This window comes from Sulfitobacter litoralis, assembly GCF_900103185.1.
In the GTDB taxonomy this organism is placed as follows: Bacteria; Pseudomonadota; Alphaproteobacteria; order Rhodobacterales; family Rhodobacteraceae; genus Sulfitobacter; species Sulfitobacter litoralis.
Map to the genome: position 1 here is coordinate 1 of NZ_FNJD01000017.1, position 57,671 is coordinate 57,671.

Consider the following 57,671-nt stretch of genomic DNA (forward strand, 5'->3'; position numbering starts at 1 on the left):
CACAGCCTTTCGCAGGCCGACAAGGCGCACCAATTTTTGACGGCGTGCACGCCTTTGAACCGCAGCGCGTTGAGCAACAACACCATAGTATCCGTTCAATTCCGGCAGGTCTTCGTCGGCATAGCGGTTGCGCTTGATGTCACGATAAATCGTCGAAACATGCCTGCCGATCTCCGCTGCTATCTCTCGTACGGGTATCTTAGCATTCAACATATCTTCAATCGTGCGCCGTTCACGCAGGTTTAGCTCTGTATGGGCCATCTTTCATTCTCCTTGCTTTCCAGCAAGATAGGGGAAATTTCGCAACCCAGTTTAGAATGTGCCGTTATTAAATCCATTCCATATGATAATTTTATGTTTGTGGGCGGTCCGCCTAAATCATGGGGGTATCAGTGAACAAAGGATAGATCATGACACCGACACCGCGCAGCTTTTCTCACATCGGGCTTTCTGTGCCCGACCTTGATCAGGCCGTTCAGTTTTACGCCGATATTCTGGGATTCTACGTCATTATGCAGCCGACCGAAATCGTCGAGGACGACAGCGATATCGGGCAGATGTGTACCAATGTCTTTGGCGCGGGCTGGGGGCGGTTGCGTATCGCCCACCTTGCGACGGCGGACCGCATCGGGATCGAATTGTTTGAATTCGAGGACAACCACGCACCCGCCGACCCGCTGAACTTCCGCCAGCACGGCACCTTTCACTTCGCCATCCAGGACCCAAATCTCGAAGATCTACTGGCCAAGATTATCGCGGCGGGGGGCAAGCAACGGATGCCCGTACGGGAATATTTTCCTAACGATAAACCCTACCGCATGGTTTATGTCGAAGACCCCTTTGGCATTGTATTCGAGCTGTATAGCCACAGCTACGAACTGACCTATTCCGCCGGTGCTTATAGCTAAGCACGCGGGAATTTAGTCGGCGGTGATGGCCTTCTGCCCGCAGAGATCAAGGCACGTTGCAGAAAATAATCGCTGGCGGCGGGAACCCTCCTGCGTGGGAGGGCCGTTTTATTGCCATAGCAATTTTACGAAAGGTCTTCTCATGTCATATTGGCGCTTCTTTGCAATGATCATTACCTCGACCGTAGTGATGTTCGGTTTGATGTACCTGAACACCTACGCCATCGATCACGTCTTCTTTAGTGAAACCCGCAGCTATATGGCGCTGTATATGGGGGCGGTGATGGCGATCATTATGCTCGCTTTCATGTTGGGCATGTACAGCAACCGCGGCGCGAATATCGCGATCTTTGCCGGCAGCGCATTGGTGTTTGCGGTGTCGCTGTTTTTAGTGCGCAGCCAATCCACGGTGGATGACACTTCGTGGATGCGCGCCATGATCCCGCACCATTCGATTGCCATCCTGACCAGTGAGCGGGCCAATATATCGGACCCGCGTGTGCGCAAGCTGGCCGATGATATTATCAAAGCACAGCGGCTGGAAATCGACGAGATGAAGGCGCTGATTGCAGACCTTGAAGGTGGGCCGGCCGCTACACCTGAGATCGACGGAAAGTGAGGTAATCCATGGCTGATCAACACACACAACCCGCCAAACTTTACCGGATGATGATGCCCGACCATACCTGTCCCTATGGGCTGAAATCCAAAGACCTGCTGGAGCGTCAGGGATATGAGGTCGAGGATCATCCCCTCACAACCCGCGACGAAACAGACGCGTTCAAAGATAAGCATGATGTCGAAACTACGCCGCAAACCTTTATCGGCGGGGACCGGATCGGCGGCTATGATGATCTGCGGATCTACTTCGGGTTGGACAAACCCAAGGATCAGCAATCTGACACGTCCTACCAGCCAGTGATCGCCATTTTCGCGGTTGCCTTCCTGATGGCGCTTGGCCTGTCATGGTTCGCCTTCGATAGCATCCTGACTGTCCAGGCGTTCCAGTGGTTTGTCTCAATCTCCATGTGTTTTTTGGCGGTGCAAAAGCTGCAGGACATTGAGAGCTTTTCCACGATGTTCCTGAACTATGATCTGCTTGCCAAACGCTGGGTACCCTATGGCAAGGTCTACCCCTTCGGGGAGGCCTTCGCGGGCATCGCCATGACCGCGGGGGCCTTGCTGTGGCTGGCCGCACCGGTTGCGATCGTAATCGGTGGCATTGGTGCAGTGTCGGTGATCAAGGCGGTTTATATCGACAAGCGCGAGTTGAAATGTGCCTGTGTCGGTGGCAGCAGCAACGTGCCGCTTGGCTTTGTGTCCTTGACAGAGAACCTGATGATGCTGGGTATGGGGCTTTGGATGCTGGTTCGGTTGTTGGGCTGATGCGCAGTCGCGTAGCCCTGCCATCCGCGGCTGAACCTTTTCGTGTGATCCCCCTCGTGCCGCTTCTGCGAGACGAGGGGGCTTTCATGGGGCAGGTCGAATGCCCCTTCTTTTTAAACGTTTGAGGGGCCGCCTTAGGGCGCGATACGCACCTCGAAGGTAACGGACCCCGTCGCGCCGGGGTTATGCGACCCAGTGCAGTTCCATTGCAGTGACCCCGCGTAGCCCGCCGCATTTGTTACCGGCGTGGTCACGGTGCACGCCACGTCCCCGCCGATGGAAACCGGGCTCGGGATGGCGGAGGCCAGTTCGGTATAGGGCGGCGTGCGGTCGTGGATGACGATGTTGGTTGCCGGCAGCTGTCCGGGGTTGTCGAGAAAGATGCGGTATTCCAACACATCCCCTGCTGCTGCACCGTTGCTAACCCCTTCGGGCGTACCTTGGGTCACGTTGCGTACCGTCTTGCGCAGCTTCAGCACCCCTTCGGAGGATTCCACCCGCACCAGATCGGTATTGCGGTCCTGTTCGGTCACACCCGACGCGCCGTAGGTTGTATCAGCGACGACGTCGAAAGCGATGGCTGACCCCGGTGCCGCAGCACCCGAGGCGGTAACCCGTGCCACCAGACAGATGCGCGTGCCGATGGTGACAGGCAGGGCCGCGGTGATCGGACTGGTCGCCGTCCCGTCGCAGGCCGCGTCCTCATACAGCGCAACAGAGAAAAGGCCCGGTGCGGTAATCGACTGGATGTCGGTGTCAAACACCACGGACCCTTCTGCATCGGCAAGGTACTCGTGCCGCAAGCTTACCACCTGTGCAGGCCGGATCGCGCTTTGCTGGCTTTCACTTAGGCGGGCTTCTTTGACTAGGCCGACATCGAGATCGGGGTAAGAGGTTCCCGCTGCTGGCGTGAAAGTGAACGCGCCATCGCGGATGTCGGGATTGACCAGCCCGGGGGGGGAGCCCGGATTTTCCGACACGGCGAGATACCCGTTACTTGGGACGACCGTGATGGTGACGGCATCGGAAAACCCTTCGGGTAGGGTCAGGCTCCAGCTACCATCGCTGGCGATTTCAGGTGATCCAACAAGCGTGCCGTTGCTGTCGGTGATCCGGATCTGGGCCGCACTGGTGTCCGCTTCGGTTGCGCCTTGGAGGGCATCGTAAGCCGTATCCGACCCCGCGCCATTGTCGACAAAGACACGCCCCGACAATGTCGGACCTGAACCGGCGAAGGTGACGCTGACAGAGGCTTCGTCATCATCGGCGATCCCGTCGCCAAAATCGTCCGTCAGTGCACCCACGGTAGGGTCACTATCGGGGTCCGGCAGATCCGAGGCGATGAGTTCGGCAGCGTTTGTATGCTCGCCCGTGGCGTTCATGGTGACCCGCAATGTCAGTGCTTCGCTTGCGCCATTGGCGACATCTCCGATCTCCCAAATACCGGTGCCGGCGTCATAGGTATCCGTACCATCTGCCGGGGTGGCAGAGACAAAGGTGAACCCGTCGGGGATAAGGTCGCGCACCCGGACCCCGGTGGTGCCATCAGGCCCGTCGTTTGTGACGGTGAGGACAAAGTCGAGCGCGGTGCCCGGCCCTGCTTGGGTGATTGGCTGGCCGCTGGCGTCGAACACAGTCTTGGTCAGCGACAGATCTGCGGTCGCCCCGCCGTTTACAAAGCCAAAATCGACGTTGCGCACACTGCCGGCTGTGATCGTGACACCGGTCTGCGGGGTTATCGTACCCGGAACCAGCCCAGCAGGGATGTCGGGGTCGGCTTCATCAACCTCTACGCGGTAGGTGGTCGTGGCAGACAGATTAAGGAACTGATAGGTCCCGTCGCTGGCGGTTTCTACGCTGCTCAGGAACGTGTCATCTGCCGTGTCAGCCGTGCCATTGTCGTCATACAAAGAGACAGTCACGGCGCTGAGCGCGGTTTCGCCGGGCTGATAGGTGTCGGAGTAATTGCTGTCGCGGTAGACAACGCCCGCCAAGGTGCCTTCGGGCGGTAGGGGACCCAAGCGGGAAGGGCAGTTCAGCCCGTCGTTCACGCCACCATCACCGGAGGGCACGGTATTGATCAACTGACCGCCGCCCGAGCCTGATCCCTGAACGCCGACATCTGCTTCATAGATATCGTTGGTCACGTTCTGGTTGAGGTACATTCTGCCATAAAGGTCGAACCATACCGCGCCATAAGACTGATCCCAGGCAGTCGGGCCGAATTCCACCGGTGCGCGTGTGCCCGGGGTCCCGTCCGCAGGGTCGATATAGAATAGACGGTCAGACGCTTCGTTCACCCCGTACAACATACCGTCGTTGGGGTTATAAGCGATGTCAGAGGGCTCAACGGCAGCTGACAGCATGATCAAACCCAGATCCACCGGCGCTGCCGGGTCGGTCAGATCCAGCAGTTGCAATGCGTTGGCACCCTCCACACGGTAAATCATCACCCCATTGGGAAGGATATCGCCCGCCGAGGACCCATCAGCTGCTGAGGCGGGCAGGGTGGCGACCAATTCGTAGGCACCGGCGGCGTCCAGACGGATCAGCTCGCGGGTGCCAGTCCGCACGCCATAGAGCAACCCGTCGAGCGCATTATACCCCCAGCCGGCATCATATTGCGCCCCTGCAGGTGTGCCGATATCGGTTGCTGCGATGCTGTACACGCCGCCCGATTCTGCAAAGCTGAGACGTTGCAGTTGCGAATTCGCCTGTGTCACGCGGTAGAGCGAGCCGTCGCAGCTAAAAGGCACAGCCCCCGCCGAGAGGATGACCTTGTAATCTTCGACTTCGCCGTCAAAATTCAGCCCATCGAAAGGGTCCGCCGCAACCGCACTGGACGTAGACCAGCGAATGCGTGCATGGGTAAAGCCGCTGGTGATATTTGCCGGCACCGGGATGTTCAACGTGATCTGGTTGTTGAACAAACCGTCCGTGTCCCCTGCGCCACCATCGCGGTAGTCGATCGCGATATGCTCTGATGTGTCGAACGTGCCGCTTTGGTCAAAGTCTACCCAAAGTTGCAGGTTCGTGATGCCCGATACCACTGGAATACCCAAGGCAAGTTGCAGGCTTAAGGTTTCATGGGTGACGATCGTCAGTGGCACGGTGGTGCCTGCCTCGAGAATGGGAAAGACGGCAATGGAGTCTTCATCGTCAAAGCCGGACAGATCATCCGCGTCGGAATCGGGACTGTGCTGTGGCGTTTGTTCAGTGTCGGGTTCGCCGGCACCCAGATAGATGTCCTGCACGACGACATGTCGCGGATCCCCATAGGAGGCGGGCGCATCGCCACGGTCGGACAGATCAGCGGCCGCGATGACCAGTGAATAGTCCTCGACCTCGCCATCTACGGCAAAGTTCGACGTGGACAAACCGGGCTCCGAGCCATAGCGGAAGCGTGCAAAGGTGGTCGACGTCGTCGCATCTGACGGCACAGTCACATCGATTTGGATGACGCCGTCGCCTGCGACGTTATCGAATTGCGTACCGTCGTCCTTAAGATCCAGTGCAACCCGCTCGCCGAGCGTTTCCTCGAACAGGCCGTCACCGTTAAAGTCGATCCAGGCCTGCAGGTTGCCGCTACCCGTAACCGCAACATCAAGGGTGCTAATCATCCCTTGGGTGAGGACGGGAAAAACGACACCGTCTTCATCATCGGTGCCAATCAGGTCATCTGCCGTCGCAGTCGCATCGGACTGGGCAACCAGTTCGATATCGGGCTCGATCAGGCCAAGGTACACATTCGGTGACGCATCCACGCCGTGGGTCGGTGTGAGATAGCTTAATGGGGCATCGCCAAAGTCCACACCCAGGCCTGCGAAGACTGCAATCGTCACCAAGGCGCGGTCGCAATCGGTGGGTTCAAGCGCGTCGCAAAGTTGATATTCAATCGTATAGACGCCAGCGGGCACACCGGCCGGTACAACGACGCGGCCCGCGTCGGCACCGCTTATCTCCAGGAAGGGCACCGGGTCGCCGGTGTTTTGCGGAACGGCCTCGGTTAAGACGGCGAGCGTGGCGGTCGGAAAGGCGGCGGGCAAGCCATTGATGGTATCATTCGCCATGATCTCGCCAGCAGTGCCCCCGAGCAGTGTATTTACGGGCGACGCGGTGTAATCATCGTCCTGCGCCACAACATTGGGCGAGGTGTTTGAAATCGCGCAGAGCTGGATGCCGGAGCCGCGCGTGGCGCTGCGGTCGGACGACCCGGTGTAGCCGTGGATGAACTCAGCCTCGACGAAGGTGCTGAATTCATAGGTTGCATAGTTGTCAAAGCTCGTCTCGTTTGGCTCGTCCTCCCAGTCCAACGGATTGCCTACCTTAGCAGGGTCCATCGAGATTGCATTCGGGCCCGCCGGAAAGGAAGACAGGGGCGTGGTATTAAAGAAAGAGGTAACCGTCGGCGTGGTCAGGGAGCCCACCACATCGGAGGAATCGTCATCATCGCCGCGGCTGTCCACGTCGGTTTGCTGGACGATGATGCCGTTGATGCGGCTTTGATCAATCGCCAGACCTTGGGGATTTGCTGATGTGGCGCTGCCATCCTGAACCAAGCGAAGCCGATACGTAATATAGGCATTATCCTCGGGCGTCATCTCCGCCTCGAGCGAGGTATTCAGCTCGAGCGAACTTGCGTTGTTGATGCTGGTGACCTGCATCACGACATCGATCGGGTTGCCGTTGATGTCGGTCGTCACGTCTTCGTACAAAAAGATGTCGGACAGCGTCACATTCGACTGGCTGCCTGAACCTGCGAGCTGACTAGAGGGTTGGCTGAATACGGATTGGGGCGTGCAGCTTTGCGAGCCGGTTTCGCCGGATAGAACGCTGCTGACAATGGACAGCGATTGGGTGTTCGATTGCAGGCGCGACACGAAGGGTTGACCGATACGCCCGATACCGGCCACAGCACTGCTGTCTACGGTGCCGGTCAGCACATCTGACGCCTGAATGGTATAGTCGGCTTGGCAGACCACTGTGCCCCCGGGGGCGACCGGTATACTGATGGCCGGGCAAAGTACGGGCCCAAGCAGATCATCCTCGATCACGATATCCTGCCCAGTGTTAAAGGGCAGGGCACCGGTGTTCGTGATGGTATAGCTATAGGTAACCGTTTCGCCCTGCGTCCCCGTGCTGGGGCTGGCACTGCGGGTCAGGGAAATGCTTTGATCGACGTTAAACGATGCATTGCCCAACACACCAATCGCCCGTGCCCCTGGGTCGTACTCCGTCAACGCGCTATAGTTTCGCACGTCCGCAATCGATTCATCGTACCAGAAAGTCACGGCAGACGTGGCATCGGGGAATGTCGCGCGCACCGTGCCCCGATCATCATTGCCCGACGACGCAGAGGGGGTGGCCCCTTCGAAGTAGATACACTGAGCCTGGTTCGCGCCGATCGGTCCGGTGAAGCCCGAACCCGGACCTGGACCTACAAGGACAACCGGGGTCGTACTGACGGTTGCAAAGGTCGGATTCCCGTTGTCCCCAAAACCCGTAACAAAATCGCAGCGATCCCCCAAAGAATTTGTATCAGTTGTGTCGATATCAAGAACATCGATCACCAGATTGTCGATCGGAAAGGCAACGCCGCCCGAACTGGTAGAGACCGAAGTGGTCGTTCTGGCATCGCCGAATGCGCCGCTGTTCTCGGGCGCGTCGGAAAAGACGACAAGCGCTTCGACATTGCCACCAAGAAATGCCACGTCATCCGGCGTCTGGTTCGAGCCGAACTCCGCGAAGATACCGGTGTGTGCTATTCTAAAATCAACCTCGAACCCGTATTGGTCGCGCAGGGTCGCAGTCAGCGGGCCAAGATTGCCTGCCGGCCAGTCATAAAAGCTCCAGTCAAGGGTGAACTCGCCTGCATCGGCTTTGCCGGTGCCTGCCGCAACCAAAGCTGCCAAAGCGGCGCAGCGGAGCGTGCTATAGGTTAAATCTGCGATCGACATCATACGGACCTCTTGTTGCGGTGTCCCAAACACCTTGTACATTGGCCGAAGACGAACGCGCCGCCTTTCCTGCCCCCCGGGATAAGTCCAAAGTTCTCACACAAGGTTAACGCGAGCGAGAATGCTCAGGTACAATCTGACTGCCTTCCAGAATAGGCCCCTATACTTTCGAGAGCGCGGCACGCAGAATCGGTAGGCAGGGCGAGGCGGAAAAGCCTTTACCCCATAGTCGCGTGCCTTGTTGCCGTTTGCCTGAGGATCGTGAATATGGCGTCACCCATTCCCTGCCTCCGGACGAAAGCCATTATTTTGCAGACAATTTTCGATACTTCAGGAGCGTCTGCAGAAACTGCGCCTGTCTTCGGTCATTTCGGTGAATGGCTGCAGGGCCGTTTGGGGCCGGCGGGGCCGGTTGTTCTGGTGACGATGGTGTGCCCTGCGCATGGGGTGCAGGCACGGTTCACGCGGGGAAGCAACTTGACGTTGGTGCATGACGGGCCTGCGGCGATCAACTGGGAACAGCTTGAGCGTCTGATAGATATCGCCGGCGCGGAGAAGGGGCGGTTTGCCTTGTCTGGTAACCTTCCCGTTGCCGTTGGGGCCGGGGCGTCTACGGCGGGTCTGGTCGCAGTGGCACGGGCGGCGGGCGTGGCCGAAGACCGGTTGCCGTCGCTTTGTCTGGCGGTCGAAGGGGCCACTGATCCGTTGATGCTCCCCCATCCCGACAGGGTCGTCTGGGCCTCGCGTCTGGCCCAAGGCAAGGGTGTGATTGCCGCACCGCCACGGGCCGATATCATCGGCGGATACTTTGGGGCACCGATCCGGACCGATGCGGCGGATGACGGTTTCGCAGACATCTCTGACCTACTGCCGGCGTGGGAAAACGCGACCGCACAGCAGGATTTGCAACAGGCCGCGCGATTGGCCAGCGTCAGTGCAGACCGGACAACAGCATTGCGGGGCCCCCGAAACGACCCAAGCGCGGCATTGGCGCAGCGGCTTGGCGCTTTGGGGTATGCGCGCGCGCACACCGGATCTGCCCGCGCCTTTATATTTGCGCCCGGCAGCGCTCCGGATGATGCAGAGCAGGTGCTATCAGACTATGGCCTGACGGGCGCAATGCGGTTCAAGACCGGAGGCATGGCATGATCGGTGCGGCAGGCATCCTGCTGGGATTTCTGGTCGAGGCGGCGCTGTCCTGGCCCGCACGGCTTTATACCAAAATCGGGCACCCTGTTTCATGGATTGGCCTTGTCATCCGCGCGATCGAGACGCGCTTGAATACCGCAGACCAAACGCCGGCGCGGTTGCGTTTGTCGGGCGGAGTCGGCGTCTGCATGGTGCTGACGCTTGCTGTCGTGCCTGCGATTGCGGTCGCTGCGATGCTGCCTGAAGGGTGGGCGGGCACCGCCATTGGCGGCGTGCTGGCTTGGCCGTTTCTGGCGCCACGGTCGTTGTTTGAACACGTAGCAGCGGTGGCCAAACCCTTGGCCAAAGGGGATACTTCCGCAGCCCGCTATGCCGTTTCCATGATCATCGGGCGCGATCCTGACAAGCTGGACGATGCCGCAATTGCGCGCGCCTCGCTTGAAAGTCTGGCTGAAAATGCATCGGACGGGGTGGTGGCTCCTGTGTTCTGGGGCGTTGTTTTAGGGTTGCCGGGGCTAGTCGGCTACAAAGCGATCAATACAATGGATTCGATGATTGGCCACCGGTCGGTGCGGTATCGCCATTATGGCATGGTGGCTGCGCGGCTGGATGATCTGGTCAATCTAATTCCGGCGCGCCTGACGGGGCTGCTCTTTGTGCTGGTATCGGGTCACATGCGGCGGGCTGCCGCCGTGATGCTGCGCGACGCGCGCCACCACCGGTCCCCCAATGCCGGTTGGCCCGAAGGTGCGATGGCCGGGGCACTGGACGTCCGCCTGTCCGGCCCGCGTGTCTATGGTTCAGAAATCGCGGATGAACCTTGGTTAAATGCGGAGGGTCAAGAGGCGGATGCGACAGGGCTGCGTCGGGGGCTGGCGCTTTACCTTCGCGCCATGTTCGTATTAGCAGTCGTGTTGGCGCTAGTGGCGCTGATCTGACAGGGGCAAGCGATGCGAGACCACGGCGGCAATCTGGATGGGGCGATCAGGACGTTCGGCGGGAACCGCGCCAGCTGGATCGACCTTTCGACAGGGATCAACACGGTGCCATATCCGGTGGGGTCACTGACGCCCGAAGCGTGGACGCGGCTGCCCGAGCGCAGCGCGCTTGACGCGGTGGAGGACGCGGCACGCCGGGCCTATGGCGCAAGCTGCGCAGTCGTGCCAGTGTCGGGGGCGCAGGCGGCGATCCAACTGGTACCGCGCCTGATCGAGCCCGCGCAGGCCGCGATCCTGTCGCCCACCTATAATGAGCATGCCGCGGCGTTGCGGGCCGAAGGCTGGCAGGTGACCGAAGCCTCTGACCTTGATGCGCTTGAAGGGTACGCCCTTGCCGTGGTGGTCAACCCCAACAACCCCGACGGGCAGCGCCACGCCCCTGACACCTTGCGCGCCTTGGCCGAAACGGTCGAGCTTTTGATTGTGGACGAAAGCTTTGCTGATCCCGATCCAGAGCTTTCGCTGGTGCAAGGCGGGGCTAATCTGCCGAAGAATATCCTTGTCATGCGGTCATTTGGCAAGTTCTACGGGCTGGCGGGGCTGCGTCTGGGGTTTGTCTTGGCGGCAGAGCCACTGGCCGCAAAACTGCGTGCGATGACAGGCCCATGGCCGGTGTCGGGCATGGCGATAGAGGTCGCCTTGCGCGCGCTGAACGATGCGGAATGGGCGGCGCAGACCACAAGACGTTTACAAGGCGAGGCGGCGCAGATGGATGCGATGGCGCTGCGGGCAGGGTGGACGCTGGTGGGCGGCACGCCGCTGTTTCGCACCTATGCCACGCCGGATGCCACAGCGGCCCAGAACGCTTTGGCCGCACATCACATCTGGTCGCGGATTTTTCCATATTCCGACAGCTGGATACGCCTTGGCCTGCCTGGCCCGCCCGCTGATTGGGTGCGGTTGGAAGCTGCCCTGAAGGGCGGGGCGTGATCGGGCAGCGGGCATTGCGGGTGCTGGCTGCTGCCATTGCTTGCGGAGCGATGCCAGCCGTTCCCGCCAAGGTCTACGCCCAAGACCTGCCGCGCGTGGTCTCGATGAACCTGTGCACCGATCAGATGGTGTTGCTGCTGGCCGACCCCGAACAAATCGTCTCTCTCAGCCGCTTGGCGCGTGACCCGCGGTCGTCCTCGCTGGCGCAAGAGGCCGAGGCCTATCCTCAGAACGCGGGGGGTGCCGAAGAGATTTACCTGTCGGACCCTGATCTGGTGCTGGCGGGGCGGTACTCTGACAAGGCGACGCTGGCGATGCTGCGCCATCTTGGCCTTCAGGTGGCGCAAATGCCGCTCACCAAAAAGCTTGACGATATACCTGCGCAAATCCGCCAGATGGGCAATCTATTGAGACAGCCCTCGCGGGCAGACACGATGGCACGTCAGGTAGAGCAAACATTGGCGGCGCAGCCCGCTTTGACGCCAGATGCACCCGTGGCCGCGTTTTACTACCCCAACGGTTATTCGCTGGGGGTGGATACTTTGGGGCATGACATCGTGACAACGGGCGGTCTGCGCAACCTGTCGCAAAAACTGGGCCGACAAAACAGCGGGCGTCTGGCGCTTGAAGAATTGGTGATGAACGCCCCTGATCTGCTGGTCACCACGCAGCCCTATCGCGGTGGTTCCCGATCCGAAGAGATCATGCTACATCCTGCCCTCGCGCAATATGCCCAGACCGACAGGATGGTGTATAGCTCCCCCGATTGGGTCTGCGGCACGCCGCTGGCGCTTAGGGCGGTGCAGGACGTGCGCAGGGCACGCAATAACATACGCCACGAGGAGAGATAACAGATGACCGACAGCACCCCAGAAGAGAACAAGCGCCACGCCGAGAAGATGGCAAAGGTCCAGACTGCCCGCGCCAAGATGATGGCAGAAAAGACGGTGACCAAGGGGCTTATCATCGTGCACACTGGCACAGGTAAGGGCAAAAGCAGCTCGGCCTTCGGGATGATCATGCGCTGTATCGGGCATGGTTTCCCCTGCGCCCTTGTGCAGTTCATCAAAGGGGCGCGGGTGTCAGCAGACCGTCAACTGCTGGAAGACCGCTTTAGCGATATCTGTCAGGTTTATGTGATGGGCGAAGGCTTTACCTGGGACACGCAAGACCGCGAACGCGACGTCGCTGCCGCCGGTCGCGCGTGGGACAAGGCCAAAGAGCTGATCCGCGATCCCAACAACCGCATGGTGCTGCTGGACGAGCTCAACATCGCGCTGCGCTATGGCTATATCGACGCGCAAGATGTGATCGATTTCCTGCAGGCCGAAAAACCCCATATGACCCATGTAGTAATCACCGGCCGCAACGCGCCAGATGCGTTGATCGAGATGGCGGATCTGGTGACCGAGATGAAAGAAATCAAACATCCGTTCCGCAAACAGGGTATCGCAGCACAAGCCGGTGTGGAATTCTGATCGACACCGGGGCAGGGCATCGCGCCTTGCCCTGCCAGCCAAAGGGCGGACATATGGACAAGATCACGCTGGTCACCGGCGGTGCAAAATCGGGCAAGAGCCTTTTTGCCGAAACCCACGTCCGCGCCTATGGGCTGCCACTGGTCTATATCGCCACCAGCCAAGCGTTTGACACCGAGATGGAAGACCGCATCGCCGCTCATAAAACGCAGCGCGGCGCTGGTTGGGACACGGTGGAGGAGCCGCTTGATCTGTGCGGTGCGCTGGCACGCACGGACGGGGCGGGCGCGCGCTTGGTGGATTGCATGACGCTTTGGCTGTCCAATGTGATGCATGCAGAGCTGGACTGGCAGGCGGAACTTGAAAAAGTGCTGCAATGCTTGCGTGAACAATCTTCCCCCGTCGTGTTGGTCACGAATGAAGTGGGCGGCGGCATTGTTCCAATGTCCGCGCTGGCGCGGCGTTACCGCGATGCCTCGGGCCTGATGAACCAGCGTCTGGGGGCTCGTGCGGGTCATGTGGTGCTGGTCACCTGCGGCTTGCCACTTGCGCTCAAGGGCAGTGCCGCTGCTCCGGCGTCGCTTGCCTGATCCCTGATCCCGACATACGATATTATTCAAAACGAAAGAGACCCTTTGCATGGCGCATGTGAGTTTTCCCCTGACTTCCCTGTCCGACCTCGGGGCGCTGACACGCGACCTGCCACAAGCTGACGTCGCAGCCCAAGACGCCGCGCGTGACCGTCAGAATGCGCTGACCAAGCCACCCGGATCGCTGGGCCGGCTGGAAGAACTGGCAGTGTTCATGGCGGGTTGGCAGCAACAGGCTGTGCCACAGATCGACTTTGCACAGGCGCTGGTCTTTGCTGGGAACCACGGGATTTGCGCGCAGGGGGTGAACCCCTTTCCGCAAGAGGTGACGGCCCAGATGGTACAGAACTTCAAGGCGGGCGGCGCGGCGATCAACCAATTGTGCCACGTGAATGACGCGCGCCTGTCGGTGATTGATCTGGACCTGGACCGCCCCACGGCTGATTTCACCGAAGGCCCAGCAATGACTGAAGCCGAGTGCTTGGCAGCGCTAAACGCAGGTGCCGCGGCACTGCATCCGGCGGCAAGCGTGTTGATTCTGGGAGAAATGGGGATCGGCAACTCCACCGTCGCGGCGGCGTTAACGGCTGCGGTCTTTGGGGGGGCTGTGCAGGATTGGGTCGGGCGCGGCACTGGCGCTGACGACGAAGGCGTGCGCCGCAAGGTTGACGCCATCACGCGCGGCCTCGCCCGCCATACCGCGACACCTCAGGACGGTGCCGCGATCCTGACGGCCTTGGGCGGACGCGAGCAGGCCGCGATTTGTGGCGCTGTTCTCGCGGCGCGGCAACGGCGTGTTCCCGTGATCCTTGACGGCTTTATCTGCACGGCCTCGGTCGCGCCGCTGTTCGCACTGTCTCCCGCGACGCTGGACCACTGCCTGATTGGCCACTTAAGCGTCGAACCCGGGCATAAACGTCTGCTGGACGCGATCGGCAAAACCGCGGTGCTGGATTTCGATATGCGGTTGGGCGAAGGATCGGGCGCGGCGCTGGCGCTTGGTATCCTGCGCTCGGCTCTTGCGTGTCACAGCGGCATGGCGACCTTTGCCGAAGCAGGCGTGGCGGGCGGCTGATGCTGCGTGCTCGGCTGGCAGAGGCACGGCTGGCGATCTTGCTGCTGACCCGTATCCCCGTGGGATATCTGCGTGATCCGATCCCTGCGACGGGGGCGTCGGCCTGGGCGTGGCCTTTGGCAGGCTTGATCGCGATGTTGCCCGCAAGCTTGGTGTATTGGGGATTGCATGCGGCGGGCTTTGGGCCGACGGTCGCGGCCCTTGGTCTGATCTGTGCCGCGACCCTGCTGACGGGGGCGATGCATGAGGACGGGCTGGCCGATATGGCCGACGGTTTCGGTGGCGGGCAGACCCGCGCGCGCAAGCTTGAGATTATGCGCGACAGCCGTATCGGCAGCTATGGTGTCATGGCGTTGATCCTGTCGATGGCGCTGCATGTGACGCTGATCGCACGGTTGGATAATCCGGCGCTCGTTGTACCTGCCGCCCTCGGGCTGTCGATGGCAAGCCGCGCGATGCTGCCGTTCTGGCTGGCGCGGATGCCTGCCGCGCGGGCCGACGGGCTGGGGCATGGGGCGGCGCAGGTGCCTGCGACCTGCGTCTATGTTGCGGTCGCCCTTGGTCTGTTTGGGGTCCTACCCTTGGGGTTCGGCGTAGGGGCTGTGATCTTTGCGGGTGTCGTGGTGGCCACTGCGCTAGTGGCGGCGCTGGCGCTGCGCCAGATCGGCGGTCAGACCGGCGATGTGATCGGGGCGATGCAAAAGCTGGCCGAACTGTCGGGCTGGGGCGTCGCCGTTTATCTTGTCGGCTAAAGCTTGGGTCATGCGCCCCTTTGACAGGCCGCAAATCCGATGTAGCAAGGCCCCATGTCGAAAAAGACCCTGAACACCGCAAATCTTGCTGCCCTCGGGGCGGACCGTCTGGCCGAGCTGTTGATCGAGGTCAGCACCGGCAGCGCCGATATGAAACGTCGCCTGCGGCTTGAGCTTAGTCACAACCTTGGCCCCGCGGAACTGGCGCGTGACGTCCGCAAGCGGCTGGTCACGATCCGTCGGGCCAAAAGCTATGTCGGGTGGCGCAAGCGGAACGCTCTGATCAAGGACCTGCGCACGCAGTCCGCGATGATCATCGACAAGATCGCCCCAGACGCGCCCGCAGACGCCTTTGATCTGCTGTGGGAGTTTCTTGAACTTGCGCCCTTTGTCATGAGCAGGGTGGACGATAGCAAAGGCGATGTGGGGGCGGTTTTCTGTGATGCTCGTGAAGAGATCGGCCCGATTGCGGCCCGTGCCCCGCTGGACCCGATCCCGCTGGCCGAACGCACGTGGGAGGCGGTGCAAACCAACAGTGATGGTGCGTTTGACGCGGTCATCACGCGCATGGCCCCGTCGCTTGGCGAAACGGGGATGGCGCATCTGAAATCCTTGATCCACCAGTTCGAAGCCGCACCGCTGGACGCCACCGACGATCACCCTGCGCTGCAATTTTTGCGTGAACTGCGGGGGCGGAATGGGAATTACGCCGCTCAGCGCAAACGGCGCTTTATCCAGATGCACCTGCGCGAGGTTGCCTTGGCGCAGGGGGATACGGAAACCTATATCTCGCTGTTTTCATCCACCGATCTGGCGCGGCCCACCGTTGCGGTAGAGGTGGCCGAACTATGGGTCGCGCAAGGCAACCACACGGCCGCGCTGGATGCCCTTGAAGGGGCGCAGCCCAAGGGCAGGGTCGCGGGGCGCGGCGCATGGGATGCGGCCTATGTCAACGTGCTCATGGCATTGGGGCGGGAGGACGATGCCCAAGCGTACCGCTGGCACTGCTTTGCCGAAACGCTTGACCCTGACATGCTGCGCGCGCACCTCAAGCAACTGCCGGATTTCGACGATCTGGAGGTAGAAGAAGCCGCCAAGGCGCATGCCGCAACGTTCAAAGACCTGAACGCTGCCATTGGCTTTTTCCTCGCGTGGCCCGATTTGCGCGGGTTGGCCACCATGATCGAAACGCGTGCCGACAGGTTGAGCGGTACCCAAGTCGCGGCCCTGACAGAGGCAGCCGATGCGCTGCGGTCCCGCCATCCTTTGGCGGCGGCGCTGTGCTGGCGCACGATGATCGAAGCCGCCCTGCGGGAAGGTGCCAAGGCGCGCTATGCGCAGGCGGCGGATCACCTGATGGATTGCGCGGCAGCGGACCTCGAGATCGAGGGCTATGGACGTTTCGAGAGCAATGACGCCTTTGTCCAACGGTTGCGCAAGAGACATGCGGGCAAAGTCGCATTTTGGACGCGTGTCACTTAAACGGCGGGGGGCAGCGAGGTTCTTGGGCACCTGTGGGAACTATATCGGCTGTGACGCGTATGGATGCATGAACATATTCAAACGCGCCGCCTTCGTCCCCATCGCCGCCCTTGGCTTTGTCCTTCCAATGACCGCAACCGCCGATGTTGTGGGCAATGTGGACGTGGACTGGCTGGGCAATGACATTGTGGTTGAGGCTGTCGCCGACCCGGATGTCAAAGGCGTTACGTGCCACCTGGCCTACTTTGAACGGGGCCTGATCGACCGTCTGCAAAAAGGCAACTGGTTCGAAGACCCGTCGAACTCCTCCATCTCTTGCCGACAAACCGGCCCGATCGAAATCGGCGATATCTCGCGCGATGACGAAGGGGAGACCGTGTTCAGCGAACGCCGGTCCGTCATCTTCAAGACGCTGAAAGTCAAACGCATTTTCGACGAAGAGAACAACACGTTGGTCTATATCAGCCACGCGCGCGATGTGCAGAACGGATCGGCCAAGATGTCGATGTCGACTGTGCCGCTCTATATACCGACCAAATAGGCAAAGCTTTGCCAAGGCGTATCATCCGCTTTGCCCGCCCCCGTGCTTCGGCTATTCTATGCCGAAGTCATAACGAATAAGGGCGCGGGCAGTATGAGTATTTCAAGAAGAAGTTTTGCAGTCGGAGTGGCCGCGTTGGGCCTTGCGGCATGTACCACGGGGAACAGGGCGGGCAGCTTCGCACCGCGTGGTGATGCGGGGCTGGCAGCAGACCTACAGCCGCAGCCGAATGCAGGCTATGATGCGTGGGTGTCGGCGTTCAAATCGCGTGCTGCGGCGCAGGGCATTTCCGACAGCACCCTGCGCCGTGGCTTTGCCGGTACGGGCTATCTGCCGGGGGTGGTCAAACGGGACCGCAACCAGACGGAATTCAGCCGCTCGCTTGAAGATTACCTCGCTATTGCAGCATCGGATGAACGGGTCACTAAAGGACGCGCCGCGTTTGCGCGTCACCAAGGCGTTCTGCGCCAGATCGAAGCGCGCTACGGTGTGCCCGCCGAAGTGGTCACCGCCGTTTGGGGGCTTGAAAGCTTTTACGGTGAGCGACGCGGGAATGTCCCCGTCGTGTCGGCCACATCGACGCTGGCCTATGATGGGCGTCGCGGGGCCTTCTTCGAGAAACAACTGATCGCGGCGCTGCGTATCCTTGAGCGCGGCGATGTCTCGGCTGCCGGTCTGACTGGAAGCTGGGCCGGTGCCATGGGCCACACGCAGTTCATCCCCACCTCCTACCAGTCCTTCGCTGTGGATTTCACCGGTGATGGCAAGCGCGATATCTGGTCGGATGACCCGTCGGATTCGCTGGCCTCGACCGCGGCCTATCTGGCGAAGTCAGGCTGGAAATCCGGCCAGAAATGGGGCGCAGAGATGGGCACAGTGGCGGCAAGCTCTGCCACGCCGGTACAAATCTTGCAGCCGGATGCAGGCGGGCCACGCTTTGCGATCTTTAACAACTTCAAAGCGATCAAACGCTATAACAACTCGGACAATTACGCGATTGGCGTCGGGCATCTGTCGGACCGTATCGCGGGGGGCGGGCCAATTCAGGCAAGCTTTGGACCGGACAAATACGGGCTGACGATCGAAGACCGCAAAGCGTTGCAGGAACGGCTGACGGCACGCGGGTTTGACACCGACGGCACCGACGGTGTGATCGGCCCGAACAGCCGCAAGGCGATCACCGCGTATCAGCAAAGCCAAGGTTTGCCTGCAACCGGTGACCCCTCTCGTGCGCTGCTGGCCCGGTTGGGCTAACACCCCGATGAAGCACTGATCAGTCCGGTTAGGTCGGGCGGATCAGATCGGCGATCTCGGACAGTTTGCTTGCCAACGGGCTGGTCTTGCGCCAGATCATCCCCACACGGCGCGTCGGTTCGGGCGCGGGGAAAGCGTTGACCGCGACCTGCGCCGACCGCGTTTCAACCGCGACCGCCATTTCGGGGATCAGCGTGACGCCGATACCTGCGCCGACCATCTGCACTAGTGTGGACAGTGAACTCGCATCCAGCCCCTCGCGCGCGGTTTCCGACTGCATGTCACAAAACGACAGAGCCTGATCGCGGAAACAGTGCCCTTCCTCAAGCAAAAGCAGCTTCATTTCGTTCAAGCGTGCACTGCTGGGGATCGGTTTGCCCCGGTCTGCCTCGGGGCGGACCAGCATGAATTTTTCGTCGAACAGGGCAACTTCGGTCAGGGACGGCTCTGACACGGGCAGGGCGACAATGGCGGTGTCGATGCGGCCTTCTGTCAGCTCGTTGATCAGCCGCGGGGTCATCGTTTCGCGAACGTGGATATCCAATGCGGGGTTCATCTGCGTCAGCTTGGTGATAATCGAGGGCAGCAGATAAGGGCCGATGGTGGGGATGATCCCGATTCTCAGCCGGCCCATCAGCCCGTCCTTGGACGCCCGCGCCATATCTTGCAGCTCGTCCACGCCTTGCAAGATCGCCCGTGCGCGTGGCGCGAAATCGACGCCAAAGCTGGTCAGTGTGATCGTGCGACCGCCGCGATCAAACAGGGGCGTCTGCAGGTTCTGCTCTAGCTCCTTGATTTGCACGGACAGGGCAGGCTGCGAAATCGCACAAGATTCAGCGGCGTGGCCGAAATGACGGTGATGGGCGACGGCCTCGAAATAGCGAAGCTGCTTTAAGGTGATGTTAGTCATAGTTTGTAGTTATCAAACTGATAGGAAATGCCAACTTAAACTAATCAATAACTGCTGTTAGAACAATTCCAGAAAGACGGGGGCAGACTGTGTCGCGCCCCCGACATCCATCCCCCGTGACGCGGCCCAAACCGCGCACCAGACAGATAACATCGGAGACCACCATGGACGGAAACGACGTCGAAAACATCAGCAAATGCCCGGTTGTCGGCAGCCACGGCCGCAACTCAAAGCGCGGTGCGCGGTCGTTGAATGAATGGTGGCCGAACCAGCTGAACCTCAAGCTGTTGCACCAAAACTCCATCGATTCGAACCCGCTGGGGCCGGATTTCAACTATGCTGAAGAGTTCAAGAAACTGGACATCGAGGCGGTCAAGGCAGACCTGCACGCGCTGATGACAGATTCGCAGGACTGGTGGCCCGCAGACTACGGCCACTACGGCCCTTTCTTCATCCGTATGGCGTGGCACGCAGCGGGCACCTACCGGACGGCGGATGGCCGTGGCGGGTCCAGCACGGGCACACAGCGTTTTGCGCCGCTCAACAGCTGGCCGGATAACGCCAACCTCGACAAAGCGCGTCGCCTGCTGTGGCCGATCAAACAGAAATACGGCAACCAGATTTCATGGGGCGATCTGATCATCCTGTGCGGGAACATCTCGCTTGAATCCATGGGATTGAAAACATTCGGCTTTGCCGGTGGCCGTGTGGACCGTTGGGAACCCGAAGAGGACGTTTACTGGGGCCCCGAAGACGAATGGCTCGGCAGCAAGCGTTATAGCGAAGAGCGCGCCTTGGAAGACCCGCTGGCCGCTGTGCAGATGGGCCTGATCTATGTGAACCCCGAAGGGCCAGACGGCAAACCCGATCTGCAAGGCTCTGCCAATGACATCCGCGACACCTTTGGCCGGATGGCGATGAACGACTATGAAACCGTGGCGCTGATCGCGGGTGGTCACACCTTTGGTAAAGCGCACGGTGCCGTGGGCGGCGAGAATGCCGGCCCCGATCCCGAAGCGTCGCCACTGGAAAGCCAGGGCTTTGGCTGGACCAACAAGCACGAGACCGGCCACGGCATCCACGCCCTGACCAGCGGGCTTGAAGGCGCATGGTCGCAGACCCCGACAAGCTGGGACATGACCTATTTCGACAACCTGCTGGGGCTCGAGTGGGAAATGACCAAAAGCCCTGCCGGTGCCGTGCAGTGGACACCAAAGAATGGCGACGCCGCAGGGACCGTGCCGGATGCGCACGACCCCTCCAAACGTCACGCGCCGATGATGTTCACTTCTGACCTCGCGCTGCGCGAAGACCCCGAGTATTTCAAAATCTCGACGCGTTTTCACGAGAACCCCGAGGAATTCGCCGACGCCTTTGCCCGTGCATGGTTCAAACTGACCCACCGCGACATGGGGCCGATTGCCCGCTATCTGGGCAAGGATGTCCCCAGCGAGGAGCTGATCTGGCAAGACCCGATCCCCGCCGTGACGCATACGTTGGTGGATGACGCGGACGTTGCATCGCTCAAAGACAAGGTGCTGGCATCGGGCCTAAGCGTTCAGGAACTGGTAGCCACCGCTTGGGGCTCTGCTGCGACCTTCCGCGGGTCGGACAAACGGGGTGGTGCCAATGGCGCGCGCATCCGTCTGGCACCGCAGAAAGACTGGCCAGTGAACGAGCCTGACCAATTGGCCAAAGTGCTTGGCGTGCTGGAAACGATCCGCACTGACTTCAACAACGCGCAGTCCGGGGACAAGCAGATCTCTGTCGCTGACCTGATCGTGTTGGCCGGTGCCGCCGGGATCGAGAAAGCTGCAAAGGACGCAGGCCACGACGTGACTGTGCCCTTCGCACCGGGCCGCGGCGATGCTTCGCTTGAGCAGACCGAAGTCGATTCCGTTGCCTATCTCGAGCCTGTGACAGATGGCTTCCGCAACTTTGCCAAGACCCGCTATTCGGTCACCACGGCAGAGTTGCTGGTGGATCGCGCCCAGCTTCTGACGCTGACCGCGCCGGAAATGACTGTGTTGGTCGGTGGTATGCGCGCACTGGACGTCAACGTGGGTCGCTCTAAACACGGCGTGTTCACAGATGCGCCCGGTACGTTGAACAACGATTTCTTCACCACGCTGCTGGACATGGGTACTGTGTGGTCGAAGGCGGAAGAGACTGCCACCGACGACATCTACGAGGGCCGCGACCGCGCCACTGGTGAGCTCAAGCACACCGGTACCGCTGTTGATCTGCTGTTCGGGTCGAACTCGCAGCTGCGCGCCATCGGGGAAGTCTATGCCGGCGACGTCGCGAAAGACAAATTCGTCACCGACTTTGTGGCGGCATGGATCAAGGTGATGAACCTTGATCGTTTCGACCTCGCGTAAGCAAGCGTAACGACACTCCAAGGCGCGGCCGGTCCCCGGCCGCGCCTTTTTCTATGCCGGTGCCCTTCGGGAGACGGTGCGCGGGTAGGGGCCCGTCAGGTGCCGACGTGGCGCAACAAATGGGCCTGTGTTTGCTCGGCAGTCGGGGGCGTGCTGGTACCCAGCAACAGCAGATGCCAGTAAAACTGAACCTCGGCGGGGTCCGACATCAGCGCAGCAAAGGCGTCTTGCTGCCACTGGATCGCAGCTTCATGCGCGGCAGCGACGCCCGTCAGGGCCCGCAGGCGGGTCATCTCAGCCTTGGTCGCGGCCATCATCGGGTCGATCATCGTGTCTTTGACCGTGTTGAAATTCCGTTCCGCCCAGTAATGCAGGTCTAGTGGCTTGGTCGTCCGGTTGGGCAGGCCGCGTCCGCGTTTGACCATGAACTCTGCCGCTGACCGCAAGGAATAGTGGTTCAACCGCGCCCGCGCGTGGGTCTGTAGGGCGCCGAATATATTGATCCGGTTGTCATTTTCGGCAAACCCGCCTGGGGCCGCCTGCACACCGCCAAGATTCCACTGCGGGCTGGTGCTGCCCTTTTTCTTGGGTCGGTGCACACCGAGCTTCTGAAAGGCTGCGGGGCGGTGCAGGGTTTTGAAAAAGCTGCCAGCGGGTAGGTGAAAGGGCTCGGGTGCGGCCCGGCGAAACCGGAGCGGGGTCAACGCGTCCTGCAGAGCCTCTTGGCCATCCGCACCGAATAATCGCCACGGCAGGGCGATCGCGTCGGTGTCAGTCGGGACCGCGGCAATCAGATCAGTGAGGCTAGCCATCGGAGCCTGAAGGCACAGGAATTCGTCACAATCAAAGAACAGCGCCCAATCGGCCTGCTTCATCAGATCATGGCGATCCGCCAGCCGCATCGCTTGCCACTGAACCGATTTATCGACCTCGGGCACAAAGGGCACATGGGTTACATCGCCAAGCAGATCCAGCAGTTCTGGCGTGCCATCAGTGCAATCATGCGTGAAAATTAGAAAATCGGTCACCCCCGCGGCGCGGTGATGCGCGATCCATTCAAGGCAGTAAGGCCCTTCGTTGCGCATACAGGTTACAGCAAGGATACGTGTCACGGGTGGCGGTTCCTTGGGTTAAGGGGCAGGTGCTTTCCAAACGGGTGGCACGCGGGTCGGGCCAAATGCAATCTGCGCCAAGGCCGGTGCCGCCCCCGCTTTATGGTGTCACAAACGGGGGCAGTAAAAAACGGTTAGCCCGCGACGCTGCGCAGCCCGAGAATGTCGCGCGCTTGCTGCCATGTCGCAACGGGACGTTCGTATTTCTCGCACAGATCTGCGGCACGTTTGATCAAGGCCGCGTTCGACGGGGCCAGCGTGTCTTTGTCCAGACGTACGTTGTCTTCCAGGCCGGCACGCGTGTGGCCGCCTGCGGCAATGGCCCATTCGTTCACAACAATCTGGTTCGGCCCGATTCCTGCGGCACACCAAGCGGCTTCGGGGGCCCGCGCCTTCATCTGTGCCACATAGAAATCAAAGACCTCTTTGTCGGCGGGCATGGCGTTTTTGACGCCCATGACGAATTGCACATACAGCCGCCCGAACAGTTTGCCGTTCTTGTGGTGCTGGATGGCTTGCAAGATATGGCTCAGGTCAAAGGCCTCGATCTCGGGGACGACTTCGTAGGTGCGCATTTCCGACGCCAGCCATTCCACTAGATCCGGCGGGTTCTCGTAGACGCGGGTGGGAAAGTTGTTCGACCCCACCGACAAAGACGCCATATCGGGCCGCAAGGACAGCATGCCGCCACGCGCCTCGCCCGCACCGGACCGCCCGCCCGTCGAGAACTGGATGATCATGCCGGGGCAGTGTTTCTCGACGCCCTCTTTCAGCCGCGCGAATTTTTCAGGGTCCGACGAGGGGGTCTCGTCGTCGTTGCGCACATGAGCGTGGCAGATGCTCGCTCCGGCCTCGAATGCCGCATGGGTGCTTTCGATCTGTTCATTGATCGTGACAGGCACATTGGGGTTGGCGGCTTTGGTGGGCACGCTGCCGGTGATGGCAACGCAAAGAATGCATGGATCAGACATCTAGGAACACTGTCTCTTTCTCGCCCTGAAGGTAAATATCAAACCGATAGACGCCATCGGCCTCTTTCTCCGCGATCAGGGTCGCTACGCGGTTTTGATGTTCGATGCGGGTCAGCAACGGGTCTGCGCTGTTGTCGCTATCGGGGAAATACATGCGTGTATTCAAGCCGATATTGATCCCCCGCGCGACAATCCACAAGCTGATATGCGGGGCCATCATCCGCCCGTCAGGAAAGGGCACGGCACCGGGTCGGATGGTGTGGAACACCCATTCGCCGGTGTCATAGTCCCCCGCTTTGCGCCCCCAGCCGGTGAAGTTCGGGTCCGCCACGCCGCGTGGATCGTTGCCGGGATAGATCCCGTCGGCATCGGCCTGCCATATCTCGACCATGGCATCCTTGATCGCGGTGCCGGTGCCGTCAAAGACCGTCCCCTTGAGGGTGATCCGTTCGCCCTTGGTATAGGCATTGACCATCTGCGCGCCCAGATCCTCAGGGTAAACACCGGTGATATCACAAAAATTAGGCACGCAGCCGATATGGACATAGGGCCCTGCTGTCTGGGACGGGCTTTCTTTCAACTGGGTCAGCTCTTGCATCAGGTCCCCTCCATCCGGTTTTCAAACAGGGTCGACCGGCGGCCCCGTAGCACGATATCGAACTTATAGGCGCGGGCATCCATTGGCACGGTATTGTCCATGTCCAGCGGTGCGATTAGCTGTTCAACGGCGGCGCGTGACGGAATGCTTTGGACAATGGGGCATTTCCAGATCAGCGGGTCGCCCTCAAAATACATCTGGGTGATCAGCCGTTGCGCAAACCCCTGTCCAAACACGGAAAAATGGATATGCGCAGGGCGCCAGTCGTTCACCCCATTTGGCCAAGGATAGGCACCGGGTTTGACGGTACGCAGGCTATAGCCGCCGTTCTCGTCCGTCACCGTGCGCCCGCAACCGCCAAAATTGGGGTCGAGCGGGGCCAGATAGCCCTCTTTCTTATGGCGATAGCGTCCGCCCGCATTGGCCTGCCAGAACTCCAACAAGGCACCCGGCACGCCGCGCCCGTTCTGGTCCAGCACACGACCATGCACGATGATCCGCTGACCAATCGCCATCTCGCCGTCAGCGGCGTAGTTAAGGATCAGATCGTTATCCAGTGCGCCCAGCATAGTGTGGCCAAAGACCGGTCCGGTCTGTTCGCTCAACGTTGTGTTCATGGAAATCAGCGCCTTTTGTGGCGACCGCACCACCGACGTCTTATAGGCCGGTGCCAGCGCGGGCGGGTGCCAATTGCGGTCTCGGTGAAAGAACGCTCCGTTCTGATCGGTCATTCGCCAGCTTCCATTTCCTGATAGGTCTGTTTCGCGAGCTTAAGCGCATGGTTCGCCTTTGGCACCCCCGCGTAGATGGCAACATGCTGGAACGCCTCTATCACGTCGGATTTGCTGGCACCGGTATTGGTGGTGGCACGGATGTGCATCGGGATCTCGTCAAAATTGCCGGTCGCCGCCAGCAACGCCAGCGTCAGCATTGATCGTTCGCGATGGCTGATCTTGTCACTCGCCCAGACCGTGCCCCAGGCTGCTTCGGTGATCAGGTTTTGAAACGGTGCATCCAGTTCGGTCTTTGCCGCCTCGGCGCGGTCGACATGGGCGTCGCCCAAGACGGCGCGGCGGGTTTTCATTCCGATCTCGCTTCGGTCTGCCATGGTCTTCTCCTCGGTCACGGTACGTCATCCTTGTCGCAGAACCGATTGAACAGGAAAAACACGCGGCGCACAAACGCATATACATGCTTCCAAATGGCTGAAAATCCCGGGGGAGGGGCCGCAAAGCGGCTCCGGGGGCAGCGCCCCGAGTGGCAACCTTGCCGCTTAGCCGTGCCCCCTTGACCTTGACAAATCGGCTCGTTTTCTCCCTTTTGTCCCAAACAGCAAAAGGACGCTTCTTATGATGAAAACACGCGCCGCCGTCGCCGTTGCCGCAGGTCAACCGCTTGAAGTGATGGACGTAAATCTGGAAGGCCCCAAGCGGGGTGAAGTCCTGATCGAAATCAAGGCCACGGGCCTGTGCCACACGGATGAATTCACCCGTTCGGGCGACGACCCCGAAGGTATCTTTCCCGCCATTCTGGGCCACGAGGGCGCGGGTGTTGTGCTGGAAATCGGCGAAGGCGTCACCACGCTCGAGGTTGGCGACCACGTCATTCCGCTTTATACGCCCGAATGCCGCGAATGCGAATACTGCTTGTCGGGCAAAACCAACTTGTGTCAGGCGATCCGCGTGACCCAAGGTCAGGGCCTGCTGCCCGATGGCACTACGCGCTTTTCGATGATGGATGGCACGCCGATCCACCACTATATGGGCTGCTCTACCTTCGCCAATCACACGGTCATCCCTGAAATCGCGCTTGCCAAAGTCCGCAAGGACGCGCCCTTTGACAAGATCTGCTATATCGGCTGCGGTGTGACCACGGGTATCGGCGCGGTGATCAACACCGCTAAGGTCGAAATCGGCGCGCGCTGCGTGGTCTTTGGTCTGGGCGGCATCGGCTTGAACGTCATCCAAGGTCTGCGCCTGGCCGGAGCCGACCAGATCGTCGGCGTCGATCTGAACGACGACAAGGAAGAGACAGGCCGCTACTTCGGCATGACCGACTTTGTGAACCCCAACAAGGTCGAAGGCGATATGGTCGCGCATCTGGTTGAATTGACCAAGGGCGGCGCGGACTATACTTTTGATGCGACGGGCAACACCAAAGTCATGCGTCAGGCGCTTGAAGCGGCACATAAGGGCTGGGGCGAAAGCATCATCATCGGCGTTGCACCGGCAGGGGCCGAAATCTCGACCCGTCCGTTCCAGTTGGTGACGGGTCGCGTCTGGAAAGGGACTGCATTCGGCGGGGCAAAGGGCCGCACTGACGTGCCCAAGATCGTCGACTGGTACATGAGCGGCAAAATCGAGATCGACCCGATGATCACCCACAAACTGACGCTGGACCAGATCAACGAAGGGTTCGAGCTGATGCACAAAGGTGAATCCATTCGTGCGGTCGTTGAATTCTAAGCGCGATTTCGTAAAATCTATGGCAAACGCCGTCCCAGTGGGGCGGCGTTTTATGCTTTCTAAAGCCCCCTAGGCCATCATGTTTTGACGTGAGGGCAGAGGGGGCTGCGGGACACGGTGGGTTTACCACGTCGTTCCCGCTGGTATTTATAGAGTGAACGTTGGGAGACAGGGCATGAAACTTACGGTGAATGGCGTGATCCATGATGTGGACGTCGAGAAAGACATGCCGATGCTGTGGGTCTTGCGCGATATTCTGGGCATCACGGGTCCAAAGTATGGGTGTGGCATCGCACAGTGCGGGGCTTGTACCGTGCATATGGACGGGATCGCGGTTCGCGCCTGCCAATTGGCTGCTGGTGACGTAGCGGGCGAGATTACCACCATCGAGGGGTTGGGGACCCCCGCCGTGCGCCATGCCGTCCAAGAGGCATGGATCGACCTGCAGGTCGCGCAATGCGGCTACTGCCAATCGGGCCAGATCATGCAGGCGGCCTCGTTTCTTGAGCTGAACCCGACGCCCACCGACGACCAGATCGATGCCGCCATGAGCGGCAACCTGTGTCGATGCGGTACCTATCCCCGTATCCGCGAGGCGGTAAAGACCGCCGCGCTCAAGCTCAAGGCGGTGTGATATGGGGCGCGTGAAAACCATAGCCCGCCGGAGCTTCCTTGTCGGCTCTGTTGCTGTTGCAGGGGGCGTTGTCTTTGGCACTTATCTTTACAAACGCGCGGGCGAAAACCCGCTGCTTGACGGGCTGAAACCCGGTGAAACCGCTATCACGCCTTACGTCAAGATTGATGCCCAAGGGGTCACGCTGATCACGCCGCGTGCGGATGTGGGGCAGGGTGCGTGGTCGATGCAGGCGCATATGATCGCAGAAGAGCTTGATATCAATCCGCGCAACGCCAAGCTGTCGCCCGGTCCGGCGGATGCGATCTATTACAATGGCGTTGTCGGCGCAGAGGCGCTGCCGATTGCCGCGACCTCTGACACGCTGCTGGCACGCGGCGGGCGCGGCGCGGTGGATGTTGTGGGCAAGCTGATGGGGCTGCATATCACCGGCGGCTCGTCGACTGTGCCCGATATGTACGACCGCCTACGTATGGCTGGTGCCGTCGCGCGCGAGACGTTGATCAAGGCCGCGATGAAACAGACCGGCCTGCCGCGCGATCAACTGGGCACCGAAGATGGTTGTATCGTGCTGCCGGACGGGCTGAAGATTGAATACATCGACCTTGCCAGCATCGCCGCCGAGATCGAACCTGTGCAGGATGTCACCCTGCGCGACCCGTCGGAATGGCGCTATCTGACCAAACCGCAAAAACGCACCGATGTGGTGGCCAAATCCACGGGCACGCAGATCTATGGCATCGATATGCAGATGGACGGTATGGTGATCGCCACAACCCGCACCAATCCGGCGATTGGCGGCGGGTTGAACAGTTTTGATGCCGAAGTGGCGCAACAGATGCGTGGAGTGCATGCGGTTTTGCCGATCACCGGTGGCATTGCTGTGGTTGCCGATAACACATGGCGCGCGTTTCAGGCCGCGCAGGCGGTTGACTGTGACTGGGGGCCGTCGCCCTATATCGGTGACAGCGCCGACCAGTTCGCGGCCGTGGCGGCCTCCTTCACCGACGACCACCGCGACAGTCGTTTCAAGGATGAAGGCGACGTAGAGGATGCGCTGCAAGACGCCTCAGTTGTCGAGGCAGAATACCGCATCCCGTATCTGGCCCACGCCCCGATGGAACCGATGAGCGTCGTCGTCAAGCTGACCGATGGACGCCTTGATATTTGGACCGGCACGCAAATCCCCCGCTTTGTCAAAGCCAACATGGCGCGGCTGACGGGGTTGGATGGCGATGACATCCATGTGCATGTGCTGATGTCCGGCGGCAGCTTTGGACGACGTCTTGAGGATGACTATATCGCCCAAGCGGTAGAGATCGCGATGCAGCTGCCCGACACGCCGATCAAGATGATCTGGCAGCGCGAAGAAGACTTCACCCATGACTTCCCGCGCCCGCTGGCGATTGCGCGCGGACGCGGTGCTGTGGCGGATGCCGGTATCGCAGCGTTTGATTTATCCATTGCCGCCCCTTCGGTCGCTGAATCCTCGCTCGCGCGGTTGAACCAACCCGCCTTTGGCCCGGACGTGGCGATTGTCGCGGGGGCATGGGACCAGCCGTTCCATATCCCCAACTACCGCGTCACCGGCTACCGCACGCCAGCGATGGTGCCCGTCAGCTCGTGGCGGTCGGTCGGGGCGTCGGGCAACGGGTTCATGCACGAAAGCTTCATGGATGAAATGTGCCATGCCGCCGGCGTCGACCCGTTACAAGAGAGGCTGCGCCTGTGCTGGCACGATGCTTCGCGCAAGGTCTTGGAAGCCGTGGGCGAGATGTCGGAATGGGGCAGCGATCTGGGGCCGAACCGCGGACGGGGGCTGGCCTTTACGCTGGCCTTTGGCGTGCCCGTGGCCGAGGTGGTCGAGGTCACTAACACGCCCGACGGCATTCGCATCGACAAGGTGTTCGTCGCCGCCGATGTGGGCCGCGTACTGGACCCTGTGAACTTTGAGGCGCAGCTGCAAGGCGGCGTGATCTTTGGCTTGGGCCACGCGATGAACTGCGAGCTGACGTATCGCGACGGCGTGGCAGAGCAGGATAACTACCACGCCTACGAAGGGATGCGCCTGCACCAGACGCCTCAGATCATGGTGCGCGGGCTTGAGAATGGCGACAAGATAAGGGGTATCGGCGAACCCGCCGTGCCTCCCGCCGCGCCCGCCTTGGCCAATGCGATCTTTGCCGCGACGGGGCAGCGTATCCGCGAACTGCCGCTGTCCAAGTCGATCGGTTTTGTATGAGGACCCTTCGCGGGGCGATCACCGGCGGGATCATCGCGCTGGCCTGCGCGGGCAGTGCTCGGGCGCAAGATGTGCAGGGTCGCGCGGCGGCGCTGGCTGCGTGGGATGATATTCACGCCGTCGTCTCGCATCCGCGCTGCACCAATTGCCACGTCGGCCCCTCTGGTCTGCCCCTGTGGGAAGGGCTGGGGTATGGGGGGGCGCTAGGGAAAGAAGTGGTGCACGGCATGAACGTGCGTGCTGACGACAGCCGCATCGGAGCAGAATCAATGCCGTGCCGGACCTGTCACATCAGCGCCGCGTCAGCCAACAGCGTGCCCCATGCACCGCCGAAGATTGCAGATGCGTGGCGGCTTCCCCCGATTGAGATGGCGTGGAAAGGCAAAACCAGCGCCGAGATTTGCGTGCAGCTGCTTGACCCCGACCGCAACGGTGCTTTCACGCCCGAAGAACTGTCCGATCACGTCGGCACCTCGGCTTTTGTCGCGTGGGGGTTTGACCCCGGCGCAGGGCGCGTGGCCGCCCCCGGATCAATCCCCGAGATGCAGGAGGCGCTGGCAATTTGGGTAGTAGGCGGGACACCCTGTGTCGGCGACCCGTAAAATGCGCTGTTATGCTGTAAACAGATCCGCGTAAATCTCGCGCAGAAGGTTCTTTTGCACCTTACCCATGGTGTTGCGGGGCAGGGCGTCGACCACCACCAGCTTGCGCGGACATTTGAACCGCGCCAGTGACTGCGCGACCGTCTGCGACAGCGCATCAAGGTTCAGATCAGCACTGCCATCGGCGACCAGCACGCCGACAGGGGCCTCTCCCAGATCAGCATGCGCCACGCCAATCACCGCGCTTTCCAGAACGCCGGGTTGATCGTCCAGCACCTGCTCGACCTCTTTGGGATAGATGTTGTAGCCGCCGGATATGATCAGATCCTTGCCGCGTCCGACGATCTGCACATAGCCGTCTTCGTCAATCAGCCCCAGATCGCCGGTGATAAAGAACCCGTCCGCGCGCAGTTCAGCGGCGGTTTTTTCGGGCATCTGCCAATAGCCTTGGAAAACATTCGGGCCGCGTACCTCAACAACGCCAATCTCTCCCTGAGGCAGGGTCTCTCCGGTTTCGGGGTCGCAAATCTTGAGCTCGACACCCGGCAACGGCGTGCCCACCGTGCCCCCGCGTCGCGGTCCGTCATAGGGGTTCGACGTGTTCATATTGGTCTCCGTCATCCCGTAGCGTTCCAGAATGCGGTGACCTGTGCGTTCTTCGAACTGCTTGTGCGTTTCCGCCAGCAGCGGCGCAGAGCCCGAAATAAACAGCCGCATATGCGCGGTCAATCCGGCGGTGAAATCATCAGAAGAGAGCAGGCGGGTGTAGAACGTCGGCACGCCCATCAGCGCGGTGGCCTGCGGCATAAAGCGGATCAACTGGTCGATATCGAGCTTGGGCAAGAACACCATCGCGCCGCCACTCAGCAGCATGATGTTGGTCGCCACAAACAACCCGTGGGTGTGAAAAATCGGCAGCGCGTGCAGCAGCACATCAGCCTTGGTGAAGTGCCAGACATCGACAAGGGTTTCGGCGTTGCTGAGCAGGTTTTGCTGGCTCAGCATTGCCCCCTTGGACCGGCCCGTGGTGCCGGAGGTATAGAGGAACGCGGCCAGATCCTCTGCGGTGCGGTCTACGGTGTCGAATGTGTCGGGCAGTGTGGCTGCCAGATCCCGCAGCGTGCCGCGGCCGGTGGCGTCCATGGTTTCAACAGCCGCGCCAGCCGCAGCGGCGACGGGGGCCAGTGCGCTGACATCGGCAGGATCACACACCAGCAGTCGCGCACCGGAGTTTCCGACGAAGTAATCCACCTCGGGCGCGGTGTAGCCGGGGTTGAGCGGCAAAAACACTAGCCCCGCTTGAACACAGGCCGCATAAAGCGCCAGCGCATCGGGCGATTTCCCGATCTGCACCGCCACACGGTCGCCCGCTGTCAGCCCCTTGTCAGCAAACGCATTGGCATAGCGCGCGGCAGAGCGGATGAATTGATCATGGGTGATGGTGCGCCCGTCGGGCAGGATCAGAAATGCCGTGGATTGCCCGATATGGCGACCGAATAAAGCGTCGTAAAGCGGGTTGGGCATTGTCGTCTCCTTGTGTTCTTTCGCGTTGCCGAATTTGCGTCATTGGTCAGGCGAGGTAAAGGGCGGCGCGCGGCGCATTCTGTTCTTTCCGACATCTTGCCCTCGCAGATGGCCTTGACGACCCGTGGCGGATGACTTACCTCTCCTTTCGTAGCGCGGGCGTTGTGTAATGGTAAGACCTCTGCCTTCCACGCAGAAGACGCGGGTTCGATTCCCGCCGCCCGCTCCACTCTTTCCTGAAATTCCTTTGATTACTCGTATTTGCGTTGGATCAATGCGCTTTTGTCGCAAGTTCGCTACGGGGGCAGCACTTGACCCCGCGCGGCGTGCGGGCGATGACACGGCAGCACTCCAAAGGATATCACATGGCACGTACCCCGACGCCCGGCCCCGGCACCGAAGAACGCGAGAAATCGCGTGAGCTGGGGGCCCTGCGCGCGCTGCTGCCGTTTCTCGCGCCGTATCGGGGGTTAATGATCGCTGCCATACTGGCGCTGGTGCTGACGGCGATGATTTCGCTGACGCTGCCCTTGGCGGTGCGCCGGGTGATCGACACCTTTGGCAGCGGCGAGGCCGAATTGCTGGACCAGTATTTTGTGGCGGCCCTGATCATCGCCGGGCTGTTGGCCGTCGGCACGGGGCTGCGCTATGCGCTTGTCACCCGCTTTGGCGAAAGGGTCGTCGCGGATATCCGCAAGGCCGTGTTCGACCGCGTCATTTCCATGAGCCCCGCGTTCTACGAGAACCTGATGACGGGCGAGGTGTTGAGCCGGATCACGACCGACACGACGTTGATTCTGTCGGTGGTCGGGTCGTCGATGTCGATCGCGCTGCGCAATATGCTGATCGTGACCGGTGGTCTGGTGCTGATGTTGTTTACCTCGGCCAAGCTGACGGCGATGGTGCTGCTGATCGTGCCCGCGGTAATTGTGCCCATTCTTGTGTTGGGGCGTCGCCTGCGCGTGCTAAGTCGCGAAAATCAGGACTGGATCGCGGCGAGCTCGGGGAATGCGTCCGAAAGCCTTGGTGCAGTGCAGACCGTACAGGCCTTTACCAACGAGGCCGCCAGTCAGGCGCAGTTCGGGCAGATGACCGAAGCGTCCTTTGATGCGGCACTGCTGCGGATCAAGACCCGTGCGCTGATGACGATTATCGTGATCTTTTTGGTCTTTGCCGGTGTGGTGGGCGTCTTGTGGATGGGCGCGCGCGATGTTCGTGCTGATCAGATGAGCGCCGGAGCGCTGGTGCAATTCGTGATCTATGCCGTCATGGTCGCAGGCGGCGTCGCCGCCCTGTCCGAGATTTGGGGCGAATTGCAGCGTGCCGCCGGCGCGACAGAGCGTCTGGTCGAACTTCTGCGCACGCAAGACACCGTGCAAGACCCTGAAATCGACATTGCCTTACCCACCCCCGTCGCAGGGCGCATCGCCTTTGAAAACGTGCATTTCACCTATCCTGCGCGCCCCGACGTTCAGGCGCTGGACGGGATCAATCTGTCGATCGACCCCGGTGAAACGGTCGCTTTTGTCGGCCCGTCGGGCGCGGGTAAAACAACGATCATCCAGTTGATCCTGCGGTTCTATGACCCCGCCTCGGGGCGGATTACCCTTGATGACGTGGACCTGCGCGACGTGTCGCGTGCGGTCTTCCGGCAGTCGGTTGCCCTTGTCCCGCAAGATCCGGTGATCTTTGCAGCCTCTGCCCGCGAAAACATCCGCTTTGGCCGCCCCGACGCCACAGACGCGGAAATCACCGCCGCCGCCGAGGCAGCCGCCGCGCACGGGTTCATCACCGCGCTACCCGACGGCTACGATAGCTACTTGGGCGAGCGTGGGGTGATGCTGTCGGGCGGGCAAAAGCAACGTATCGCCATCGCCCGCGCCATCTTGCGCGACGCGCCGGTGCTGCTGTTGGACGAAGCGACCAGCGCTTTGGATGCCGAAAGCGAACGGGCCGTGCAGTCCGCCGTGGACCGGCTAAGCGCTGACCGCACCACCCTGATTGTCGCGCACCGTCTGGCAACCGTGAAAAAGGCCGACCGCATTGTTGTGCTGGAAGCAGGGCAGATCGTGGATATGGGCACCCATGACGAACTGGTGACCAAAGGCGGGCTTTATGCGCGGCTGGCACGGCTACAATTTACCGACGGGCGCGGTGACGTATAAAAAACCTTGTGAAATGCTTGGCGAGGTGGAAACACTCATACCCGAGTGGATCCAGAAGGAGAGCAACATGGGTTTGTGGAGTTTCGTAAAAGACGCCGGCAAGAAAGTATTTGGCGGCGGTGATGATACCGAAGTCACGGGAGCCGCGCTTCAGGACGAATTGAACGACCTCGGGCTTGATGCCGACGGGCTCGATATTTCGGTCGAGGGCGACAAGGTCAAAGTATCCGGCAAGGCTGCCAGCCAAGAAATGAAGGAAAAGGTCATTCTTGCTGTGGGGAACGTCGAAGGCGTTGCCGCTGTCGAGGAAGACATGGACGGCGGCGAGGGCGACGGCACCTTCCACACGGTTGAAAAAGGCGACACGCTTTGGGCGATCGCGGCCAAGACTTTGGGCAACGGCGCACGCTACGAAGAAATCTTTGAAGCGAATAAACCTATGCTGTCGCACCCTGATAAAATCTATCCGGGCCAGATGCTGCGCATTCCTGCCAAATAATCGTACCAAACATATAACGGGGGCATTACACGCCATTTCCCCATAAATTAGAGCGGCAGGCTGGGTCTGCCGTTCTTTTTTTGGCCTTCCGTTGGGTCAGTGGGCGTGAACGCAGCGTTTGGGGGCCTGCAAATGCTTGCGAAAGCTGAATTTAGCAATCATCTTTGACGACAGGGAATAACGGGATGCGGGCAAACCGCACCACTAAGGGAGGAAAATAATGTCATTTGCCGGTATAGAAGACCGTAATGCAATCGAAGCAGAGATGCCGTGGGCTGACCGCGATGTGCCTAAAACCCTATGGGGTATGCTCAGCGAAACCGCGGGAAAGTTTCCCAGCCACGATGCCATCAGCTATCAACTGTTCTCGGGACCCAAAGATCACGCAGAAACCCTTAGCTGGTCGCAGCTGCGTGGTCAGGTGGGGCGTGCTGCCAACCTGTTCCGGTCGCTGGGTGTCGGGCCGACCGATGTGGTCGCCTATGTTCTGCCAAACTGTAATGAAACGGTCATCACGCTTTTGGGCGGTGCCGTTGCAGGGATCGCGAACCCGATTAACCCGCTGCTAGAAGCGGAACAGATCGCGTCGATCCTGCGTGAAACCAATGCCAAGGTCGTTGTGACCCTGCGGCCTTTCCCAAAGACGGACGTGGCTGACAAAACCGCCGAGGCGGTCAAACTGGCCCCGAATGTCACGACCGTGCTCGAAGTGGACCTGTGCCGCTATCTGACCGCACCAAAGTCGTGGATCGTGCCGCTGATCCGCCCGAAAATGACGGTGACCAATCGGGCGACCTACAAAAACTTTAACGCGGAAATTGCCAAACAACCCGCCGAGCTGACCTTTGACGATCCGCAAGAGGATCGCGTCGCGTTCTACTTCCACACCGGTGGGACGACGGGCATGCCAAAAGTGGCGCAGCATAAATATTCGGGCATGGTCTATAACGGCTGGCTGGGGCACACGCTGCTTTACACGGAAAACGACAACATCATGTGTCCGCTGCCGTTGTTCCACGTCTTTGCTTGCCACGTGATCTTGATGGCGGCGGTGAAATCCGGTGCCCATGTCGTGTTCCCGACGCCCCAAGGCTATCGCGGCGAAGGCGTCTTCGATAACTTTTGGAAGCTGGTCGAACGCTGGAAAATCACCTTTATCATCACCGTGCCTACGGCGATCTCGGCTAAGATGCAGCGGCCGATCAATGCGGATATCTCTACAGTTAAGACCGCCTTTTCGGGCTCGGCCCCGTTGCCGCTGGAATTGTTCCGTCGCTTTGAAAAGGCCACAGGCATCACGCTGATCGAAGGCTACGGCCTGACCGAAGCGACCTGCCTTGTATCGTCGAACCCGACGGACGGCGTGCGCAAAGTGGGCAGCATCGGCATCACCTTCCCCTATACTGATGTGAAGATCGTCAAAAGCACCGGCGAGGGGCTGGTCGAGGCTGACGTGGACGAGATCGGCGAAATCTGTATCTCAAACCCTGGTGTCTATGCGGGCAATACCTATACCGAAGCGGACAAGAATAAAGACCTCTACTATCAGGACAAGTACCTGCGCACAGGAGATCTGGGCCGTATCGACAGCGACAAATATCTTTGGATCACGGGCCGTGCCAAAGACCTGATCATCCGTGGTGGTCATAACATCGACCCCGCCGAGATCGAAGAGGCCTTGCTGGGTCACGAAGCGGTGGCCTTTGCTGGTGCCATCGGTCAACCGGATGCCCACGCCGGAGAAGTGCCCTGCGCCTTTGTCGAACTGGTTGCCGGGGCGTCGGTCACTGAAGCAGAGCTGCTGGCGTACTGCAAAGAGCACGTGCAAGAGCGCGCGGCACAGCCTAAGCACATGACCATCATGAGCGAACTGCCCAAAACCGCTGTCGGCAAAATCTTCAAGCCTGACCTGCGCAAAAATGCCATCACCCGCGTCTATGATGAAACGCTCGAGGCTGCGGGGCTGCCTGCACGGGTTGCCTCTGTCACCGACGATAAAAAACGCGGGCTGGTTGCACAAATCGCTATGAATGGCGCAAGCGAGGCCGATGTGGGCGCGTCGCTGAATGCCTTTACCTTCGGTTGGGAGGCCGCGTGACCTAACGCGAGGGCGTTTACCATCGGCTAGCAGCGCATTTTCTATCATCGAATGTGCGCTGCTTTTCAGCTATCTTACCCCGACGGGGCAGCACATGGGACGTTCCTTCCAGAGGCGTCCCATGTCGCGTTTTAGGGGGGTGTTAGAGGCTCGAGCGTGCTGCTCGCACGGCGGCACTGTTCATTGATTTTCTCGGTGCTGCTAAAGTGCGAGGGCTACTTCAGGAAAGACTTCGCCTGCATCGTGTCGGCGATAGGCGCGCCCAAGCGGCCAAGGATTGTCGGCGCAAGCTGTAGCTGGTCGATCACGGTGTCCTCTGACGGGCCCTCGGCATCACCAAAGTAATACAGCGCGGTTTCCTGCTGCAATGCGCCGCGTCCGCCGTGGTGCCCGCGTTCGTCTTGCCCGTGATCGGCCGTAACGATGACTTCGTACCCCATCGCACGCCATTTGGGGATGAAAGGGGCCAACATCTCGTCCATCACGGCGCAAGCGTGGTCCATTTCCTGACAATCGTGAAAGAACCGGTGCCCCATGCTGTCCAGCGTGCAGGTGTGCAGCATCCCGTAGTCCAGCCCGAACCGCAGCGCCAGATTGGTGAGAGAGCCGAACAGGTCTACATCCGAGGGCGTCATCTGGTTCACCAGCCCATAGCCGGTCATCGTATGAAACCGCCCGTGGTTGATCGTATCGCTATCGGGTTCGTCATATTCAATATCGCGCACATAGTCGAATGGATGGCGGTTGAAAAATTGCGACCAGAAGGAATGGGCGACAGCGCCCGTCACGCCGCCCGCAGCGCGGGTCTGGGCAAAGACGTCCTTGTGCTTAAGCCGGAACACATTGCCATTGCCGGTACAGCCATGTTCGGCCGGTGCCACGCCCGTATGGATCGACGCATAGCACGCGGCAGAGATCGACGGCAGCACTGCACGCTGGGTCCAAACCCGCGCGTCGCCGCTGTCGACCCAACCTTCAAGATTGCCGAACAAGCGGCGGAAATTGCGGTAGGGGACACCGTCGAGGATGATCAAAAGCAGCTTGTTCTTCATGTGGGCTTCCCTTTGGCCGGCGACGGATATTGCATTTGTCCGATATGAACCCCTGCAATATCCACAGCTCTAATGGCCAGCGCTTTCCATTTTGCGATGTGCGATGGTTTCTTCCAGCCAGCCGATCTTCATCTCAGGGACCGAGCTGAGCAGCAGGTCGGTATAATCGTCAAAGGGCGGTGACAACACCTGACTTTTGGTGCCATAGCGCACGACTTCGCCCTGATACATCACCGCGATGCTGTCGGCGATGGCCTTTACCGTGGCCAGATCGTGGGTGATGAACAGATAGGCCACATCCTCGATTTTTTGGAGGTTCAGCAGCAGCTTGAGGATACCGTCGGCCACCAGCGGGTCAAGCGCACTTGTGACCTCGTCGCAGATGATCAGCTTGGGTTTGGCGGCCAGCGCACGGGCGATGCAGACACGTTGTTTTTGTCCGCCCGAAAGTTCGGCTGCATAGCGGTCATGAAACCCGTCGCCGAGCTCGATCTCGTCCAGCAATTCCTGAATACGCTTCTGTTTGGCTTTGCCTTTCAGCCCGAAATAAAACTCAAGCGGGCGGCCGATGATGGTGCCCACGGTCTGACGCGGGTTCATCGCGGTATCGGCCATCTGATAGATCATCTGCATTTCGCGCAGGTCTTCGATGGGGCGTTGGGCCAGCGCGGGGGCTAATTCGCGTCCGTCAAAGGTGATGGTCCCGTCGCTTGGTGGCAGCAGGCCGGTAATGACGCGGGCCAATGTCGATTTACCCGAACCGGATTCACCCACCACAGCCAGTGTCTGACCCGGATGGACGTCGACATTGATCTTCTTGAGGACGTCAAAGTCCGTGCCGGCATAGCGCGCGGTTACGTTTTCCACGCGCAGGACAGGGGTGTCGGTCGGGGTTTTCTCTTCGTGACGGATCGACCGGACCGATACCAGCGCCTTGGTGTAGTCCTCCTGCGGGTCGTTAATGATCTGATCGACGGTGCCGTATTCGACCATATCGCCCTGTTGTAGGACCATGATGTGATCGCTGACCTGCGCCACAACCGCGAGGTCATGGGTGATATAAAGCGCGGCAACGCCGGTCGCCGCAATGGCTTCCTTGATGGCGGCCAGAACGTCGATTTGCGTCGTCACATCCAGCGCGGTCGTGGGCTCGTCAAAGACCACCAGATCGGGCTGGGGACACAGCGCCAGCGCCGTCATGCAGCGCTGCAACTGCCCACCCGACACCTGATGCGGATAGCGGTTGCCGATGGTTTCGGGGTCGGGCAGGCCAAGCTTGCGGAACAGATCAACCGCGCGTTCCTCGGCTTCGGCCTTGCTAAACTTGTTCTGGTAGATCGCGGCTTCGGTCACTTGCTCCATGATCTTTTTCGCAGGGTTGAAAGACGCTGCCGCGGATTGCGAGACATATGTCACCTCAGCACCGCGCAGACGCCGCACAGCGCGCAAACGTTCCTTGAGGATATCGCGCCCGTTGACCCAGACCTCGCCGCCGGTGATCTCTACCCCGCCGCGGCCATAGGCCATTGCGGCCAGCCCGATGGTGGACTTGCCCGCACCGGATTCCCCGATCAGCCCCAATACCTTGCCAGGTTGCAGATCAAAATCGACGCCATGCACGATCTTGATATCAATAGGCTTTTCGCCGGGCGGATAGGCCGTCGCGCCGATTTTCAGGCCGCGTACTTTGAGAAGTGGCTCGGTCATCCGCGGCCCCCTTTCAGCGATGTGGTGCGGTTCAAAATCCAGTCCGCAACAAGGTTGATAGAGATACATAGCGTGGCGATGGCATAGGCAGGATAGAGCGCCGCTTGAATGCCATAGTTGATGCCTTCCTTGTTCTCTTTCACGATGCCGCCCCAGTCCGCTTGAGGGGGCTGCACGCCCAGACCCAGAAAAGACAGCGTCGACACAAAGAGCACCGCAAAGATAAAGCGCAAGCCCATTTCCGCGATCAGCGGCGATAGCGCGTTCGGCAGGGTTTCACGGAAAATGATCCAGCCGATTTTCTCGCCGCGCAGACGGGCGGCTTCGACATAGTCCATCACGGTGATGTCCACGGCCACAGCGCGCGCCAGACGGTAGACACGGGTGCTGTCCAGCAGGCCCATCAGGATGATCAGGATCGGCACGGTGGTCGGCATGACCGACAAGACGACCAGCGCAAAGATCAGCGACGGGATCGACATGATCAGATCGACAAAGCGCGAAATGGCTTGGTCGACCCAACCGCCGGAGACGGCTGCGAAGAAGCCCAGAATGGACCCCAGCGTAAAGCTGAGGATCGTCGCCGCAGTGGCGATAAAGATCGTCGTGCGCCCGCCATAGATCATCCGCGACAGCAAGTCGCGCCCGATGCTGTCGGTGCCCAGCAGGAACTCCGACGATGAAGGCTCCCACACGTCACCGACGATTTCAGCCATGCCATAGGGGGCCAGCCAAGGCGCAAAGATGGCCATGAAGAAATAGATGCTGGTAAAGAACAGGCCGATCATGGCCGAGATTGGGATATTTTTCATAGGTTGGCTCCCAAACAGATGAAGGGGTCAACGGTTGGCGGTGATGCGGCAAATGGTCGGTTCCCTACGCATTTGCTTTGTACAAACGTTCGGTTGCGCATGGCGCGTTTGTTCTGGGATAAACTCATTTGGGATGCCTCAGCCTTGGGTTGGCAAGGATCGACACGATGTCCGCAACAAGGTTGAGCCCGATATAGACCGCGGCAAAGATCAAGCCGCAGGCCTGTACCACGGGCACATCACGTTTGCTGACGTGATCCACCAGATACTGCCCCATGCCGGGATAGGCAAAGACGACCTCTACCACGACGACACCGACCACCAGATAGGCGAGGTTCAGCATCACCACGTTGACGATCGGGGCGATGGCGTTGGGGAAGGCGTGTTTGCGGATGATCTTGAGCATGCCCAAGCCCTTGAGCTCGGCTGTTTCGATATAGGGCGATTGCATCACGTTCAGGATCGCAGCCCGCGTCATGCGCATCATATGCGCCAGCACAACCAGCGTCAGCACCATCACCGGAATGGCAATCGCGTTCAGCTTGGCCCCAAGGGACATGCTGTCGTTGATGATCGCCACAGACGGGAACAGACGCCATTTGATCGCCACCCAGTAAATCAGCACATAGCCGATCATGAATTCGGGGATAGAGATCGTCGTTAGCGTAATCGCCGAAATCAGTTTGTCCGGCCAGCGGTCTTTATAGCGCACGGCCAACAGGCCCAGAAAGATCGCCAGTGGTACAGAGATGGCAGCGGCCCAGAAGGCGAGGAACAGGGTGTTTTTCAGACGCCCGCCAAGGCTTTCGGCTATGTCGCGGCCATTGGTCAGCGCGGTGCCCAAGTCCCCCTGAAGCACGCCGCCCAGCCAGGCGAAATAGCGGGTCATGGCAGGATCGTTGAGGCCAAGCTCGCGGCGCATGTTTGCTAAGGCTTCGGGCGTGGCCGATTGACCTAATATGGATTGTGCCACGTCGCCGGGCAAAATCGAGGTACCTACGAAGATCAGGATCGACGCGGCAAAGAGGAGAAGAAGGCCCAACGCTAAGCGTTGGGCGATCAGTTTGACGATGGGATGCATAAGCTGGGTCTACCTTATGCGTCTTTGACCCAGCATTTGATTCCGGCTTTGTTGTTGGACATCTCGGCGTTGGGATCCACGACCCAGCCACCGACATTGTTGGCAACGCCATCCACAAAGTCGTTGAACATCGGCAGGATCAACCCGCCTTCGTCGCGGACCATCTGACCCATCTTGGAGTAGATTTCCTTGCGTTTGGCTTCATCCAACTCGGCGCGTGCCGACAGCAACATCTCGTCAAATTCGGGACGCTTCCAGCGTGTGTCGTTCCAGTCTGCTGTCGACAGATAGGCGGTCGAATACATCTGGTCCTGTACCGGACGGCCACCCCAGTAAGAGGCACAGAACGGCTGTTTGTTCCAGACTTCGGACCAGTAGCCATCGTTTGGCTCGCGCTTGATTTCCAGCGGGATACCGGCGGCTTTGGCGGATTCCTGAAACAGGGACGCCGCATCGACCGCACCGGGGAAGGCACCGTCTGAAACGCGCAGGATGATCGGGCTGCCGTCATGACCAGAGGCTGCGTAATGCTCTTTCGCCTTCTCGACGGAGTATTCACGCTGCGGGATGGTGTCGTCGAACAGCGGATAGGACGCGTTGATCGGCATGTCGTTCCCGACGGTGCCATAGCCGCGCAGGATCTTGTCGACCAGTTCTTCGCGGTTGATCGCATATTTCAGCGCCAGACGCAGGTCGTTGTTGTCAAAGGGGGCGGTGTCGATGTGCGCGATGAACACATAGTGACCACGACCGGCGACGGATTTCACCGACAGGTTCGGGGCACGGTCCAGCAGCGCGGCAACCTTGGGATCGACGCGGTTGATCATGTTGACCTGACCCGACTGCAATGCCGCCGTACGAGCGGTCGCATCGTTGAGCACCAACACTTCGTTGTAATCGGTATGGCCGCGGTTTTCGGCATCCCAGTAGTTTTCGTTGCGGGTAAAGCCGTGGCGCACGCCGGGTTCGTCGACCTCAAGTGTATAAGGGCCGGTGCCGATGCCCGCGCCGGGGTTATCCATGCCGCCATCGGGCTGGATCATCAGGTGGTAGTCGGCCAGCAGATAGGGAAGGTCAGCATTACCGACGCCCAGTTCAACGATAAAGTTGTCGCCGTCGACCTTCATGTTCTCGATGCCGCGCATGATGCCCAAGGCACCGGACTGGCTGTCTTCGTTCGAATGGCGCTGCATGGTTTTCAGCACGTCTTCGGGGGTCATGTCCTTGCCGTTGTGGAACTGGACGCCCTTGCGGATCTTGAACGCCCAGGTTTTCGCATCGGCAGAGGCCTCATAGCTTTCGGCCATGCGGTTTTCGATTTTACCGTTCGGATCGACCTCGACGAGGCTTTCGTAAAGGTGGCGCAGGTTGTTCAGCGGGACTTCGGAAGCGGTTAGCGCCGGATCGAGCGTGTTGGTCGATTCGCCGCCCGACGACCCGATCTTGAGCGTGCCGCCGCGAATCGGTGCTTCGTGGGCCGCAGCTTGTGCATTATTCGCCAACATCGAATTTGCGACGGCGGCTGTCACGCCCAAAGCAGCGGCGCGGCCAACGAATTCACGGCGTGTCATCGTGCCCTTAGCCACTTGGCCGGTCATATGTTTCAGTTGATCATCCATGATGAGAACTCCCTGTTTTTGGTGATACATCCGCGCATTTTCACGCAGGTTTTTTTATTGATTGGTGGCACAACGTTAAGCATTTCAGCCCGTGTCGCAAGCAGTAATAATGACGCCTATGTGACGAGTTTGTTATATAAAGTGTCGCTTAATGTCTTCCGTCACGTCGCGTTCATATATCAATTTGTCGTTTTCGTACGCCTCTAGTCGGGCAGATAGGTGAAAGTGGGTGGCGTCCGACCACATCTGCGACCGAGTTTCGGTACGCAGAAGGATACCGTCACGCTCCAGCTCTTCGGTCCAGTGACAGCTGCCTTTGGCCGAGAGCGGGTCGTCTGGATGGATGGTCCATGTTTCGCGTGCAATAGACCCTGCGATCAGCCCGTGATCGGCATCACGTAGCTTGCCGAAATCATCCTCGATGATCAGTGAGATATTGCCGGTGACGCGATCGATCTCTTGTCGGCGGATATGGTTTTCAGGGCGCAGTGTCTCTGTCTCCCACGGGGCGGCAGAGGTGGGCGGGGCAAAGCTGTATTCGTCGCCGCCATTGGTAGGGCGCTGCGGCAGGTCGATATGGCCCGACGACAGCGTCACCTCGGCGGCCTCTGGCGCGGGCCAAAGCAGGGGCCAGTAGGCGGTCGAAATTGACACCCGCAGCCGGTGCCCTTTGGGAATACGGTAGGCGATGTGATCCAGATCAAGTGTGATATCTGTGGCGGCACCTGGTGTCATTGCCTTCGGATGCTCGGCGCTGTCACGATGGCTGAGGTTCAGGACGCCGTAAGTGATCCGCGCCGATGCGCCGTCGGGATGGATATGGTTCAGCCGCACGGCGATCTGCCCCTGCGGTTTGTCGCACGCCAGACGTAAATGCAGGCGTGGCGCGCCAACGGTATCCATCTGTTGATCCAGTGGCCCGCTGTCAAAGCAGACCGAAAGCGCATCATCTTGCCGCTGGTCGCCGGGCATCTCGGGTCCAAGCCAGATCGCGCAGTATTCGCCGCTATCCGCACCGCAATGGGCGGGGGAGGCGATGCTTTGGTTCAGTGGGGCCGGTGTGTCATGCAGCCCGTCGTTGGTCAGGTGCAGCGTTTCAATCGGCAAGTGCGAGGTCGCGCCCGTGGCTTGCGCGATCCAGCGGCCAGGGCGCGCGTGTGTCCATGTCGCGGGGCGCATGCCGTCCATCAGATACGCGCGGTAATCGGGGTCGTCTTCAACGCCGGTGTCGATGTCCTTGAGCCATCGATCCCACCAGCGCAGGGCCTCTTGCAGAAAGCCGATGCGCGGTTCGGGGATGGCGAAATGCGGGTATTTATGCACCCAAGGGCCGACAATCCCTTTGGCATCGGGCAGGGCTTCGACCAACTGGGGCACAGCGTTTTTGTAGGAATCGCCCCAACCGCCGACCGCCAGCACCTTGGCTTTGATTGCGCTGTAGTCCTCGATTACCGATCCTTGCTTCCAATAGGCGTCGCGCGATTGGTGGCGCAGCCAAAGCGCCGGTAGAAACGGTTCTGCCTCCAGTCGTCCCAGCCACATCTCGCGCCAGTCGGGGCGCAGGGCGGGGTCGGGCGCACGGCTTGAATACGCCCACATCGTCGCCCCCCAACCGAGGTTCTCGTTCAACAGGCACCCGCCTTTGTAGTGGATGTCATCGGCAAAGCGGTCGACGGTCGAGCATAGTGTGATCACTGCTTTCAGCGCGTCTGGCGCATGGGCCGCGACCTGTAGCCCGTTAAAGCCGCCCCAGCTGATGCCCATCATGCCAACGGTACCGCTGCACCACGGCTGTGCGGCAAGCCAGTCGATCACCTCTAGGCAGTCGGCCTGTTCTTGCGGGGTGTATTCGTCTTCCATCACGCCGTAGCTGTCGCCGTTGCCGCGCATGTCGACCCGCACGCAAGCATAGCCCCGTTCGGCAAACCACGGGTGCGTCAGCGCATCACGGGCCGTCGTCCCGTCGCGTTTGCGGTACGGCAGGTATTCAAGGATAACGGGAACAGGCGCGCCATCTGAATTTTCAGGCCGCCAGATCCGTGCAGAAAGCCGGCATCCGTCCGAGAGGGTAATCCCCATATCCGGGTCTTCGATCAGCGGCAGCGGGATGTTTTGAGAGATGTTCATCTCCCGAAGGTTGCGAGGAAACCTATTTTTGTCAACAATTTAGGCGGGGGAAAGGGGTCGCGCGTGGGAGGTTTTTCCTGAATAAATTGAAATGGTTAATTCTGAAGTGCGTTAACCTTTATTAGCGCCTACCCGTTCTAATGGAAACTGTGGCAGCGATGCACCGTGGAAATAAGGCAATAATGTGGCGTGTCAGTTTAAACTTGGCTTTTATGTGTTTTGGCGGCTATCTTCTGCCACAATAATAGCGTCGATTTAAAGACGAACATATTCAGGCGGCTGCACGATGCGATCAACGCGTTGGCGGTCATAAAATTTTCTCAGGTGTCGCGCGTAGAATGCGTACCGAGGTGGAGCAGATATTATGAAGACGATAGATTTCGTCGTTCGCGATCAAGCGGGCGCATTGCAACGTGGCACGGTTGCGGAAAACGCAAACTTCCACGTCATTCAGGCTACATCAGGTCAGGAAATATCGCTGAACCTGCGTCAGACCGATTTCCAGTCGCATCAGCGCTCGGGCGACAATCTTGTGCTCACGCTCAATGACGGGTCGGTCATCACCATCGAGAATTACTTTAACGACACCGGTGTCGCGAACCGTTTGTTTATTTCGGCGGATGGCTATCTGAACGAAGTCGCCTTTGTCGAGGGCGAGGGTGGCGGTCTGTATGCCCAGTACGGCCCGACCGAACAATGGGGCAAATGGAGCCCTTCTGACGATCTGATCTATCTGGGTCGCAGCGATGTGGCATCAGTGCCGGGCGGCGTAGAGCCGGGCGATGACGAAGTATCCATGCTCGCAGCCCCCTTGTTGGGCGGCGTTGTCGGCGGCGGTGGTGCTGCAGCAGCAGCCGGTGCGGCAGTTGTGGGTGGCGCGGCGGTCATCGGCGGCGGTGGCGGTGGCGGTGGCGGCGGTTCCTCTGCGGCGGCACCCTTTGTGAACGATGCGGAAACCACCGGTACCGTGGGCGGTGACGATGCGGTTGAACAGATTATCGTCACGGGCGGCGGCGAACCGGGCTCTGACGTTGTCGTCACGATCGGCGACAAGGACGTCACAACGATCATTGGCGAAGACGGCACATTCGAAGCGGTGTTCGAGGGCGACAACTTCCCCGAAGACGGTGATCATGAGGCCGAGGTGGTCGTTACAACCGACGGAACCGAGGCAGTGCTGGACGGTCCGACGTTCATTATCGACACCACAGCGCCCACGGTCACGTTGTCCCAAGGTACGCAAAGCGTCGGCGACTTCTTTAACGGTGAAGCTTTCGCTGATGGCGTTACTTTGGCCGGCAACGGCGAGGCGGGCGCATCTGTCGATGTGACAATCGCCGGCATCACGCGCAGCACCACCGTGGCCGAAGACGGTACATGGTCCGTCACCTTTGAAACCGGCACATTGCAGGGCGGCGAATACGAATCCGACGTGCTGATTTCGACATCCGATCAATATGGCAACACCTCGACCAGCACTGAAACGCTGGTGGTGGATACTGTTGCGCCGACGGTCGCTGTCACATCCGGCACGCAATCCGTGGGCGACAGTTTTAACGCGGCTTCCTTTGCGGGGGGCGTCACGCTGAACGGCACCGGCGAACCCGGCTCGACCGTGCAGCTGACCATCGGGGGCATCACCCGCAACGCGACCGTGGGAGACAATGGCGCATGGTCCGCGACATGGCAGGCCGGCACTTTGCCCGCAGGTGAATACATCAGCGATGTGACCATCGTAACGACCGATGCTTTTGGAAATAGCTCTACTTCGACCGAGCAGCTGGTGGTGGATACCGTCTCCGAGGTCGCGATTGCGGCGGATGCGGTCGAAGTCGACGGCGTCATCAACGCGGCAGAGCGCGGCGACGGCGTGACGCTGACCGGCACATCGCAGCCGGGTTCGACCGTTCAGGTCAGCTTTGGCGGCGCGACACGCGATGCGGTGGTTGATGCAAACGGCAACTGGTCCGCTGATTTCGCGGCCACTGACATTCCAACCGGCGAGACAACAGCGACTGTCACGGCTGTGGCAACCGATACGGCGGGCAACACCGCGACCGCAACCAGCCAGGTCGAGATCGACACACTGGTGAATAATCTGGCCTTCACCGGTCAGACCGGCGGCAACGACGGCGTGATTAACGCGACAGAGGCAGCGCAGGGCATCGTCATGACCGGCACGGTCGAGCCCGGCTCGTCTGTTATGGTCCAGCTTGGTCAGATCTCGCGCGCGGCGACGGTTGCGGCAGATGGCACATGGACAGTCAGCTTTGCCCCCAGCGATATTCCTGCAGGCACCTACACCAGCACAATGACCGCCACCGCGACAGACGCAGCGGGCAACGTGGATAGCGTGTCGCAAACAGTCACTGTTGATACCGAAGCCGGATCGCTCACCATCAGCCCGCTGCCGGTTGAAGGCGATGATGTGGTTAACGCTGCCGAAGCAAGCGACGGTGTGGCCATTTCCGGTACCGCAGACGCGGGCGCGGTCGTACAGGTCACGCTGGCCGGTGTAACACATACGGTTGTGGCGAATGGCAGCGGCCAGTGGACAGCATATTACGCCGCCGGCGAAGTTGCCCAAGGCGTCTATACCGCCGACATCAGCGCGACCACGACCGACGCCGCAGGTAACAGCCGCAGCGCCTCTGACAGCGTGCGCGTGGATACCCGCGTCGACAACCTGTCGCTGAACACGGTCGAAGGCGATGACATCATCAGCGGAGCAGAGCGTCTGGAAAATGGCGGCGTGCTGGTCACTGGTACCTCTGAAATCGGGTCGTCCATCATTGTGACGCTTGACGGCGCGTCGGTTAATGGGGCTGTGGATGCCAATGGCAACTGGTCCGTGACCTTTGCGCCGGGGCAGGTGTCCCAAGGCACGATCAACACCACCGTATCTGTCAAGGCGACCGATGCAGCGGGCAACACCGCCACGGCAAGCCACGGCGTGCTGATCGACACGGTCGTTGACCCGCTCGAGATAGCGCAAGCAGGCGGGAATGACGGTGTGGTCAGCTCCCGCGAAGCGCAAACCGGCATTGATCTAAACGGTCAGGTTGAAGCCGGATCAAGCGTTGTGGTCAACTTTGACGGTACCAACTACACCGCTTTCGTAGATGGCGCGGGCAACTGGTCGGTGACGATCCCGCCCTCCGAAATCCGCGAAGGCACCTATGATGCCAATATCTCGGTCACGGCGACGGACCGTGTCGGCAACATCGCTTCGATCACCGACACACTGGCGATTGACACCTATGCCCCCGAAGGCCCCGTCATCGCATCTTATACCCGCGACGGCGACGGCATCCGAGGTATCTCGACCGAGATCAGCCCCGATACGTTGGACGTGCATCAAGTGCATGCAGACCGCTCCATCTCGGAAGTGGAGTCGACCAGCTTTGACATTGACCCCATCGGCGAGCGGAACTTTCAGTTCAACAGCAATGTACCGGACGGGTCCGACCTGATCGTGACGGCAACGGATGCGGCGGGAAACTTCTCGGGCACATATCTGGCGCTGGATGACGAGGCGGCAAATACGCAGCTTAATCTGACCAACCCGAACCTGGGCAACTACAACATCGAAACCGTTGATCTGCAATTCGCCGAAGAGGCGCAGCTGACCATCACTGAAACCGCGTTGGTCAACCTGTCGAGCAACACAAACGAGTTGATCATCGACGGGCATAACGACGACACCGTGACGATCACCGGTGCGCAACGTGGAGGGTCCGAGGTACGTGGCAATCAGACCTATGACATCTACACCTTGGGTGACGAAGCCACGCTGTTGATCGACAACGACATCAACGTCATCGTCTAACGACTGCACCGCGCCCTCTGTCCAAGGGGGCGCGGGTGGCACACGCAGGCGGCAACGACCGCAAGCGTTTTCAAAATAAAAAAACCGGCACGCTAAGGGCAGGCTAATGAGGCAGAGTGTAAAACGGGCAGGGGGCATATGCGCAGCAGCGCTGGCCCTATCCGGCTGCATGTCGGATTTCGGCAGCGGCATGATGCCCGGTGACCTGATGCCGACCGACATTGTCACACGGTTCCGCACCCCCGACGCCTCGCAGGCGATGAAACCCACCTACGCTGAAAAAATCACCGCAGACAGCCAGATCATCCAAGGTCTGGCGCTGCGGTCTTCTGTTTTGCCCGATGGTACCGTGTCGGATCAGGTGGCCGCCGCTGTGCTGGCCGCCAACAGCCGCACCGCCGAGGCAGAGCTGCGCGCCGCAACGTTGCGGTCCGAGGCCGCGAGCAAGAACTGGCTCCCCAAGATCGGGCCACAGGTCAACCTCACCTCGCTGGGGTCGCTCGCGGCCAATCTGGTGGTGGATCAAGTGCTGTTCGATAATGGCCGCCGCGCGGGCGAACGCGCTTTTGCTGTGGCCGACGTCGAAGTCGCTGCCGTGTCGCTGGCGCAAGACACCAACAACCGCGTGGCAACCGCGCTGAAGCTCTACACCAACGCGATCGAGGCGCGCGATACCGCGGCGCTGAACCGTGTCGCGCTCAAGGATATGACCCATTTCGAATGGGTGATGCAGGAACGTGTCAAAGGCGGCGTATCGGATGTGTCCGACCTGACCATCCTGCGCCAGAAACTGCTGGAAATCCGTGCCACGCTTGATGCCTCGGTCGAGCGCGAAGCGACCTCGATGTCCGAGCTGAACGCGATGTCGGTTCACCCGCTTGACGCGATGCACGGCGTGCCAGAGGTCCCCGTCAACAGCTTTGCCGGCGCGCCGCTGTCCGTGGTCCGTGCCGAAGCCGAAAAGACCCGCGCCATTGCGGCGTCCAAGGTTGAACGTGCCGGATTGCTGCCGGGCCTGTCCGCGGGAGCAACCATTGGTGAAGGCGGCGGTGCAGGGCTGAGCCTTGGGTCGGATCAACTGCTGGGTCTGGGCACCAAGGCGTCGCTTGACGCGTCGGGCATGGCCGAGGAAACCGCCACGCGCAAAGTGCGTCAATCGATCGAAGACGCGAACCGCACGTTGCGCCGTCTGGAAAAGCAGCTGAGCGCCAAAACCCGTCAGGCGAGCGAAGCCGCGACCCTTGCAGTACAGGCCAAACGCAATCTCGATCTGTTTCAGGAACAGTATGACGCCGGTCAGCGTCAGGTCATGGATGTGGTCGGCGTTTACGAGACATACTCGCGCCAGCAACAATCGCAAATCACCCTTAAATACGAGTCAGTGCGTCTGAAGATCGAAATGGCGCAGATTCAGGGTGTGCTGGCGGACGGGAGCGCGATTTGACCCAGAAGCCGACCTTTACGCTGACGATCACCAACGGCAACCAAGGTCGAATGGCGGCAACGGAGGCGGTGCAGCCCAAAGCAGAGAATGCCAATCGCCCCGAGGACCGTATCATGGCGCGCGCGAAACTCGCCGCGACCTATGCCGGATTACTTGGGGTCACCACCGCCCCCCGCGATATCTTTGACGTAGTTGCCGCGGCCCCGCAGCATGGCAACGATCCGCATGTCGAGGCCGAAGCGCTTGCGCGTGGGATGGAAACAGCAGGGCTGGTTACTCAGGTCAGCCGCGTGCAGGGCATTTCGAAAGATATGTGGCCGGCCCTGGCCTATATGACATCGGGGCAGGTGCTGTTGGTCATGGGCCAGCTGCGCGGCGATCTGATCCTCTATGACACAACCTGCACCGACAACCGCGCGATGGTGCCGATCAGCGATTTCAAACCCTTCTTTGCAGGCTTGGTGCTGCGCGCCGAAGCCTCGCTGAAGACAGTGGCGGAAACCCATAAAACCGACGGTGCGCCTGCGCATTGGTTCTGGGGGCAATTTCCGCGTTTTCGTCGCCAGTTGATAGAGGTCGCAACGGGGTCGTTTGTGGCGAACCTGCTGGCTGTCGCCGTGGCGCTGTTTTCGTTGCAGGTCTATGACCGCGTGATCCCGCACCAGTCCGAAGCGACGCTCTGGGTGCTCGCAGCGGGTGCGGGGCTAGCCCTGCTGATGGAGGCCTTCCTCAAGATGGCGCGGGCGCGTCTGATGGACGGGGCAGGGCGGCAGATCGAACTGTCGGTGCAGGACATCCTGATGCGCCGGTTGCTGGGGATGCGGTCCGACACGCGCGGCCAAGCACCGAACCAGCTGTTTTCCGCAATGCGGGAATTCGGGTCGGTGCGCGAATTCTTCACGGCATCTACTATCGGCACGATCGCGGATATCCCGTTTATTTTCGTGTTCCTGTTCCTCGTCGCCAGCATTGCGGGCAATGTGGTCTGGGTGCTGGTGCTTGGGGGCATCTTGATGCTGGTGCCGGGGTTCTTTCTGCAAAAGAAAGCGATCCAGTTGACGCAGGAAACCCAAGGGGCGTCGACTAAATCCTCGCGGCTGCTACACGAGGCGATATTCGAACTGGATACGGTCAAGACCCAGCGGGCAGAGGACCGCGTGCTGCGTCTGTGGACCGAGCTGAACACCTTGTCGTCGGTTAAATCCTCAGAGCAACGCAAGCTCGCGTCCTTCCTCACGTTCTGGAGCCAAGGGGTCCAGCAAGCCACCTATGTGGCCGCGGTGATCGTAGGCACTTATCTGGTGTTTGCGGGGGAATTTACCGTGGGGTCGATTATCGCGGTCGGTATCCTGACAGGCCGGACGCTGGGGCCGCTGACGCAGCTTTCGGGTACGATGGCGCGATGGGGCAATGTCAAAGGCGCTCTGGACGGACTCGACGCGATTGTCGCCGCACCGCAGGACACCGCCGAGGCGCGCACCTATTTGCGGCGCGAAAAGCTGAAAGGCCAGTTCGAGCTGCGCGATGTGATGTTCCGCTATGAAGACGACGGCGCACCGACGGTTGATATCAAAGCGATGCTGATCCAGCCGGGGCAGCATGTTGCCGTGCTCGGGGCCAACGGATCGGGCAAATCGACGCTGCTGAAAATGCTCAGCGGGCTCTACGCTCCGACCGAAGGGCGCATCCTGATTGACGGCACAGAGCTGGGCCAGATCGAGCCGCGCGACCTGCGCCGGCTGATCGGCTATCTGGGGCAGGACGTGCGCCTGTTCTCGGGCACGCTGCGCGATAACCTGAACCTCACCATGCTGGAGCGTGACGACGACCGCCTGCACGCAGCGCTTGATTTTGCGGGTCTGGGGCCGTTTGTGCGCAACCACCACAAGGGTCTGGACCTAGAGATCAAGGACGCAGGCGCGGGCCTGTCTATAGGACAGCGTCAATCTATTGGTTGGGCGCGCCTGTGGTTGCAGGATCCGGCGATCTGCTTGCTGGATGAGCCGACGGCCGCGCTGGACCAACGACTGGAAGCAACACTGGTCTCGCGGTTGCAAGACTGGATGGCCGGACGCACTGCGATCATCGCGACGCATCGTGCGCCGATCCTTGCACTGACGGAACGCACGCTGGTGCTGCAAGATGGCCGTATGACCGTTGACGGGCCAAAAGAAAAAGTGCTCGCCCATTTGGCGGGTCAGAAGGGGCATGTCGCATGAACTCTGTCAGCACCACGCCGCTGGGGGCGCAGATGACGGGGCAGATGCGCGGGCCGTCCATGGTGATCTGGCTCTGCGGTGCATCCGTGCTGGTATTCCTGCTGTGGGCTGCCTTTGCTTGGGTCGATGAAATTGTGCGCGCCGAAGGGTCGATGATATCTAGCTCGCGGCCCCAGATCATCCAGAACCTCGAGGGCGGTATTCTGGCAGAGCTTGCCGTGGGCGAGGGTGACCATGTGGAGAAAGGCGACGTGCTGGCAAAGTTGCACGGTACGCAGTTCCAGTCCTCGGTGGATGACTTGCGCGATCAGATCAGCGCCTTTGAAATCCGCCGTCTGCGCCTAGAGGCAGAGCTGGCCGGACAATATGATTTTGACGTGCCCGACGCCTTCGCCACGCGTACCCCTGATATCGTAGCTTCTGAACGCGCGTTGTTGAGGGCGCGGCAATCGGACTTTGTCTCGCGCTCCGAAGGGGCGGGGCGGGTGCTGACCGAGGCCACGAAAGAGCGTGAACTGCTTGAAAATATGCTCAAGAAAAAGATCGTATCACTGATCGAGGTGACGCGTGCACGCAAGACCCATGCGGATGCGCGGATCAAACTGGACGAGATCGTCACCGGCACAGAGCTGGACCGTGCGCAGGAGTATTCGGACGTTCTGAAAGAGCTGGCAACGCTGAAACAGAACCTCAAGGCGAGCACGGACCAGTTGAACCGCACCGTGCTGGTCAGCCCGCTGCGCGGCATCGTCAACAACCTGAGTGTGACCACCATCGGCGGCGTCGTGCGCCCGGGCGAGGAGATCTTGCAGATCATCCCGCTGGACGAAGAGCTGGTCGTAGAGGCCCGCGTCAAGCCAGAGAACATCGCCGGCGTACGTCCGGGGCAAGAGGCGACGGTCAAGCTGTCAGCCTATGACTATACGATTTACGGGACGTTGAAGGGCACGGTCAAACTGATCTCGGCTGATACGTTCAAGGACGAACGGTCCCGCGCGGCAGATGGCGATCCGCATTATAAGGTGACGCTGCAGGTGGATACTGAACACCTCACCCCGCGACAGGCGTCTTTGCAGATCCGCCCGGGGATGCAGGCGAGCGTCGAACTGCACACAGGGTCTAAGACGGTTTTGCAGTATCTCTTAAAGCCGCTCTATAAGTCCAAAGAGGCGTTTCGCGAGCCGTAGACGTGGCAAGGGGGCTGTCGGCCCCCCTGACCCCCCGAGGATTTTTTCCATTCGGAAGATCAGGGGTTTTCCGTGTCGAGCCAGAGGGTGACGGGGCCGTCATTGGTCAGGGCGACGGACATGTCGGCCCCGAAAGCGCCGGTTTGGACGGGGATGCCGAGGGCTTCGATGCAGACGATGAAATCTTGGTACAGCATCTTTGCCTGATCAGGCTTGGCCGCGCGCGAGAAACCGGGGCGGGTGCCGCGGGACGTATCGGCGGCGAGGGTGAACTGGCTGACAATCAGAGCGCTGCCGCCCGTATCGGCGAGGCTACGGTTCATTTTGCCGGCTTCATCCTTAAACAGGCGCAGCTTGGCGATCTTTTGAGCAAGTGTCTGAGCGGTCGCTTGGGTGTCATCGGGCATGGCGCAGACGAAAATCAGGAGGCCATGCTCGATCTGCCCGATGATCTGGCCGTCGACGGTGACAGAGGCGTCGGTAACACGTTGGAGAAGTGCGCGCATATCAGACCTTCCAATCGATAATGTCGGCGGGTGTGGCCCGCTGCGTGCGGAAGCGGTTGACCGGTGCTGTGTCGTCCGCATAGCCAAAGGAAATCGCGCAAAGGATCAGACGGTCTTGCGGCAGGTCGAAATGGCTGCGCACGGTGGGCGCATAGGCAGCGATGGCGGCTTGGGCAATGGTGGCGACGCCAAGCGCAGTGGCAGCCAGTGTAAAGGCGGTGACAAAGCCGCCGCTGTCCATCGCGCCGTAAGCCCCAAGCTCTGCCGGGGAGGTTACGATCGCCACATGGGGCGCGCCAAACAGCGCATAGTTTCGCATCATCTGCGCTGTGCGACCTGCGCGGTCTGCCTTGTCGATGCCAACCGCGTCATAGAGCTGGAAACCGCAGGCCCGCCGCCGATCGCCGTAAACGCCACTGTAGGATGCGGGCCAATCGAGATCGGCGGCGGGGGGCGTGCCCTTGGCAATCTCTTGCGCCAGCGCGTCGCGGAAGCGGTCGGTCGCGGCCCCTTTGGTGACGGTCAGCTGCCACGGCTGCGCATTGCACCACGACGGCACATGGCGGGCGGTTTCGACGATGCGCGTGATCACCGCGTCATCGACCGGATCGGGGCGGAAAGCACGGCAGGACGACCGCGCCTTGAGAATGTCGGTCAACGTATCGATCTGGGTCATTTTTGCAGTGCCATAAAATAGCCGACGATCCCGGCGACAATCAGGCCGAGGATCACCGCAAAGGTGATCTTGACGGTGGAATAGGGGCGTTCCCCCTGAACATTGCCGGTGCGGCCGTTGACGACAAAACGATAGGTCTTGCCGCGGTATTTATAGGCCGCCAGCCAGACCGGCAGGAGGATATGCTTGAACGTCACATCACTGACCTGCGTCTGGATATTGTGGATGCGCTGGCGGTCGCCGCCGATATCAAAACGCACGTCGCGCTGGATCATCGCGTCCATCACCTCGCGCGCCTGCGCATAGCCTTCGTCAAGCGTGACCGCATAGGCTTCGGCGCGAAAACCGGCGAGGTATTCCGGCGCATAGGGTTCAAGCGCCGCCAGATCCCACGGGGCGAGTGCATCGGTAAACCGTTTCGGGAGCGATGTTGACGCCAGCACCAGCACATCATCAAAGAAACGCGCCACACGACCCGAGGTCGCCCGCCAGCGGATTTTGGGCACCTGCTGCTGCACGCGCTTGCCGTCGCGCATGACGGTCTGGGTCACGTAATAGACCGTGCCCCTTTCGCCCGAATAGCTGGATCGGGTGTCGGCGTCATAGGTCCAGTAGGGCACATAGATCCCCTGCATCTTGCGGCCCTTGCGCGCGTATTCTTGCAAGCCGTTGGGGGCAAACCAAAGGCTGCCCAGCCAGTCTGTCATGGCATCGCGTGCGGTATTTTCGGTCAGGCCAAAGGGCAGCACAGCGCGGGGTTTGATGTGGCGGTTCAGGCCTGTGTCGATCACCACAGGCGTCGCGCAGAACGGGCACTCGGTTGCATGTTTGCCGGGGTCGAATTCCACTTGCGCCGCGCAGTTGGGGCAGGTGGTAACGCGGGTCTCCTCCATCTGGGATTGCGGGAGCGCGCTGGCGAGGGCGGCTTGAAAATCGAGCTCGGCGATGGGGCTATGCACACCGCGCGCCCCCGAGATTTCCTCGGTATTGCCGCAGTGGTCGCAGACCAGCAGATATCTTTCGGGATCAAACCGCAGATCGGACCCGCAGGTATCGCATGGAAAACGGTGTTCCTCGCTTGGCGTCGGAGGGAGGGCGGGGTCGTCAAAGCCGGTGCTGGCGGGCATAGAGCTGTCCTTTGGTCAGGCCTGCACCAGACATAGGGCACCGCGCCCGCTGCGACCAGAGCGGGGCTATAAAAAACGGTGCAGCAGCTTGGGGGCCATGATCCGCAGGGCGTTATCGCGCAGACGAATGTGGCGCCAGATGTGAAACCCTGAATGGGCGAGCGCGATGCCTGCAAGGGCGTAAAATTCGATACTGTGGATCAGGCCGACCCAGTCGTTGGCACGTGGCAGGTCGAACGGTACGGCAATCGGGACAATGCCCCCGGCCCATAGCTGCACAGTAGAGGTAATCCCGATCATAAGCCCCGTGAGCGCGACACCCAAGATACCCCAGATCAGGGTTTTATGCAGCACAGGATGCAGCCAGCGGGCCCAGCCTGTCAGTTTGGGGCCGGGGCGGCCCAGCAATCCGCATCGCATATAGTGGACCCACCACAGCAGCGCCGCACTGACAAAAACAAGTCCCATGACAGAATGAAACCGCACCGCCGCAGGCCCGATCCGCGCCACGTCAGACGGTTGCACCAGCAAGAACCAGACGAACAGGGGCACCATGCCCCAATGCAACAGTTTCATCAGGGTGCGCCGGTGGGGCAGCAAGGGTCGGCGGGGTGTGATCATAGCCTAGACACGTGGGCCGCCCCATCTGAGTTTCAGATCGCTTTATGCACCGGCGGGCGGCGGCGGGGGCGGCAGCACGGTAAAGAGCTGCGCCAGTTCTGCCACGTCGTCAGCTTTCAGCCAGCCATCCTGACCCGGTGTCCAGACATAGGTTTCGCGTTTCAGCCCGCCATCGGCAGCCATGCGCCCCAAGGCGGCCTTGGAAAACGGACCCTTGGTCTGGCCGTTCTCGGCCAAATGCCAGACTTTGTCAGGCTGAGGTGGCGGAGGAGGCGTGTGGGAGGCAGGGGCCGCGGCAGCGGGGCGGGGCCCCCACGGGCCAGTCTGGGCGGCAGCAGCCTGACCCATCTGCATCCCCAACCCAGCCCCAAGGCCGGTTTGCAGGGCGGCACCGGCAGCACCTTCGCGGCCCAGGGCTTCGGCGGCCTGAAACTGGGTGAACTTGTTAAGATCCCCGATCACACCCATGGAGGAACGCTTGTCCATCACCTCTTCTACGGCAGGGGGAAGCGAGACGTTTTCAATATAAAGCTCGGGGATGGTCAGGCCGTATTCTGCAATCGTGGCCGAAATTTCAGTGCTCACCATTTTGCCCAGTTCGCGGGTATTGGCGGCCATATCCATGACCGGAATATTGGACAGCGCGATGCTGCGCGAAAATTCCTGCACGATGATGTTGCGGATCTGATAGCTGATCTCGTCCATGGTGAATTCGCCATCGGTGCCGACGATTTCGGTGAGGAACCGAGCAGGGTCCGACACTTTGACAGAGTAGGTGCCATAGGACCGCAGGCGCACAGGGCCAAATTCGGGGTCGCGCACGATGATCGGGTTCTTGGTGCCCCATTTCAGATCATTGAAACGGGTGGTGTTGACGAAATAAATCTCGGATTTGAAGGGGCTTTTAAAGCCGTGATCCCAGTGCTGCAACGATGTCATGATCGGCATGTTGTTGGTTTCAAG

46 protein-coding genes and 1 tRNA gene (1 of these 47 running past the window's edge) are annotated in these 57,671 nt (G+C 60.3%); 27 read left to right on the forward strand and 20 right to left on the reverse strand.

The genetic code is table 11. The annotated features are described in order from the left end of the window. A partial coding sequence (locus tag BLQ98_RS13115; protein WP_141135337.1) for a helix-turn-helix domain-containing protein occupies positions 1 to 261 on the reverse strand: 261 nt, incomplete at its 3' end. A gap of 149 nt (positions 262 to 410) precedes the next feature. On the opposite strand from BLQ98_RS13115, the gene BLQ98_RS13120 reads away from it, so the two are divergent. The 3 genes from BLQ98_RS13120 to BLQ98_RS13130 all read left to right on the forward strand — a co-directional run bounded on the left by BLQ98_RS13120 (position 411) and on the right by BLQ98_RS13130 (position 2,294). Beyond that, positions 411 to 908 carry a lactoylglutathione lyase family protein gene (locus BLQ98_RS13120; RefSeq protein WP_093733767.1) on the forward strand — a complete coding sequence of 166 codons (498 nt, stop codon included), beginning with the start codon at positions 411 to 413 and terminating at the stop codon, positions 906 to 908. Between the two features lie 142 nt (positions 909 to 1,050). Further along, entirely contained in the window at positions 1,051 to 1,527 is a 477-nt protein-coding gene (locus tag BLQ98_RS13125; protein WP_093733768.1) for a DUF305 domain-containing protein, read from the forward strand. A gap of 8 nt (positions 1,528 to 1,535) precedes the next feature. Continuing rightward, complete coding sequence (locus tag BLQ98_RS13130) at positions 1,536 to 2,294, forward strand: glutaredoxin family protein (protein WP_093733769.1); 759 nt, start codon at positions 1,536 to 1,538, stop codon at positions 2,292 to 2,294. 134 nt (positions 2,295 to 2,428) lie between these two features. On the opposite strand, the gene BLQ98_RS13135 is transcribed toward BLQ98_RS13130, so the two are convergent. Beyond that, complete coding sequence (locus BLQ98_RS13135; protein ID WP_093733770.1) at positions 2,429 to 8,293, reverse strand: GEVED domain-containing protein; 5,865 nt, start codon at positions 8,291 to 8,293, stop codon at positions 2,429 to 2,431. A gap of 267 nt (positions 8,294 to 8,560) precedes the next feature. Here BLQ98_RS13135 and BLQ98_RS13140 point away from each other — a divergent pair, with 267 nt between their 5' ends. From BLQ98_RS13140 to BLQ98_RS13190, 11 genes are all read left to right on the forward strand, one after another. Next, positions 8,561 to 9,400 carry a hypothetical protein gene (locus tag BLQ98_RS13140; protein ID WP_244148433.1) on the forward strand — a complete coding sequence of 280 codons (840 nt, stop codon included), beginning with the start codon at positions 8,561 to 8,563 and terminating at the stop codon, positions 9,398 to 9,400. Continuing rightward, positions 9,397 to 10,338, forward strand: coding sequence for an adenosylcobinamide-phosphate synthase CbiB (cbiB, locus tag BLQ98_RS13145; protein WP_093733772.1), 942 nt, complete (start codon positions 9,397 to 9,399; stop codon positions 10,336 to 10,338). The genes BLQ98_RS13140 and cbiB overlap by 4 nt, the downstream gene beginning before the upstream one ends. Positions 10,339 to 10,350: 12 nt before the next feature. Continuing rightward, complete coding sequence (gene cobD, locus BLQ98_RS13150) at positions 10,351 to 11,328, forward strand: threonine-phosphate decarboxylase CobD (protein ID WP_093733773.1); 978 nt, start codon at positions 10,351 to 10,353, stop codon at positions 11,326 to 11,328. A 50-nt stretch (positions 11,329 to 11,378) separates the two neighbouring features. Beyond that, entirely contained in the window at positions 11,379 to 12,179 is an 801-nt protein-coding gene (locus BLQ98_RS13155) for an ABC transporter substrate-binding protein (protein ID WP_093733827.1), read from the forward strand. 3 nt (positions 12,180 to 12,182) lie between these two features. Beyond that, on the forward strand, positions 12,183 to 12,806 hold the full coding sequence (cobO, locus tag BLQ98_RS13160; RefSeq protein WP_093733774.1) for a cob(I)yrinic acid a,c-diamide adenosyltransferase: 624 nt from the start codon (positions 12,183 to 12,185) through the stop codon (positions 12,804 to 12,806). A 53-nt stretch (positions 12,807 to 12,859) separates the two neighbouring features. After that, on the forward strand, positions 12,860 to 13,396 hold the full coding sequence (gene cobU, locus BLQ98_RS13165) for a bifunctional adenosylcobinamide kinase/adenosylcobinamide-phosphate guanylyltransferase (protein WP_093733775.1): 537 nt from the start codon (positions 12,860 to 12,862) through the stop codon (positions 13,394 to 13,396). Between the two features lie 49 nt (positions 13,397 to 13,445). Continuing rightward, positions 13,446 to 14,471, forward strand: coding sequence for a nicotinate-nucleotide--dimethylbenzimidazole phosphoribosyltransferase (gene cobT / locus BLQ98_RS13170; RefSeq protein WP_093733776.1), 1,026 nt, complete (start codon positions 13,446 to 13,448; stop codon positions 14,469 to 14,471). Continuing rightward, positions 14,471 to 15,223 (forward strand): adenosylcobinamide-GDP ribazoletransferase, encoded by a 753-nt coding sequence (locus BLQ98_RS13175; protein ID WP_093733777.1) that lies wholly within the window; start codon positions 14,471 to 14,473, stop codon positions 15,221 to 15,223. The genes cobT and BLQ98_RS13175 overlap by 1 nt, the downstream gene beginning before the upstream one ends. Positions 15,224 to 15,277: 54 nt before the next feature. Continuing rightward, on the forward strand, positions 15,278 to 16,705 hold the full coding sequence (locus tag BLQ98_RS13180) for a DUF6880 family protein (RefSeq protein ID WP_093733778.1): 1,428 nt from the start codon (positions 15,278 to 15,280) through the stop codon (positions 16,703 to 16,705). A 67-nt stretch (positions 16,706 to 16,772) separates the two neighbouring features. Then, positions 16,773 to 17,246 carry a CreA family protein gene (locus BLQ98_RS13185; RefSeq protein ID WP_093733779.1) on the forward strand — a complete coding sequence of 158 codons (474 nt, stop codon included), beginning with the start codon at positions 16,773 to 16,775 and terminating at the stop codon, positions 17,244 to 17,246. Between the two features lie 93 nt (positions 17,247 to 17,339). Next, complete coding sequence (locus BLQ98_RS13190) at positions 17,340 to 18,500, forward strand: lytic murein transglycosylase (RefSeq protein ID WP_093733780.1); 1,161 nt, start codon at positions 17,340 to 17,342, stop codon at positions 18,498 to 18,500. A gap of 28 nt (positions 18,501 to 18,528) precedes the next feature. On the opposite strand, the gene BLQ98_RS13195 is transcribed toward BLQ98_RS13190, so the two are convergent. Continuing rightward, positions 18,529 to 19,410: a hydrogen peroxide-inducible genes activator gene (locus BLQ98_RS13195; RefSeq protein WP_093733781.1), complete on the reverse strand. Its 882-nt coding sequence runs from the start codon at positions 19,408 to 19,410 to the stop codon at positions 18,529 to 18,531. Positions 19,411 to 19,574: 164 nt separating this feature from the next. Between BLQ98_RS13195 and katG the strand changes: the two genes are divergently transcribed. Continuing rightward, on the forward strand, positions 19,575 to 21,791 hold the full coding sequence (gene katG, locus BLQ98_RS13200) for a catalase/peroxidase HPI (protein WP_093733782.1): 2,217 nt from the start codon (positions 19,575 to 19,577) through the stop codon (positions 21,789 to 21,791). 95 nt (positions 21,792 to 21,886) lie between these two features. Here the strand turns inward: katG and BLQ98_RS13205 are convergent, their stop codons facing one another. From BLQ98_RS13205 to pcaC, 5 genes are all read right to left on the reverse strand, one after another. Further along, entirely contained in the window at positions 21,887 to 22,903 is a 1,017-nt protein-coding gene (locus BLQ98_RS13205; RefSeq protein ID WP_244148434.1) for a glycosyltransferase family 2 protein, read from the reverse strand. Between the two features lie 134 nt (positions 22,904 to 23,037). Further along, on the reverse strand, positions 23,038 to 23,874 hold the full coding sequence (locus tag BLQ98_RS13210) for a 3-oxoadipate:acetyl-CoA acetyltransferase (RefSeq protein ID WP_093733783.1): 837 nt from the start codon (positions 23,872 to 23,874) through the stop codon (positions 23,038 to 23,040). Continuing rightward, positions 23,867 to 24,472: a protocatechuate 3,4-dioxygenase subunit alpha gene (gene pcaG / locus BLQ98_RS13215; protein ID WP_093733784.1), complete on the reverse strand. Its 606-nt coding sequence runs from the start codon at positions 24,470 to 24,472 to the stop codon at positions 23,867 to 23,869. Before pcaG ends, BLQ98_RS13210 begins: the two co-directional genes overlap by 8 nt. After that, positions 24,472 to 25,203 carry a protocatechuate 3,4-dioxygenase subunit beta gene (gene pcaH / locus BLQ98_RS13220; protein ID WP_093733785.1) on the reverse strand — a complete coding sequence of 244 codons (732 nt, stop codon included), beginning with the start codon at positions 25,201 to 25,203 and terminating at the stop codon, positions 24,472 to 24,474. Before pcaH ends, pcaG begins: the two co-directional genes overlap by 1 nt. After that, positions 25,200 to 25,580 carry a 4-carboxymuconolactone decarboxylase gene (gene pcaC, locus BLQ98_RS13225; protein WP_093733829.1) on the reverse strand — a complete coding sequence of 127 codons (381 nt, stop codon included), beginning with the start codon at positions 25,578 to 25,580 and terminating at the stop codon, positions 25,200 to 25,202. The genes pcaH and pcaC overlap by 4 nt, the downstream gene beginning before the upstream one ends. A gap of 244 nt (positions 25,581 to 25,824) precedes the next feature. On the opposite strand from pcaC, the gene BLQ98_RS13230 reads away from it, so the two are divergent. The 4 genes from BLQ98_RS13230 to BLQ98_RS13245 all read left to right on the forward strand — a co-directional run bounded on the left by BLQ98_RS13230 (position 25,825) and on the right by BLQ98_RS13245 (position 30,415). Next, positions 25,825 to 26,937 carry an S-(hydroxymethyl)glutathione dehydrogenase/class III alcohol dehydrogenase gene (locus BLQ98_RS13230; protein ID WP_093733830.1) on the forward strand — a complete coding sequence of 371 codons (1,113 nt, stop codon included), beginning with the start codon at positions 25,825 to 25,827 and terminating at the stop codon, positions 26,935 to 26,937. Positions 26,938 to 27,112: 175 nt separating this feature from the next. Then, on the forward strand, positions 27,113 to 27,571 hold the full coding sequence (locus tag BLQ98_RS13235) for a (2Fe-2S)-binding protein (RefSeq protein WP_093733786.1): 459 nt from the start codon (positions 27,113 to 27,115) through the stop codon (positions 27,569 to 27,571). Position 27,572: 1 nt separating this feature from the next. Further along, complete coding sequence (locus tag BLQ98_RS13240) at positions 27,573 to 29,813, forward strand: xanthine dehydrogenase family protein molybdopterin-binding subunit (protein WP_093733787.1); 2,241 nt, start codon at positions 27,573 to 27,575, stop codon at positions 29,811 to 29,813. Beyond that, positions 29,810 to 30,415 carry a hypothetical protein gene (locus BLQ98_RS13245; RefSeq protein WP_093733788.1) on the forward strand — a complete coding sequence of 202 codons (606 nt, stop codon included), beginning with the start codon at positions 29,810 to 29,812 and terminating at the stop codon, positions 30,413 to 30,415. The genes BLQ98_RS13240 and BLQ98_RS13245 overlap by 4 nt, the downstream gene beginning before the upstream one ends. 9 nt (positions 30,416 to 30,424) lie before the next feature. Here BLQ98_RS13245 and BLQ98_RS13250 read toward each other — a convergent pair whose 3' ends face one another. After that, a complete protein-coding gene (locus BLQ98_RS13250) occupies positions 30,425 to 31,939 on the reverse strand; it encodes a malonate--CoA ligase (RefSeq protein WP_093733789.1) in 1,515 nt (504 codons plus the stop codon). A 155-nt stretch (positions 31,940 to 32,094) separates the two neighbouring features. Between BLQ98_RS13250 and BLQ98_RS13255 the strand changes: the two genes are divergently transcribed. The 4 genes from BLQ98_RS13255 (at position 32,095) to BLQ98_RS13270 (ending at position 36,701) form a co-directional block, all read left to right on the forward strand. Beyond that, positions 32,095 to 32,168: transfer RNA gene (locus BLQ98_RS13255), tRNA-Gly, on the forward strand. 136 nt (positions 32,169 to 32,304) lie between these two features. After that, positions 32,305 to 34,104, forward strand: coding sequence for an ABC transporter transmembrane domain-containing protein (locus tag BLQ98_RS13260; RefSeq protein WP_093733790.1), 1,800 nt, complete (start codon positions 32,305 to 32,307; stop codon positions 34,102 to 34,104). A gap of 67 nt (positions 34,105 to 34,171) precedes the next feature. Next, positions 34,172 to 34,603 carry a peptidoglycan-binding protein LysM gene (gene lysM / locus BLQ98_RS13265; RefSeq protein ID WP_208596066.1) on the forward strand — a complete coding sequence of 144 codons (432 nt, stop codon included), beginning with the start codon at positions 34,172 to 34,174 and terminating at the stop codon, positions 34,601 to 34,603. Positions 34,604 to 34,823: 220 nt separating this feature from the next. Then, complete coding sequence (locus BLQ98_RS13270; protein WP_093733791.1) at positions 34,824 to 36,701, forward strand: acyl-CoA synthetase; 1,878 nt, start codon at positions 34,824 to 34,826, stop codon at positions 36,699 to 36,701. A gap of 215 nt (positions 36,702 to 36,916) precedes the next feature. Here the strand turns inward: BLQ98_RS13270 and BLQ98_RS13275 are convergent, their stop codons facing one another. The 6 genes from BLQ98_RS13275 to BLQ98_RS13300 all read right to left on the reverse strand — a co-directional run bounded on the left by BLQ98_RS13275 (position 36,917) and on the right by BLQ98_RS13300 (position 45,099). Beyond that, positions 36,917 to 37,753, reverse strand: coding sequence for an alkaline phosphatase family protein (locus tag BLQ98_RS13275; RefSeq protein WP_093733792.1), 837 nt, complete (start codon positions 37,751 to 37,753; stop codon positions 36,917 to 36,919). A 69-nt stretch (positions 37,754 to 37,822) separates the two neighbouring features. After that, positions 37,823 to 39,460: an ABC transporter ATP-binding protein gene (locus tag BLQ98_RS13280; protein ID WP_093733793.1), complete on the reverse strand. Its 1,638-nt coding sequence runs from the start codon at positions 39,458 to 39,460 to the stop codon at positions 37,823 to 37,825. Beyond that, entirely contained in the window at positions 39,457 to 40,272 is an 816-nt protein-coding gene (locus BLQ98_RS13285; protein WP_093733794.1) for an ABC transporter permease, read from the reverse strand. Before BLQ98_RS13285 ends, BLQ98_RS13280 begins: the two co-directional genes overlap by 4 nt. Before the next feature lie 124 nt (positions 40,273 to 40,396). Continuing rightward, positions 40,397 to 41,353: an ABC transporter permease gene (locus BLQ98_RS13290; RefSeq protein WP_093733795.1), complete on the reverse strand. Its 957-nt coding sequence runs from the start codon at positions 41,351 to 41,353 to the stop codon at positions 40,397 to 40,399. Between the two features lie 14 nt (positions 41,354 to 41,367). Beyond that, positions 41,368 to 42,972 carry an ABC transporter substrate-binding protein gene (locus tag BLQ98_RS13295; protein ID WP_093733796.1) on the reverse strand — a complete coding sequence of 535 codons (1,605 nt, stop codon included), beginning with the start codon at positions 42,970 to 42,972 and terminating at the stop codon, positions 41,368 to 41,370. A gap of 132 nt (positions 42,973 to 43,104) precedes the next feature. Beyond that, positions 43,105 to 45,099 carry a CocE/NonD family hydrolase gene (locus BLQ98_RS13300; protein ID WP_093733797.1) on the reverse strand — a complete coding sequence of 665 codons (1,995 nt, stop codon included), beginning with the start codon at positions 45,097 to 45,099 and terminating at the stop codon, positions 43,105 to 43,107. Between the two features lie 364 nt (positions 45,100 to 45,463). Here BLQ98_RS13300 and BLQ98_RS13305 point away from each other — a divergent pair, with 364 nt between their 5' ends. The 4 genes from BLQ98_RS13305 to BLQ98_RS13320 all read left to right on the forward strand — a co-directional run bounded on the left by BLQ98_RS13305 (position 45,464) and on the right by BLQ98_RS13320 (position 53,778). Next, the gene (locus tag BLQ98_RS13305; protein WP_093733798.1) at positions 45,464 to 48,928 is read left to right on the forward strand and encodes an Ig-like domain-containing protein; all 3,465 of its coding nucleotides are present in this window, start codon (positions 45,464 to 45,466) and stop codon (positions 48,926 to 48,928) included. A 136-nt stretch (positions 48,929 to 49,064) separates the two neighbouring features. Beyond that, positions 49,065 to 50,372: a TolC family protein gene (locus BLQ98_RS13310; protein ID WP_093733832.1), complete on the forward strand. Its 1,308-nt coding sequence runs from the start codon at positions 49,065 to 49,067 to the stop codon at positions 50,370 to 50,372. Next, the gene (locus BLQ98_RS13315) at positions 50,369 to 52,591 is read left to right on the forward strand and encodes an ATP-binding cassette domain-containing protein (RefSeq protein ID WP_093733799.1); all 2,223 of its coding nucleotides are present in this window, start codon (positions 50,369 to 50,371) and stop codon (positions 52,589 to 52,591) included. Before BLQ98_RS13310 ends, BLQ98_RS13315 begins: the two co-directional genes overlap by 4 nt. Further along, positions 52,588 to 53,778: a beta-barrel domain-containing protein gene (locus tag BLQ98_RS13320; RefSeq protein WP_093733800.1), complete on the forward strand. Its 1,191-nt coding sequence runs from the start codon at positions 52,588 to 52,590 to the stop codon at positions 53,776 to 53,778. Before BLQ98_RS13315 ends, BLQ98_RS13320 begins: the two co-directional genes overlap by 4 nt. A 59-nt stretch (positions 53,779 to 53,837) precedes the next feature. Here BLQ98_RS13320 and dtd read toward each other — a convergent pair whose 3' ends face one another. From dtd to BLQ98_RS13345, 5 genes are all read right to left on the reverse strand, one after another. Continuing rightward, positions 53,838 to 54,284 carry a D-aminoacyl-tRNA deacylase gene (gene dtd, locus BLQ98_RS13325; RefSeq protein ID WP_093733801.1) on the reverse strand — a complete coding sequence of 149 codons (447 nt, stop codon included), beginning with the start codon at positions 54,282 to 54,284 and terminating at the stop codon, positions 53,838 to 53,840. 1 nt (position 54,285) lies between these two features. After that, on the reverse strand, positions 54,286 to 54,960 hold the full coding sequence (locus tag BLQ98_RS13330; protein ID WP_093733802.1) for a nitroreductase family protein: 675 nt from the start codon (positions 54,958 to 54,960) through the stop codon (positions 54,286 to 54,288). Next, positions 54,957 to 56,087, reverse strand: a complete 1,131-nt coding sequence (locus BLQ98_RS13335; protein ID WP_093733803.1) for a TFIIB-type zinc finger domain-containing protein — start codon at positions 56,085 to 56,087, stop codon at positions 54,957 to 54,959. Before BLQ98_RS13335 ends, BLQ98_RS13330 begins: the two co-directional genes overlap by 4 nt. A gap of 66 nt (positions 56,088 to 56,153) precedes the next feature. Continuing rightward, positions 56,154 to 56,708 carry a cytochrome b/b6 domain-containing protein gene (locus BLQ98_RS13340; protein WP_093733804.1) on the reverse strand — a complete coding sequence of 185 codons (555 nt, stop codon included), beginning with the start codon at positions 56,706 to 56,708 and terminating at the stop codon, positions 56,154 to 56,156. Positions 56,709 to 56,750: 42 nt separating this feature from the next. Continuing rightward, positions 56,751 to 57,671 carry the 3' portion of an SPFH domain-containing protein gene (locus BLQ98_RS13345; protein ID WP_093733805.1) on the reverse strand. Its footprint extends 204 nt past the window's final position, so the window shows 921 of its 1,125 coding nt (coding positions 205–1,125); its start codon lies off the right edge, out of view — the gene reads right to left on this strand; it ends in the stop codon at positions 56,751 to 56,753.

Excerpts from the sequence above, each read along its gene's own strand:
- katG (WP_093733782.1), top strand. The coding sequence starts at position 19,575 with ATGGACGGAAACGACGTCGAAAACATCAGCAAATGCCCGGTTGTCGGC.
- BLQ98_RS13260 (WP_093733790.1), top strand. The coding sequence starts at position 32,305 with ATGGCACGTACCCCGACGCCCGGCCCCGGCACCGAAGAACGCGAGAAA.
- BLQ98_RS13185 (WP_093733779.1), top strand. The coding sequence starts at position 16,773 with ATGAACATATTCAAACGCGCCGCCTTCGTCCCCATCGCCGCCCTTGGC.
- BLQ98_RS13210 (WP_093733783.1), bottom strand. The coding sequence starts at position 23,874 with ATGTCTGATCCATGCATTCTTTGCGTTGCCATCACCGGCAGCGTGCCC.
- BLQ98_RS13275 (WP_093733792.1), bottom strand. The coding sequence starts at position 37,753 with ATGAAGAACAAGCTGCTTTTGATCATCCTCGACGGTGTCCCCTACCGC.
- BLQ98_RS13120 (WP_093733767.1), top strand. The coding sequence starts at position 411 with ATGACACCGACACCGCGCAGCTTTTCTCACATCGGGCTTTCTGTGCCC.
- BLQ98_RS13135 (WP_093733770.1), bottom strand. The coding sequence starts at position 8,293 with ATGTACAAGGTGTTTGGGACACCGCAACAAGAGGTCCGTATGATGTCG.
- cobU (WP_093733775.1), top strand. The coding sequence starts at position 12,860 with ATGGACAAGATCACGCTGGTCACCGGCGGTGCAAAATCGGGCAAGAGC.
- BLQ98_RS13290 (WP_093733795.1), bottom strand. The coding sequence starts at position 41,353 with ATGCATCCCATCGTCAAACTGATCGCCCAACGCTTAGCGTTGGGCCTT.
- pcaG (WP_093733784.1), bottom strand. The coding sequence starts at position 24,472 with ATGCAAGAGCTGACCCAGTTGAAAGAAAGCCCGTCCCAGACAGCAGGG.
- pcaC (WP_093733829.1), bottom strand. The coding sequence starts at position 25,580 with ATGGCAGACCGAAGCGAGATCGGAATGAAAACCCGCCGCGCCGTCTTG.
- BLQ98_RS13280 (WP_093733793.1), bottom strand. The coding sequence starts at position 39,460 with ATGACCGAGCCACTTCTCAAAGTACGCGGCCTGAAAATCGGCGCGACG.
- BLQ98_RS13130 (WP_093733769.1), top strand. The coding sequence starts at position 1,536 with ATGGCTGATCAACACACACAACCCGCCAAACTTTACCGGATGATGATG.
- BLQ98_RS13305 (WP_093733798.1), top strand. The coding sequence starts at position 45,464 with ATGAAGACGATAGATTTCGTCGTTCGCGATCAAGCGGGCGCATTGCAA.
- pcaH (WP_093733785.1), bottom strand. The coding sequence starts at position 25,203 with ATGACCGATCAGAACGGAGCGTTCTTTCACCGAGACCGCAATTGGCAC.
- cbiB (WP_093733772.1), top strand. The coding sequence starts at position 9,397 with ATGATCGGTGCGGCAGGCATCCTGCTGGGATTTCTGGTCGAGGCGGCG.
- BLQ98_RS13235 (WP_093733786.1), top strand. The coding sequence starts at position 27,113 with ATGAAACTTACGGTGAATGGCGTGATCCATGATGTGGACGTCGAGAAA.
- BLQ98_RS13230 (WP_093733830.1), top strand. The coding sequence starts at position 25,825 with ATGAAAACACGCGCCGCCGTCGCCGTTGCCGCAGGTCAACCGCTTGAA.
- BLQ98_RS13330 (WP_093733802.1), bottom strand. The coding sequence starts at position 54,960 with ATGACCCAGATCGATACGTTGACCGACATTCTCAAGGCGCGGTCGTCC.
- cobT (WP_093733776.1), top strand. The coding sequence starts at position 13,446 with ATGGCGCATGTGAGTTTTCCCCTGACTTCCCTGTCCGACCTCGGGGCG.
- BLQ98_RS13190 (WP_093733780.1), top strand. The coding sequence starts at position 17,340 with ATGAGTATTTCAAGAAGAAGTTTTGCAGTCGGAGTGGCCGCGTTGGGC.
- BLQ98_RS13320 (WP_093733800.1), top strand. The coding sequence starts at position 52,588 with ATGAACTCTGTCAGCACCACGCCGCTGGGGGCGCAGATGACGGGGCAG.
- BLQ98_RS13240 (WP_093733787.1), top strand. The coding sequence starts at position 27,573 with ATGGGGCGCGTGAAAACCATAGCCCGCCGGAGCTTCCTTGTCGGCTCT.
- lysM (WP_208596066.1), top strand. The coding sequence starts at position 34,172 with ATGGGTTTGTGGAGTTTCGTAAAAGACGCCGGCAAGAAAGTATTTGGC.
- BLQ98_RS13180 (WP_093733778.1), top strand. The coding sequence starts at position 15,278 with ATGTCGAAAAAGACCCTGAACACCGCAAATCTTGCTGCCCTCGGGGCG.
- cobO (WP_093733774.1), top strand. The coding sequence starts at position 12,183 with ATGACCGACAGCACCCCAGAAGAGAACAAGCGCCACGCCGAGAAGATG.
- BLQ98_RS13175 (WP_093733777.1), top strand. The coding sequence starts at position 14,471 with ATGCTGCGTGCTCGGCTGGCAGAGGCACGGCTGGCGATCTTGCTGCTG.
- BLQ98_RS13250 (WP_093733789.1), bottom strand. The coding sequence starts at position 31,939 with ATGCCCAACCCGCTTTACGACGCTTTATTCGGTCGCCATATCGGGCAA.
- BLQ98_RS13155 (WP_093733827.1), top strand. The coding sequence starts at position 11,379 with ATGCCAGCCGTTCCCGCCAAGGTCTACGCCCAAGACCTGCCGCGCGTG.
- BLQ98_RS13195 (WP_093733781.1), bottom strand. The coding sequence starts at position 19,410 with ATGACTAACATCACCTTAAAGCAGCTTCGCTATTTCGAGGCCGTCGCC.
- cobD (WP_093733773.1), top strand. The coding sequence starts at position 10,351 with ATGCGAGACCACGGCGGCAATCTGGATGGGGCGATCAGGACGTTCGGC.
- BLQ98_RS13295 (WP_093733796.1), bottom strand. The coding sequence starts at position 42,972 with ATGGATGATCAACTGAAACATATGACCGGCCAAGTGGCTAAGGGCACG.
- dtd (WP_093733801.1), bottom strand. The coding sequence starts at position 54,284 with ATGCGCGCACTTCTCCAACGTGTTACCGACGCCTCTGTCACCGTCGAC.
- BLQ98_RS13285 (WP_093733794.1), bottom strand. The coding sequence starts at position 40,272 with ATGAAAAATATCCCAATCTCGGCCATGATCGGCCTGTTCTTTACCAGC.
- BLQ98_RS13300 (WP_093733797.1), bottom strand. The coding sequence starts at position 45,099 with ATGAACATCTCTCAAAACATCCCGCTGCCGCTGATCGAAGACCCGGAT.
- BLQ98_RS13270 (WP_093733791.1), top strand. The coding sequence starts at position 34,824 with ATGTCATTTGCCGGTATAGAAGACCGTAATGCAATCGAAGCAGAGATG.
- BLQ98_RS13245 (WP_093733788.1), top strand. The coding sequence starts at position 29,810 with ATGAGGACCCTTCGCGGGGCGATCACCGGCGGGATCATCGCGCTGGCC.
- BLQ98_RS13335 (WP_093733803.1), bottom strand. The coding sequence starts at position 56,087 with ATGCCCGCCAGCACCGGCTTTGACGACCCCGCCCTCCCTCCGACGCCA.
- BLQ98_RS13340 (WP_093733804.1), bottom strand. The coding sequence starts at position 56,708 with ATGATCACACCCCGCCGACCCTTGCTGCCCCACCGGCGCACCCTGATG.
- BLQ98_RS13125 (WP_093733768.1), top strand. The coding sequence starts at position 1,051 with ATGTCATATTGGCGCTTCTTTGCAATGATCATTACCTCGACCGTAGTG.